Here is a 55,241-nt window from a genome sequence, read left to right on the forward strand (position 1 = left end):
TCCTTCTGGCCGGCGCAGCGGTAATAGTCCTTCCCGCTGATCGTATAGTTTTGCCCCGCAGAAAATACAGCGGATGAGCCCGGACAGGAGATGCTCTGCGCGCTTGCTGCCGACCGTTGACTATGCCGTTGCCGGGCACTTGCGGAGTTAGATTTCATCGCGCGCGGCTTCGAAGACAGTATCGTCGATGATTTGCAGATCAGGGATCTCAACTTCTGCCCACTCAGACTGGTTACGGAGCCGATAGCGGCGTTCGTGCTTCTCGGTGTCGGGGTTCCTGCTCCGCTCCTTGCGCCTCACACTAGGCGTCCCACGTAGAGCGGGTTGTTGAGGATGCCGACGAGTTTGGCGGGATCGCTCGGATCGTCGAGGCGTTTCGCTCCCCACCACGGGGGCCGGCACGCCCTCGTCGTTCAGCCGGGTGCCGATCTGAATAAAGGGCACTGCGCGGCGAACCATGCGAAGGTTTTTGCGGCGCAGGTCGGGATCAGTCGGGTTGCGCTTTCGCGGATCGAAAACGGAAAAGCGTGGCCGCTTGCGCCGCGCCTCATTCTGATCTTGGCGACGATCGTTCATGCTATCTCTGCACCGTGCGTTCGAGCGAGGGGGCATCGCTGATGCCGACACCGACCCAATCCGCTTTTCTTGGTTGCTCCGGACGGGCGATCGTCGTGGTGAGCCAAGCGAAATTATGGTCCAGCATATAGATCGGCAATCTGGACGAGGCAGGCGGATATGGAAAACAATACGTTCTCATCGCACCACGGATCGACGCGCGGTGCGCTGGTCGGGCTGATTAGCCAGACCGTCCAGCTGCAACCATTCGTCGATGGAGTTGACCGGCTCCGTGGCGCCTTTTCGTGGCATCCTGATGGAACCCGCAGCCTCCACGCGACTGACACGGCATGGCAATGCTTTGCCTGCCGCGCTGGTGGTGATGCCGTCGATTGGATCATGAGGCGGGAGGCGGTCGATAAGACGCAAGCGAGGGAAAGATTCCAGGAATCTCTCCTTTCAAAGCAATGAATTCGGTCGTGGCGGCGCATCGTCCAAGAGCATTAACGCGCTGGAGGCCTTGTCTGATCGATCGGGTGTGTGGTTACCAATTGTGTGGCGGATCGCCGTGACGAAGCACGACCGTCTGCATTCAAAATTGGTGGATAGCGGCCTGTCAGCTGCTGGGCGCTTCGATAGCGTAAGTGGGCGTTCGTTCGTGAACGCCGCTCCGGCCGCTTCACGCGCACGTAGCGGTCGTTCGAAGCCTGACGCTCCCGACCTGAAAGCGGCCACGCCCCCGGCAGAAAAAGCGCAGTCCAATATGGTTACCCGTCTGGGAAGCCCGGTTCCGCGAAATGGGAGATAATCTCAATCTGCGACGAGTTGGTTTTTAGCCGATCATAGGCGACGATGTATGCTTGCCTGCTCGATACCCGCGCACTCTTTGCCGGCATGGAGGAATCCGTACGCTTGATAGCCAAGATTGCGGGTGAGGTGATCTCAGGACGGCCCGTTACGCGCGCGGCCACCCGGTAGGGCGTTGCGAGAACCGCGTGACTGAGGCATCATGCAGCTCATGTCGTCCTATCGCACCAGTGTGGCCGTGTTTGATGTGCCCGATTCTTGGCATGATCAGTCGATCGTGGCGTTTCGCCTACCGCCTGCTCCCGGCGGTGGCGGCGATGCGAGTTTCGTTATCACTAAGGACCCGGGTAAGGGCGTTACCCCGTTCGCGTCATACTTCAACGGACAAGCCGACACTATACGTCGCAGCCTGCCCGGCTATCACGAGCTTAAGCGTGAACTGTTTCACGCCAATGAACGCGACGCGGGATGGCTTGAGTTTCAATTCGAGAAGGACGGTCGCGCCATGCAGTTGCGGCAGATCTTCTTCGACAGCGGCTTCCTGGCCGTCATCTGTACGCTGACCACACTCCCTGCGGACATCGGCTATCATGACGCAGACTGGCGACGGGTGATGGCCAGCCTGGTCTTTGATCCGCCGGCTGCCTCTGCAAGCTATCCATGAGTCTTAGAGCCGTGACTCGCTGAACCCCGTGACCATGGAACCCGCCGCCCGCGTCGAGGACGAGATCGCCCATGGTTATGGGATGCTGGCGATGGTCGGTGGCGCGTTGGTCGGTGTGGCGGCGGGGATCGCCGTCGTGGGTGCGATCGGCTTAACCGGCGGACTTGCTGCGGTGGCGATTGCGGGCGCGGTGGCGGGCGGTGGCCTAGCCGGAGACCAGATCGCGTCGGGGCTTGAGACGATTTTCGACCTGCCCGAACCTACGACTGGCGTGCTGGCGGTGGGATCGCCGAACGTCTTCATCAACGGACGCAGCGCGATCCGCGCCGAATTGTCGAGCGCGTCGAGCTGCAATGGCCTGCCGTTCAATCACCCACTCTGGCTCGGATCGATTATCGTCCGCGAGGGATCGGCGACCGTCTTCATCAACGGGCAGCCCGCGTCGCGCCTGAAATCGATGCTGACGTGCGGCGCGCATATAAAGACCGCATCGCCGAACGTCTTCATTGGCGGGGAGACGGTGCGGACCGGCTTCGTTTTCGACCTTGAGGCGTGGACGCGTGGCGGCTTACAGATTCTGGGGATAGGCGCCGCGGTAGGTGCTGGCGCGTTTGCTGCGATGGCCGGGGTTGCCGCATTCGGCGCATTTCTCGGCATTGGGGCTCTGGGTTTCGTAGGCATGGAGGGCGTCGGTCTGTTCGGGGACGCGATCGGGCCGGGCTACCGAGACCTATTGCAGGGTCTGGTCGGCATGGGAATGGTCGTGTCCGGGCCAAAGTTGGCAAGGGAAGGAAGTATAGCGAGCGATCGATCGCGTATCTCGCAACTCTCGAGAGATGGTCAAATCGAGGACGCGCGTGCCATACTGAAACGCCATGTCGACGCAGGAGACATCGATGGCGTCGTACGCCGACTGGATGTATCAACCGACGGGCAGCGTGGCTTCCTGTGGTCAGGTAACAAGGTCGCGGCAGGGCAATATGCCGAGGCTCATGGGGGCACGACGCTGGAAGGCACACCGGGTGGCCGGGTCATCGATGACTGGGATCATTTGAACACCTCTATGCCATGGGACAAAGGTGGCGAGCAGGTCTGGGGCCAAACATCTGCACGCTATACCCGCGGATTGACGGGGGACGTTGAAGCGTTGCAATCACCAAGTAGGGCAGGCGGCGGTTACGTCTTCCGAAAATACGAGATGCCCGAGATCGAGGCCGGCAAAGCGGCAGGTCGGATCACCAGTTTCGAGGAGAAGATCGTGTTGCCTGATACGGGAAATTGGCCGTGACCTGGACAGCCTTCAGCAAGCAATATGAGGCAAAGGGGCGGGAGAAGGCGGATGGCTATTTTCCATTCCACTTTGAGGGCATGGACGCCAACGAACTGACGCGGGCGCGAGCGTTGATGGAAACACGTGGCTCGGCCGGCGATACCACCGATCTCGATGGCTTGAGATTGATCGGCGATGCCGGCAGCATCGCCGTGCTCGAAGCCGCGGAGGCTCAGGATAAGAGGCTAGGCATTGCGTTCGAGTGTGCGCGCCGTGAGACTTTGTTCGCCCTGACGGGAAATGTGCTCGTCCTTGCTCCGCTAATCGATCGATTGGACACACGCGAGGACCGCGATTCGGCCTTCGCTGCACAAGCGATCGCCCGCCATCAACTGCCGCCATCCTTTGCCACAGCATTGGCGGCCCGTATCGCCGACGGGCGTCACGAAACCGCCTTGCTGTGGATCATAAAGGCGTGGCTGTCGGCGCAAGGCGAAGCAATCTGGCAGGTGCCGGTATTCGACGCGAACCTTTCCTTTATCCGCAGCGTGATAGCCGAGCGTCCCGCGGCGCGGCGCAGTTTGCTGGAAACATGGCGAATGTGAAGTAACTCAAAATACGAGCAGTCAGTGCTGCACGGTTCCGATGTCGTGGAGTAATGCGAGGCTTCGGCGTTTAGTAAAGAGCTGAATAGCGGACGGTTTACTGTGTTTGAATACGAACTGGTAACATGAAATCTGGTCGACGTCATTGCTGCCGCCATTTGTCGTGATCAGTAAATGACGTGGAGTGAATTTCAGCACCAGTACAAAGCTCGATGACGTGAAAACGGCGACGGTTATTCCCCAAGTGACTTCCACGGGATGACGGAACAACAGCGCGCGCGCGGGAAATGATGCCAACGCGCCGTGTGCGATATCGCGTGTTTTCAGCATCACTTGGACTTGCTTCGCCAGATCAGCAGCGCTCCGAAACGTCGATATGATACATTGGCCCATGCCGCGAGGGAGCTTTCGCGCGGATCGTGTCACGGGGGCGCCGATATGTTAACATTCGAGCACGAGACATCCTCTTTCATTTTTGACGGAGTTCGGATCGGACCGAGTATTTCCGTCACGCAACTCGCAGCGGCTCTGGGCGTCAGCGTTCAAGACACGCCAGATGATCGAGCATGGAGCTTCGTTAAAGTCGACGCCCGACCGGTGGGGGCATTTGTCACGTTTTTGGAAGGCAAGATCAACAGCGGCTATTTCTGGGTCGACGTGCCTGGAGCCGGGTGGGATGACTATGAACGGGCAGAGCAGCAGCGTCGAAGGGAACACGAGCGTTTGATGGACGAGATGTTCGGAGCGCTGCAATACGACGATCAATTTGTAAGCGTCGACCTCGTGCGCGATCCTCGGTCCGGCCTAGAGCAGATACGGTTCGAAGCTAGGTAAACGGCTTGGGGTGCGTGCGTTTGGATCCAGGCGTGCGATGCCGATGAGGTAGGAAAGAGGAAGGGCGCGTTGCGCTGCTTAAGGACGATGAGCGCGGCGTACCATTCGACGCATTTCGCGAGGGGCGTGACGTCTATTTGCTTTATAGCTTCGAAGACATCGCCTTTCACTGGGAGCATGTGTCGGGACGGATTTTTTGTCGCTTCAAGGGTACGGCGCGGGAGAGCGAAACCGTTTATTCAAACCACTTATATATGGACGCTGGAATCGGCGGCCGGCTCGCGACCCGAGAGGAGTACGACAATTACTGACCTATCGTTTAGCCCACTTGACGAAGCGATTGTGTTCGCAACTCATGCGCATCAGGGACAGGTCGACAAGGCTGGCGCTCCCTACATCCTGCATCCGCTCCGGGTAATGCTGGCGCAGGCGGACGATGTGCGACGGATCACCGCGGTGCTGCACGATGTCGTCGAGGATTGCGCTGTAACGCCAGCCACGCTCCGCGCCCGCTTCGGCGATGCGGTTGCCGACGCCGTGGTGGCACTCACGCGACGCGATGATGAGGACTACGACGCTTTCGTCGCGCGCTGCGCAGCAAACGAGATCGCGCGTGACGTGAAGCGCGCCGACATTGCCGACAATTTGGACCTTTCGCGCCTTCCCGTTGTTACGAATCGGGATCGAGAACGCGCTGATAAATACCGACGAGCGCTCGCGTTGCTCCAATAGAAGATTGGCCAACGACGTCGAAGCGTCGCAAATTTCCGGTTGCGCAAACGGCAGCTACGTCTTTCAGGTGGAATGGTCTCTTCTGGAAAGCAGCGAGAGTTCCTTCGATGTCGGATTATGGGCGGAAATGGCCTAGCCGCTTTTTCGTGTCGACTGGCCGCCGAGCGCCGTCGTAAAACACCGGTTTGTCGTTGCCGCGCACCTTAAACCCTGGACAATTGCGGTTTGCGCGGTGGCGTACGTGCTCCATGTCATCACTATTGTTCGAGATACCCTGTCGGATTGAGAAAGTGCGCGACAACCTCGGAAATGAGGTTTTTCGTCATGGACAGCGGCTGCTGTTTTGGCATGAGATCCAATCTCGACGAAGTCGCTACCTCGAAGGCTGGCTTGTTGCCGCGCCGATCTTGGAGGACCCCGAATGACCAAATTTTCCCAGAACTCGACATTCATAGCCGATTGCCCGAACGACGGCGTTGTTCCAATGTTAGCCATTAAATTCTCGATCCGTGGCGGCTTGACGCCGCGTTCCACTGAGATGAATAAATGTCTGAAGTTGGAGCTAGCCAACGAAGCGCTGAGTGTCTGGGAATGGGGCATCTGAGCTGTGCCAGCGTAAACGCCCCTATAATCGACCTTGCTGTGGGTGGACGACCGGCTACGGGCCAACTAACCCGACCCACTACGGACTAGAACGTATAGGCAAGACCGATCGTCCCGAGCCACTGATCGCGCGATCCGGCGATCGCGACGAGCGGGCTGCGGGCGATGTCACCTTCCATGCGTCCATAAGTGCCGCCCGCGACGATCTTGATGCCCTGCAGTAGGTCGCCAGTGAGCGAATAGCTGCCGATCGCGCCGAGCGTCCAGTTCTTGAGGCCAGCACCGGCGGCATAGATAGGCAAACCGCTCGCTACGCTCTGCGCCGTTGAGACGCTGTAATAGGTTCGGGCATAGCCGCGTTCAACGATGTCGGCGGACGCGAACACGCCGATCGCAGCCTTGCGGGACAGCGGCGTGAAATAAGTGATGCTGGGGCTCCAGATGCCGCTGTCATGGACATTGCTGATGTCGTGGCGATAGCCGAGCGTGACCGACAGCTTGTCGTACGGGCTCGTCAGCACCCCGGTTTTGCCTATGCCAACATAGCCGCCAAGTTCGACTGCGGTGGTGCGCTTGCCGAGCGCACGGACGCGAAGGTCGACTATGTTACCGAGCGAACTGCGGTTGAAGTTCAGCTGGACGATCGGACCCACCTGGAAATCCCAGACTGGACCGGGCTCGTCCTTGATTAAGTCGACGCTCAGCTGGTTGCCGGCAAGCACGAAGCCGTACCCCCTGACGGCGCCGATCGCGGCGGGGACGGGGGTGATCCGGTAGTCGTTGGAGCCTTCGTAATCAGGGAGTGCCGCGACGCCGGCACCGACGGTCACGGTATCGCGGTACGGATCGGCCGGCTGGTCCTGTGCGTAGGCGGGTAGCGTGACGGTCGCGGCGAGAATGCTGGCGAGCGTGAATTTCAGGGTTTGGGTATAGAGCACGGGAAGATCCTTTGCTGATCGATAAGGGTGAAGAGAACGGCTAGCCGCCAAGCGCGCGGTGGCGCTGGATGTGTGTGAGCGTCGACGCGACGCGCTGGCGAACGACCGCGGGCTCTGCCGTTGATGTTGCTTGGCGCGTGCCGAGCACGGGCAGTGCGCCGAAATCGCCACGGGCGTAACGGCGTAACGGGCGTAGCGGGCCTCGACCGTCGCGACCGTTTGGTACCGCGACGCCAGATCACGATCGTAGAGGTGGGCGCCGACCTGCACGTTCAGCGCGAGCACCCGGCCGCCGGTCTTGACGCCAAGCGGAATATCGCGGCGCGGGCGCAGGACGCCGCCCAACGCCGCGGTCTGTCTGCCGGCATGATGGATGGTGACCACGTTAACAAGCGTGGCGTCGGATCGGGGCGATATGACCGGCTCAGAAGAGCAGCTGGCACAAGCAAGGAGGGGCAACCGGGGATGATCAGCTTAGTCGGCAGCTTGCTTGGCAGCCTGGTCGGGGCAATGGAAATCATCGGTGTCGTCGCGTCCGGTTGTGAACGCGGTCGACTTGCCGATTTGAACCTATCCTGGCACGCCGATCCTCGAAACCGACCAGTCATTTTCGAAAACGACTGGTACGCAGGCTTGGAGGGCGGCGCGCCTAGCCTTCGAGATGCCGCCGCCAAACCGTGCTGGGGGTTTTGCCGAAACGTTCTTTGAACACCCGGTTGAACATCACGAGGTTGCCAAACCTGGCACCCATCGCGCTCGTCAGGAGCGGCACGTCGGCCTGCGAGGCGGCGGCGAGCGCGATGCGGACTTCGGCGATCCGGTGTTCGTTGAGGTAGTCGCTGACGTTGCGATGGCCGAGCCCGCCATTGATGTGACGCCGCACCGGTATTCGGGCGTCTCGATCCGCGCGGCGACCTTCGACATGAGAAATGCGCGTCCGGCTCATCTGCCCGGATCGCTCCGTCAGCCTCTGCCTGTAGTCGGCGATTACCAGCGATCTTGGCGAGCAGCGTTCGGCCGCATCAGGTCGCGGCCATGATATCGCGCCAGCTTCGGCCGTCGCGGAGAAGGCTCGAGATAGCGGCGTTGCGAGCCTTATTTTTGGGGGCGTTCCTGATAAAGGCCTGCAACCTGCTCACGGTGCCGAACCAACTCGGCGTCGACTATAACGCGCATGTGCTCGAGTCCGTCCTGACCTACGTCGCGCCCGCGCTCGGATGGCGCTGAGGCTGCGCGTGTCACGGCGTTTCGGCTGGTTCAGCATTTCGAAGAGTAAAGGTCGGAGGGCAGGTCGACCGTAACCGATCACCGTCGAAACGGATCATGAAGGCGTATTCGGTTTCAAAAGCGACGACGTCGGCTTGAACGGCCGCTATCCCCTCGCGGCGCGTTCAAACCCAACTACACAGCCGGCAAATATCTACTGGACCGCGTATTCGTCCCCTCCGCGCGCCGCCCTGTTGGCTGGTAAATTCGTCAGCGACTACATGAATGACGATAGCGGCAGTGGTGCTTTCCACGCTCAAAAGCTGAAAACCAACGCGCGCTTCCCCGCTGGCACAGACGGTCCTCTCTGACGATCGGATAGGCACTATTGCCGCCATCGCCAGCGAGGAAATCGAAATGACCGTTATGGTATCGCGCCTGCCAGCTACACGCCCCACGGACTTCAACAGTGGCTATCCCATCTCCCATAATACTGAAGAATTGCTGGCCGATATTCAGGCGCTCGCACCTGAAATACGGGCGCGTGCCGACGAGATCGAGATCGACCGCCGCGTGCCGTCGGATCTGATCGACCGGCTCCGTACTATCGGCATCTTCCGGATGACAGCGGCCCGAAGTCGAGGTGGCTTGGAGTTCGATCTCGCATCGATCGTCGAGGCTATCGGTGCGCTCGGCCGCATCGACGGATCGGTCGGATGGACGGCGATGATCGGATGCAGCTCGTCGCTGTTCCTGCCTCTCCTGCCGCAGGAAACATATGACCTGATCTACAGGGACAGTCCCGACGTCGTCGTCGCGGGCTCTTCCCAACCGCTCGGCACCGCGCAGACCGTCGATGGTGGCTGGCTGGTCACCGGGCGGTGGCCGTTCGCCAGTGGTTGCCAGCACGCGCAGTGGATGCTCGGCGTGTTCGTCGACGACGACGACGCGATGCGCGGCTTCATCATGCCGGCGCACACATGGCACATCGAGGACACCTGGTCCGTCGCAGGACTCAAGGGAACCGGTAGCCATCACATCCGGGTCGACGGAGTCTTCGTCCCCGCTGCGAATGTGTTTGATCCGGCTATGGGGATCGTCTGCATGCCCGAACCCCTCTTGCAGGCGCCCCGGCATTTGCTTCCACTGATCTACGCCGCGGTCGTCGTCGGCATGGCAGAGGGGGCAGTCGACGATATCGTCGCCCTGGCCAACAGCGGCAGGCGTCTTCAATACGCCAGGGATGCGCTGCGAGATATGGAGACGTTCCACGTCGAGCTCGGCCGGATCGAGGCGGAGTTGAGGGCGGCCCGCGGCATGCTCCAGGTGCAGACCGCCAGTCACTGGCAGCACGCGCTCGCGGGGACGCTGCACACCGATGCGCGTCTTGCCGAGGCGACGCAGACCGCGGTGTGGCTGCAGTCGACCTGCGTGGGGATCGTTGATGCCTGTTTCCGCCTTGGGGGGGCGAGTGCGCTCTATGATACGTCGCCGTTGCAACGCCGACTGCGCGACATCCACGCCGCGGGGCAACATGCATCCGCGCAGCCGCGTCACTATGCCGGCGCCGGCAAGCTTTTGATCGAGGGGCATCGAGCGGTGTGATCGAGATCGATAAATTGGGGCGAGCTGGCTTCCAGCCGCCCCAAGGTGAGGTCGCATCTGCGTAGGACGTGCCGGACTGGCGAAGGCTTGGGCTTTGTCAGGCCGGCAGGTTCCGGGACAGATGTCGACGCAGCGGCAGTTTGGTTCGGGTCGACAAGGGGTAACCGGACTACCCAACTGGGTCCCCTTCAGCCCGCGTAGTCCCGGAATACCACGCGCGCGCGCGCCGTTTCCACGCTCACATACCCGACTGCGCCGCGGCCTGTCACCGATACAGATCGCGGCGTTACCGACATCCGGGCGCCGCGATCGAAGGATGGACATGTGAAGAACCCTATCGTCAGCGCTACCGGCTCCGATACCCGGAGCATCATCGAGCAAGGCCGCCGCCATGAAGCATGACCGCGAGCCCATTGCCGCTTTCGAAACGCGCGTCGCGGCGAACCAAGCGCTGCAGCGTGCCGATGACCGTCGCGAATACGACTATATCGTCTGCGGGGCGGGGTCGTCCGGTTCGGTGGTCGCGCGGCGGCTTGCGGAGGATCCCGATGTCACCGTGCTGCTGATCGAGGCGGGCGGCGGCGATGCCTCGCCGAGCGTGTCCGATCCCGCGCTCTGGATAGGCAACCTCGGTGGCGAACGCGACTGGGGGTTTGTCGCGGAGCCGAGCGCGCATCTGAATGGACGTGCGATGCCGTTGTCGATGGGCAAAGGGCTGGGCGGTGGGTCGTCGATCAACGCGATGGTCTGGTCGCGCGGGCATCGGACCGACTGGGACCATTTTGCGCGCGAAACCGGTGACGATGCCTGGAGTTACGAGTCGGTGCTGGGCATTTATCGCCGGATCGAGGATTGGCGCGGTGCACCCGATCCGCGGCGTCGCGGGCAGGGCGGGCTGTTCCCCGTCGAACCCGCCCGGGACCCGCATCCGCTCGCCACGGCGATGCTCCGCGGGGCCGCCGATGCGGGGATCGCCGCGTTCGCCGATCACAACGGTGCGATGATGGAAGGGGCAGGCGGTGCCGCGCTGAGCAATCTCACTATCAGCGGCGGGCTGCGGTCGTCGGTGTTCCGGCGGTATGTGTACCCGGCGATGGCGCGGCCGAACCTCACCGTGTTGACCCACGCCACGGTGACCCGCGTGTTGATCGAACGCCGCGAGGCGAAGGGCGTCGAGATCGTGATCGACGGCCAGTGGCGGCAGATCCGCGCGCGATGCGAGACGATCCTGTCGCTTGGCGCGATCAACACGCCGAAGCTGCTGATGCAGTCGGGCATCGGCGATGTGGCGCAGTTGCGGCGACACGGCATCGCGTTGGTCGAGCATCTGCCCGGCGTCGGGCGCAACTTCCAGGATCACGTGATGGTGGCGGGGTGTATCTGGGAAAGTCCCGAACCGATCGTCCCCCGCAACAATCTGGGCGAGGCGACCTTTTTCTGGAAAAGCGATCCGCACCTGGAGACGCCCGATATCCAGGCCTTCGTGGTCGAGGCGCCGATCGTCGCGCACGATGCAGGGGGACGCTATGTCGCCCCCGCTGCGTCCTGGTCGTTGCTGCCCGGCCTGGTCCGGCCGAAGAGCCGCGGGTTGGTGACGCTCACCGGTGCGGCGCCCGCGTCGCCGGTGCGGATCGAGGCCAACGCACTGGCCGATCCCGATGACCTGACGGCGCTGGTGCGCAGCGTCGAGCTGTGTCGCGATATCGGCAACGGCGCAGCGCTGCGTCCGTACGTCAAGCGCGAGGTTATGCCCGGCAATTTGAGCCGGGAGGCCCTGACCGCGTTCGTGCGCGATACGGCGTCGACCGTTTGGCATCAGGCAGGCACCGCCAAGATGGGGCGTGATGCGATGTCGGTCGTCGACGCAGACCTGCGCGTCTACGGCATCACCAACCTGCGTGTCGCCGATGCCTCGATCATGCCGCGGGTGACAACCGGCAACACGATGGCGCCGTGTGTGGTGATCGGCGAACGGGCGGCGGCGCTGCTGACGGCCGCACGATCGTCGGAACCGCGGTCATCCATCGGCGCTCCTGCGTTCTTCGGCAAGGAACTGGCGGATATGCGCGACGAAGCCTGCGGCCGCCGGCTCCCGGCCGAGTAGGACATGATTCTCGGTGTCGAGGGTCACGAACTCGGCACCGGGAATCGCCGCCGCGAGCGCGCCGGCGACCGCCAGCGGGATCTGACGGTCGCCGCGGCCGTGCATCACCAGCGTCGGCGTCGTCACGCCGGCCAGCCGGTGGCGTACATCGATATCGGCGAACACGTTGGCGAAGCGTACCGCGTTCTCGGCGCTGACCGCCTCGCGCTGAAACGCGTCGAACCAGTCGAGTTCCTCGGCCGAGGCGCCCGGCATGAACTGCCACGTCACGAGCTTGCGGTATGCGGGGTCGGATCGCCCCCAGCCTTGACGGACGAGAGTCAGGATCGCCGCGCGTTCCTTGCGGACGTCGGGCGTGCCGATCACGCGCCAGCCGGCCGCAAAACCACCCCACAGGATCAGGTGACTGACGCGTTCTGGGTGCCGCGCGGCATATTCGATCGCGACCGCACAGCCTTGCGAGATGCCGAGCAGCGGGAAGCGGTCGACCCCGGCCGCGTTGACGACCGTCTCGAGATCGTGAACCAACGTATCGAAGTCGATCACTGCGACCTCCCGGTCCGACATGCCGTTGCCGCGCCCGTCGTAGCGGAGGAAGCGGTAGTCCTGCGCCAAATCATGGAACAGCGGCGCCCACACCGGCGCATCCCAGTCGAGTTCGAGATGGTTGAGCCAGTTGGCGACCTTGACCAGCGGTGGACCGTCACCGACCGAGGCATAGGCGATCCGCACGCCGTCATCGGTTGTCGCGAAGCTGATCTTCTGGCGGTGCAGTGTCATCCGATCAGTACCTGCACCGAGCGCTGGCGCCGATACAGATGCGGGAGCCGGTTCCGGCGAGGGCGCAGGTTCGAAGGGTCTTGCCGGTGATCTAGGCAGCCCTGCCTCGCATAGCCCGGCGGAGAAGTCTCGCTCGACTCGCTTGGCATCTGCAAGCCGGCCCAGTTCGCGCAAGGTCGTTTGCAACCGTGCCGCCGCCTCGTGATTGAACGGATCGGCGTCGCACCATTCGCGGCACCAGGGGAGCCGGTCCTCGTGAGAGAGCGGCATGTCCGCGACGAGCCGTTGCAGCAGCGTGCGTCGCAACCGCGCGGTCGCCTCGCGTTCCGCCACCAGCCACGCCTGGAACGCCGCGTTGTCGGGCAGATCGATCCCGGCGAGCAACGGTTGGCGCAACGCGGTAAGACACGCGACGATTTCGTCGACCGACGCGTCGGGACCGATCTGGCGGGCGGCATGAAGGTCGATCGTCACTTCGCCTGCATCGAACGCGACGGTCTCGCGGTCCGCGATGACGCGCGGGCGATCGGTATCGATCAACGCGCGGATCTTGCTGAGCGACCAGCGCAGCGCGCCGCGCGGATCGTCGGGGCCGTCACCCCAGAACAGATCAATCAGATGCTCGCGGCGCTGTGGGCGGGTGGCGAGGACGAGATAGGCGAGTAGCGCGCGCGTCTTGCGCGAGGGGGGCAGCGGTACGGCAGTGGTCGATTGGAAAACCGACAAGATGCCGAGCGTCGCGATAGCGAGATGACTCATGAGACGGGTGGGCCGATGTGAAGTGCCGCGAGCATGGGGGCCGTGCGCCGGGAAGGCGTCGGGTCCCGAGCCGAGACGTAGCATGGTTCACCGCGAAGGCGGGAATCCGCTCTGGATTACCGCCTTCAGGGGAGAGCAGGGGCGAGCGCCCGATTTCGAGCGGGCGCGTGTTTGCAGCGATTGGCGAAGGGTTGGCGATCAATAAGCGAGGGCTTCGATCGACCCGCGCGGAAAAATGCCGCCGGGGTCGAGTTCCACGGCGTCGGGCTTGCTCGGCTGCAGGAGCGCGATGCTTGCCGCGTCGCCGTTGCGGCGCGCATCGTCGAGCGGGGTGTTGCCCCAGCGGTCGGCCACGTCCGTCGCCGCGCCGAGTGGCAGGAGATAGCGGAGTACGTCTGCGCGGCCTTCGCTGGCCGCCAGATGGAGCGCCGTCCGGCCGTCATAGTCGGCAAGGTTCACGTCGATCGAGCGCGCCACCAGGCGGCGCAATTCGGTCAGGTCGCCCTTCGCCGCGGCGGCGCAGAAATAGGTGGCCTGATCGACCGCGGCTTCGGCGGACCGCCGGCGAGGATTGGTCTGTTCTGCCGTCGCGACCAGACCGTCGAAGGCGAACCGCTTGGCGAGCCGGCGGGCAAACTCGACGCCGCGCACCGAATTGCCCAGCGCATCGAGCCGCGGACTCCACACCGCGATCCCGCAAACGCCCGGAATGGTGATGAACAGCGCGCCCGAAACGCCCGATTTCGCGGGCAACCCAACGGTGAACGCGAACTCGCCGGAGAAATCATACAGGCCGCACGATGCCATCAGCGACAGGCAATTTTTAGTGGTGTCGCTGGTGAAGACGCGCTCGTTGCTGAGCGGGCAGACTCCGCCGTTTGCGAACGTTGCGGCGATCGTCGCCATGCCGGGCGCATCGACGGTGATCGAACAGCATTGGAAATACAGGTCGAGCGTCGCCTTGAGGTCGGTGCCCTCGGGGAATGCGCCGTTCTCGCGCATGAAATAGGCGAGCGCGAAATTGCGATCGGCGGTGTCGCGCTCGGACAGGAAGACCGCGTTGTCGAAACCGACCGCCCCCCTGCCGGCGAGCGCACCCCAAGTCTGCATCACGGTGTCGAACCGGTCCGCGGCGGACTGTTCCGGCGCGATCAAAGAGGCGCACATGATCGCGCCTGCGTTGATCATCGGATTGTGCGGCAGGCCTGCGCCGTTCAGCGTGATCGCGTTGAACGAATGCCCGGATGGCTCACGACCGACATGACGGTGGACCGCATCGACGCCAAGCCGGTCGAGCGCGATGGCGTAGTTGACCGGCTTGCAGGTCGATTGCACGCAGTAGCGCGTCGTGGTGTCGCCGATCGCGAAGCGTTGCCCGTCGATCGTGCACACCGCCACCGCAAAGCCGTCGGGGTCGGCGCGCGCGAGTTGCGGGATGTAAGCGGCCACGTCGCCGTCGCGGCAATCGCGCACCGCGTCGAACATCCGGGTGATCTCAGCGCAGAACGCAGCGAAGTCGGGGATCACCAGAGTGCCGGTCAGCGCACGGCTGAGCAATGTCCGGTTCGCACCAGCCAGCGCGGGCGCGATCGCCTCGAACGGAATGTCGACTGCCTGCGCATAGCCCTGCATCAGGGCGTCGAGCTCGCGCAGGCGGGGATCGTCGATCGCCAGGCCATTGTCGCGTAGAACCCGCTCGATTGCGGTCCGCGACCGCTCGCCCCCGCCATCGGTCAGCCCTTGGTAGAGTTTCCGCGCCGCGTCGTCTTCACCGGGCCGGACCGCCGTCATCCCCATCGCCATCCCCGTCACGACGCGCTGCCGGTGGCGGCAAGCGGCCATTGGCCTGCATCGGCACCGAAAACGGCGAGCGACTGGTTGCGCGGCGCAGGATCATCGCGCAGCGGCTCGGCTTTCCCGAAACCGGGGTATCGCGGCAGGGCGATGGCAGCCTCGTCGGGCGACAGGATGGTCATGCCGTGCTCGTTGGCCAGCGCGACCGCCCGATCCGGATCCTCGGTCTGATAGGTCGCGGCGGTATTCGGGGGCAACGTCATGCTTACTGCGGGGGTGCTCATCCGACGGAAATATTCGTCGAGTTGGACGGGGTGCTCGCCCACCGCCTGCACGATGACCAGGGCCTGAAACTGTGCCGAGCGGATATAGAAGGCGTGCGGCTGGCCACGCGGGACGAACGCCATCTCCCCCGGATGGAGCAGCATGACCGTATCGCCGCAATACATCTCCATAACACCGTCCAGAACGTAGACGATCTCGTTTTCCCAGAGGTGGATATGCGGCGGCGGCTCGTTACCGGGTTTGCCGCGATATTCCATCAGCGCAAAGCCGCCTTCGGTTTCGGCCCCGGTAGTCAGGAAGCTCATCAGGCTACCCATATAGAAGCGCGTCGTGTCGAGCGTCGCCGCGCGGGTGAACGGGGCGGGGGTGAGTGTCGAAATGGTCATGTCGGGTCCTTCGCCGGCACCCGAAGTGACAGCGTTTGAAGTGAAAAGGGCGTGGCGGGTCAGGCGCGAAAGGGCAGTAGCGCGCGCAACCGCGGATCGCGCAGGTACAGTCCGCCCCACGCCATGACGCCGAGCGTCAGGCAGAGCATCTGCGGTGGCGAACCGATTTCACCGAGGCGGAGATGCAGGCAGATCGCGCCGCCCAGAAACCCGGTGAGCAGGATCGCGCCCAGCACCGCGGTGCGCGGGACCGCGTACAGGAGGACGCAGGTCATCGTGATCGTTCCGACCACCGGCGACAACGCGAAGGGAAAGCCGCTCGCCTCGACCTCGGCACGCAGCGCCGGCAACGAAACCAGCTGGGCGACCGCATCGGCGAACAGCAGCATGATCACAATTACGCTGAGGACATGCCCGATACGGATCGCGGCAGACGGCGAAGCAATGTCGTTGGCGGGGAACTTGCGATCCGATCGCACGGCAACGCCGCCCAGGTCGAGCCAGAACGTCACAGCAACCCTGCGGGCAAGCGGGCCAGCATCGGCGTTTCGGGAAGATACGAGGTTTTCATGGGGATTGGTCCAGTCGATCGGGTGCGACGTCGTGTCGCGTTTCGTCGATGTTGCACTCGACCCCTGTCGTGGGGACCAGCGATTGAGCGCGCGTGGACATTGCCGCTGGCAGCGTGGTAAATGCTTTCTCACGTCGAGAGGCCGTATCGATCGATCATTTGCCAAATCTGGTCGTCAACTTACTGGGTTCTCTGGCGATAACGTCAGAATCGTTGGCCGTTGATCTCCCCGCTTCGCGCAAGACCCGGGCGCTGATCGCGTATCTTCTCTTGGCGGACCGCCCACAACGCCGCGAACACTTGTGCGACCTGTTGTGGGACGAGGGTCCCGACGATCCGCGCGGCGCGCTACGCTGGTCGCTGAGCAAGCTGCGGCCCGTCATGGACCGGGATCGCCGACGGCTGATTGCCGACCGCGAGACGGTCGTGATCGACCGCGAGGGGATCGTCGTCGATATCCATGACGCGCAACGGGCGCTCGAAACGGAGCCACCCGTGGCAGCGGATCTGCTGGCAGCGTTGGTTGCTCTTCGCGAGCCGTTGCTGGCGGGGCTCGATATGCCGCGGCATGAGCGGTTCGCGATCTGGCTTGCCGCCGAACGCGCGGCCGCCGAGCGGTTGCGTCGATCGCTGTTGCACCGTCTGGTGGTATCGATCGCGTTGTCGCCGGAGGATCGACTTCCCTGGGCGCGAGAGTGGCTCGACGCCGATCCGTTCAACACTGATGCGGCGGTGCATCTGCAGGAGACCCTACGTCAGCTCGGGCGGCAGGACGATGCGAAGGTCGCCAAGCGTAGCTTTGCGGATGCGGTGAGCGAGGCGGGCTTGCCGCCACCGCCGTCGACACAGGAAGCGGCGCGCGAACTGGCGATCCCGGTTCTGCCCGCACACGACATGCTGCAGCGGCAAAAGATTCAGTTCTGCAAGGCGGCGGACGGCGTTCGGCTAGCCTATGCCTGCGTCGGGGAGGGGCCGCCGCTCGTCAAGGCCGCGAACTGGCTCAACCACCTTGAGCTCGACTGGGATGCGCCGATTTGGGCCCCGCTGTTCCAGGAGCTGGCGCGCGATCACATGTTCGTACGCTATGACGCGCGGGGCAACGGCATGTCGGAAGCGTGTGTCGCGGATATCAACTTCGACGCGTTCGTCAGCGATCTGGAGGCGGTGGTCGATGCCGCCGGGATCGATCGCTTCCCGTTATTGGGCCTGTCGCAGGGTTGCGCGGTCGCGATCGCTTACGCGGTGCGCCATCCCGAACGAGTGAGTCACCTGATTTTGTGGGGCGGGTATGCCGCCGGGTGGCGGATCAATGCCACACCGGATGTGATCGAGGAACGCGAGGCGATCATCACGCTCGTCCGGCAGGGTTGGGGGCGTACCGATGCCGCCTACCGCCAGGTCGTGACTGCGACCTTCATGCCGAGCGCGACCGCGGAGGAACTCGACTGGTTCAACATCTTTCAGCGCCAGACCGTCCATGCGGAGAACGCCGCGCGCTATCTCGAAGTGTTCGCCAATATCGACGTCCGCGCGATTCTGAAGGACGTCCAGGCGCCGACGCTGGTGATGCACGCGCGCGGCGATCGTCGTATCCCGCTGGCGACCGGCGGCGAGCTTGCCGCCGAGATACCGGGTGCCGAGTTCGTCACGCTCGACAGCGACAACCATCTCCTGCTCGGGCGGGAGCCCGCGTCGCTCGCGTTCGTGGCGCATGTTCGGCATTTCCTGTCGGTGCCACTGCGGGTCGGCTAAGCAAATGCGCTCGGTCGCGTCTGCGGACTGCTCACGGCCATGTGGGCGGATCGCTCGTAAACGGGACCAACGACCGCCAGCAGGCACAGCGTCGTACTGAAGGCGGTCGCGGCAGTAACAATCATTGCCTGGGCAACGCTCAACTTCGAGGGGAGGGGCATAGCTGTCTTTCCGATCATGGCAGGAACGCCGGTGCGGCTTTCCAACGGACTCTAGGCCGGGGATTTCCGGCATCCCTCCAATGCGGCGCTGCCGTCGACACGTACGTTGATCGGCGCGTGGAAACGGACCGTCTCAGCGTGGTATTGCGCGCGTTGCTGAAAGGAGCTGCGGAGGAAATGTGCGTGGCTCCATTAATGCGCTGATGCGTTGTTGGCGAGGTTGAAAAACCACCAGACTATCAGGCAATCTCCAATTTTGATGTAAGCTGGGGCTCAGTCGGCGATGTGCAAATATATCTGAGGTATAGCCATTGCTTTCCAAGCAGATGCCTTGAGGTCGTCGACCTAGAAATTTTGCGCTATCTCGACTCTTATCGAACGAGAGGGCTTTATGGCGACGTGTCCTGTTCGAAAATTGCTAGGGGCATTGATGAAGATCAATGTGGCGGATATTCAGGCTGGGACGTGAACTGGCGAGCAAGAGGCAAGATGTTCGAAATCCGCAAAGACGATTTATCCGGCGATCAAACCCGTTCCCTGTTGGCGCTGCATCTTGCTGGAATGCATGACACCTCGCCCCCGGACAATGTTTTTGCTCTAGATCTCACAGGCTTGCAGGCTCCGGAAATCGCGGTGTGGACGGCGTGGCGTGACGGCCAGGTTGCCAGTGTTGGCGCGATCAAGATGCTGGCCGGCGATGGCGCTGAGGTGAAGTCGATGCGAACTCACCCTGAGTTCCTGCGTCAGGGGGCAGCAGCGGCCCTGCTGGATACGATTATAGGTGTTGCGCGAAGCCGGGGCGTAAAACGGTTGAGCCTCGAAACCGGTAGCGGTGCTGCGTTCGAGCCAGCCCTCGCGCTCTACCGCCGTCGAGGTTTCACGAACGGAGCGGCGTTTGGAGAATATAGAGCTACCGCGTTCAACCAGTTTCTACATCTGGATTTGTAGTCACCCGCTCTGAATCCTGAGGTACCGCGATCGCGCCAGGGCGGCATCTGCTAATGTCCATGCCGGTTCGTTTGACCTCAATCCTGTATCCGTCCGGCAAGTGCTCGCTCTGGGGCATCGCAGTTGCCTCCATGAAGTAGTCCGGAGCGTGTAGCGTCCCGCCACTCGGTAGGGCTGCTTGCAAATCACCGGCCGCGCCGCACAGCTTCAAAAAATAGCGGGGATTATTGATGGAGCGAGCGAGGCGTTCAAGAGAATAGCTTGACTTGGGAAACACCCAGCAGGCGATTTCGACGTCTGACTTGGTATCGATGCGAAAGCCGCCGTGGTCCGGGATCGGCCAGCCTGCGGGACTCCGTTGCAGCGCCGCTGATCGCTTTGCATCTGCCTTGGAACCTGAGCGCCCGATCTGGATAAAACGGATCAACAGCAACTGTGCGGCTTTCAGCCGCTCGGCGTTGGCCGTGATCATCGCGCGTGTCCTTCGTTGAGCAGGCTGTCGATCTGCGTCGACAGGGCAGTATTATCATTGCCGGATGCTTCACGCTCCTGGTCCATCGATACCTCGTTGGCTGTCGTCTGTATCGCCGAAGTGTCCGGCGCGCGCGGCTCGGCAGCGCGCATGCGTGCATCACGCTCGCGGACCAGCGCATTCTGCCATGTAATAACTGCACCGCCCGCGGCGATCCCCGCTGCCAGCAACAACGCAGCTACCATCAGACCCGCCCGCCCATCGGCAGGTCCGCTCGATGTCCAAGGCGTGGGCGGGGCGCCATGGTCATTGATACCGCGCTCGCCCGGTCGCAGCCCCAACGCCGCTGTCGCAATTCCCGCAAGCGTTAGCGTTCCCCAGACAATCGCATCGGCATCATGGCCTAACCAGCGCGCGGCTGCGGTCAGCACAAGCGCGACCACGCCAGTGGCGACCGTCGGCACCCACCAGCCGCTCTGCCCGCAGTCATGAACGCGGCGCACCGTTTCGGTCCCGATCTTCGCTGCGAATAAGCCTAGCGCGGCGAACACGCTCATCAGCACGACGCCTTCCACCTGAGCTAGCGTTTCGATGCTCAGCCAACCAAACCCCAGCTTCAGCGTCAGCCAAGCGAGCCACCGCAGCGGCGCCGTCCGTGCACGATATGAGAAGAGCCGGACCAGGATCACTGTAGGCTCCCGTTGCCATGGTCGTCAGGCAGTTCTACACTCTTTACCGCAATGAGATAGTGTCGGCTTACAGGCAGCGTGCCGCAGTGCGAACCCGCTCTACGGTCCGTACGCCTACGATGCAGACTTTGACTGAGCTGCCGAGTGATCGCGTGCAAAACGCTTTATTTTTTCTCCATTCGTGTTGCCGCCCAAAGCGCTGACAGAGCATCGCGGGTTTGCGCGATGACTCGCCGGGTGATCGATAGGGCAAAGCGCGGTCCGCGGCTCCCCGGCCTTATCTCCAGCGACATTATCAATGATCTAGGTCCCAAAGGGTATTTGGTGAATGTCGCGCGTGGATCCCTTATAAATGAAGATGCTTTGATTGCTGCATTAGAAACAGGTCATCTTGGCGGGGCTGCTCTCGACGTTTTTTGCGACGAGCCCGCTGACGCTGGCCGCTGGAAGTGCGTACCCAATGTCCTTTCGACGCCTCGTATCGCAGGCAAAACAGCGGAGGCCATTGCCAAAAATGGGCCGACAACTCCGCGATAACCTCGATACATTCTTTGCCAGCTCAAATTTCCGAGGTTCGGCGAGAACGGAATAATCGGCCTTATCTTTGTAGAATGCGTCAAAAGGGTGGCACTTCCGCCAGCAAGTGGCATCAGGGAGGGGTGATCCTCAATTGTCGTTTTATGATCGAATTTCGGGAAGGGGGCGGCTTGTTTGCTGCGACGGCGCAAAGGATCAATGCTGCCCTTCACCAACCTACTTTAGTGGCAGGAACAATTCCGCGACTGCCTCATGCTCCGGCACCTCCGGAAAGAAGGCGACGCGCTGGCAGTAGAGTGGAAAATCTCGTGCCTCCTCCCCGCTAGCGGGTAGCCAATCGCGGTAGAGGTACAGCGCGGCCAGCTCCAGATTGTCGGTGTTGCCGACGACGCGCAGCACCGCGCAGCGTCCGCCGGGGATGGTGCCGGTTTCGATCCGCTCGCCGTTTGCCTCGATCGGTCGATCGGTGCCGACGCATAGATCCATGCGATACTGGGCCGGGGGAGTCGTGCGCGGATCGGAGTGGAAAACGTTGAACGTCGGGCTAACCGTCGGCGACAGGCCGGTTGCCTTCCGCCAAGCGATGAACCGCTGAATGGTAGCGCCGATTGTTACCGGGTCGCCGCGATGCTCCATGATCGCCACCGGGGTCGGGGCTACGTCACGGATCGTCACATCGTCGGGTGTGTAGGTGGTCTGCATGAGCTTGCTCCTAGCGTTGTTGAGAGGCTCGAAGGCCGCAAGCCACGGTTCCCAATCGGGAGCCTTCCTAAACGACGACGGCGATTGCCCGACCCGTTCCGGAAGGCGCGGGCAAAGGCATCCGGGGCGTCGTATCCGGCGTCCATTGCTATTTCAGTGATACTCTGCGCGTCCCTATAGACCAGCCGATAGGATGCACGCTTCATGCGGGCGAACTGGACGTAGCGATGCACGGATAGCCCGAAGGTCGCCGTGAACTGCCGGTGGAAGTGGAATTTCGAAAAGGCCGCGACGCCGCTCATCGCATCTAGGTCTAGGTCATCGTCCAAATGCTGGTCGATGTGATCTAGTACCCGCTGCATCCGGGCATGGTAGTTAGGAAGCGCCGCCTTCATCGTCCTGTCCTCCGTGGCGTCGCTAGCTAGGCGCTCCCGGATATGACGCGCTCGACCGATCTTGCGGTTCTAGCAAGGCTCGCAGTCTTTCCTGCAAAGGCGCGACGATCGAGACGGGGAGGTCATCCTCGGAATTGATCTTAGTCGGGAAATTCAGCTTGCCGTCAGGTAGGGGGAATGCGTGCGCCAATAGCCCCGCCTAGACATGAACGAAGGGCCGAAATTGGGGAGCTGAAATTACCCCGTGAACGTCCACAATGGGGTCCAGCCTGCCGCCGCAATTTCAAAAGACAGGTTACCAAGTACGCTGTTTCGAGATCGGATGACGCGCGCTCGCGTTATGCCGGCGCGACGCCGTCGGCGCTGACCAGTTCGGCGCCCACGAGTGTGCCGACTAGCCTTACCCGCTTCTCAACCAAGTCCACGGGCGTACGCTGAAGTTCCAGCTGATAGCGTCCGCCTGCGTCGCGGCGCAGCCAGAAGGCACCACCATCGCGTGACAAAGTGCCCGTTTCGTCAATGCGGGTTCCAATTTTCATCGCCAGCTTCCTATCAGCGATCACGTTCCTCGCGCTTGCGATCGGCTTTGCGCGCGCGACTGACTGCGGCTGCATGCTCCCGCGCGCGCTTCTCGGATGGCTTTTCATAATGGCGGCGCAGCTTCATCTCGCGATACACACCCTCGCGCTGCAGTTTCTTTTTCAGCGCGCGCAAGGCTTGATCGACATTGTTATCGCGAACGGTGATCAACATGCGTGCTTGCCCTAACTGTGCCTGTAATCTCGGCTAGGCTCGTTACCGGTGAGCGGGCCGGCTGCCAAGAGAAGTCCGCATGTAAGCGGCATATGCTGCACGCAGAAAACGCTGTTGGGTGCCTCCCTTCGGGACGACGGCTTCAATTTCCGTCATTCAATACGGCTTCAGGATGATTGCACACCGATGAATGAATGGCGGAAGTTGGGAAGGCTAGAACGCGCTACGAATGTCGGCTTATGGTCGATCTGTTGCGCACTATGCCGATGGGTAATGTTGTTCGAAGCGCTAAGCTTGCGGAAGGGTCATGCGAAATATGGTGCCGGGGCCGTTCACGAGCGTGAGGCTCCCGCCATGAGCTAGCGCAATTTGTCGCGCGAGACTGAGGCCGATGCCGTTACCGTCTGGCTTGGTCGTATGAAACGGCCGAAAGACTAGCGTGGAACTAGCCGGAGCGATACCTGCGCCATTGTCCATGACATCGATAACGAGCTCGGCTTTGACATGACTTATCGACAGGTTGACCCGCGCGTCGCTCGATCGCGCCGCTTCTGCTGCATTCTGTAGCAGCGCCCAAAGCGCCTGATCGATCTGATCGCGGTCAAACGACCATGTGAGACCGTCGTCAACCTCAACCGAAAGCGTGGTATCGGGCCAGCGTCCGACGCTTAGCCGCGCGAGATCGTTCGCCATCTCGCGAAGGTTCGTCGGCCTCATTATAGGGCCGGGCAGGCGGGCTAGCGCACGATAGGCTTCGGTGAAGCGCTGCAATCCCTCGGCACGACGGGCCAGCGTGCAGAGAATCTCACGCAGGAGGTCGATATCGACGCCCGGCCGGTCGACGGCCGTCACCCCACTTTCGGCAAGCGAAGCGATCGGCGCCAGGCCGTTGAGCAATTCGTGGCCCAGCACCTGGATCATTTCGGTGGTCGCTCGCGCCTCGGCCACGCGCTCCTCCTGTTCGATATCGATCAAGGCGGCGACAGCGCGATGGTCCGAGACGGTGACGCGGTCGATCCGCCAGCGTCGGCCTTCGTGGCTCAGATGGCTCACACCTGGCTGGGAGAGCGCGGCATCGATTGGGAGGATGCGGTCGTCGGTCGCGAACAGCGTGCGGGCGGCACGGTTGAGAGCCCGAGCTGCGTTGCCCTCGATGCCGAGCAGCGGAGTCGGCGCGGCGTCGAGCAGGACGCGCAAGACCAAAGCGTCGGCGTCCGTTTCGGTTGCCGTCGATGGCTGGGGAGCGGCCCGCGGACGCATGACTGCCCACCAGACGAGCGTTCCCAGCCACGCGGCGATCAGCGTTGCGCCCGTCAGCAGGCCCCACAGGCCGATCCGCCATGCCGTCGCTCCGGCGATTCCAGACGCAACGAGACCGATGCTTGCGAGGATCGCGGAAAGGCCCCTGTTCGCAGGCAGTCTAAAGCCCATAGCGTGCCATGCGACGATACAGCGCGCCTCGGCTCAGCCCGAGCGCGGTGGCAGCATGGGTAACGTTGTGGCGATGCTCGCGCAGGGCCGCCTCGATCAGCGTCCTTTCGGCATCGCTCAGATCGAACGCTGCGTCGGATGCGCCGGCCGCGATCGGCGCATCGGCCGTCGGGGGAGCGAGTATCGCTGCGTCGATGATGCCGCCATCCGACAGAAGCACCGCGCGCTCGACGCTAAGTGCCAGCCCGCGCACATCGTCGGGCCACACGGTCGCGCGGATCGCGGCCACGGCGGCTTCATTCAACCTCGGTTCTGGCTGACCGAACCGGTGCGCAGCAACGCGGGCGAAATGCCGCGCGAGCAGGACGGCATCGTCGTCGCGGGTGGATAGGGGTGGGACGGCGACTTCAACGATGCAAAGTCGCCGCCGCAGTGCTGGCGTCAGCGGCGCTACGGTCCTGGCAATCGCGATGCAGCGCAGGCCGGGCGGGAGGCGGTCGAGCAAGCGCGACTGGGCGATCGCGTCGAGCTCATCAGGATGGCGCAAGATCGCGGTGCTCCGGGCATCGTTGAGCCGAGCCCATGCCGCCGCGTCGCGCAGGTCGATCCGCATCGGCGCCGTATCCGCGTGCGGCGACGCGGCGTGGATCGCGAGCGCGGTCAGCGTCCGGCCGCTGCCCGGGAGGCCGGTGATTGTGACGCCCGCCGGACTCGGAGCGATCCGCCGAACGAGGTCGCGCAACCGGTGCATCGCCGCGCTTTCGCCGACCAACCGCGCCGGCTCGTCGCTGTTGGCAGAGCGGGGCGTGCCCGTGCTGACGGTCGCGCCACGAGCGATGGCGCCCTCGACCTTGACGATCAGCTCGGCGTTGCGCCACGGCTTCATCAGAAAATCGCTTGCGCCGGCCTGCATCGCCGCCACCGCGATCCGTATGCCGCTATGGGCGGTGATGATCACGACGCGGGCGTTCGGATCGTCGGACATGATGCGAGCGAGGCAGGTCATCCCTTCGCGGCCGCTCGATTCACCCGCGCTGAAATTCATGTCGAGCAGGATGGCATCGTAGCGGCACGCGGCGAGCCGAGAGAAGGCGTCTTCCGGCGTGGCCGCGACATCCAGCCGGTGCCCTGCCATGCGGAATACGATCTCCATTGCCCGAGCCACCGCATGATTGTCGTCGATCAGCAGGATGGTGGCGGCAGTTGACATGGCCTCGGACCGTCCATTGGTGGACGGTGCGTCCATTTTCGAACGGCCGCCTGGTGGATTTGTCATGTTAAGCAGCTGATCCATAACGATTTAGTCTTTCGGCCGGTGATCGGCGACACTGGCACCATGATGCCCGAACAGCTTGTACACGCAACTGCTTCTGCCAGCCCATCCGCGGGCGCGGCAATGGACCGCCGGGTCGACCGGCATGCGACGCCTCGGTGGCGCAACCCGCGCGTGCTGATCGCGGTGGCGCTGATCGTCGCTGCGGCGTTCGTGTGGCGGTTCCTGCCGGCCAGCGGATCGACCGACATGGCCGTTGCCGACGTCGAGACCGGCGTCGTCGAGCGTGTACCGTTCGCCGACTATTTGCCGGTGCGCGCCACCGTTGCGCCGCGCGTCACGACGCTGGTCGGCGTGTTGTCGGGCGGGCAGGTCGAAAAGTTGCTCGTACAGGACGGTACGATGGTCGTCGAAGGCCAGCCGCTCGCGACGCTCGCCAACCCGACGCTCAAGCTTGACGTGCTGACCCGCGAGGCACAGATCGCGAGCCAGCTCGGCAGTGTCGCGGGTGAGAATCTGGGGATCGAGCGCAACCGCCTCGATCGCGCCGGCCAGATCGCACAGGCGAACTACGACCTGATCAAGGCGCGTCGCGAACTGGGGATTCGCCAGCAGCTGCATGACAAGGGCTTTGTGTCAGATGCGGGGGTGCGGAGCTTCGTAGAGGAGGCGGCGTACCAGGAAAAGCGCCTCGCGCAGTTGCAATCCGGCGGCGCGGCGGAGGCGCGGATCACGGCCACGCAAGGCCAACGGCTAGACGACACGCGCGGTCGCCTGGAAAGCAACCTGTTGGCGGTGCGTGCCGGTCTGGATGCACTGGTGATTCGTGCGCCGGCGGGTGGGCGGTTGACCAACTTCACGATCCAGCCGGGCCAGACGCTCAAGGCTGGTGACCCTGCGGGGCAGGTCGACAGCGAAGGCTCGTGGAAGCTCGAAGCGGACGTCGACGAATATTATCTTGGGCGCGTCGCGGTAGGGCAGACGGCGACGGCGGGTGACGCACGGCTGCGCGTGTCGAAGGTGTTGCCGGCGGTGAAGGACGGGCGTTTCCGCGTCGAACTGACGTTCGTGTCGGCCCCGCCGGCCGGGCTCAACCGCGGCCAAACACTCGACAGCCGGATCACGCTGGGCAGCACCGCCCCCGCACTCGTCGCGCCGGTCGGCGGCTGGCTGGAATCGGGCGGCGGCGCGTTTGTCTTCGTGCTTGACGCCGACAGCCGTCACGCCCGCCGCCAAGCGGTCAAGACCGGTCGGCGCAATCCCGAACAGGTCGAGATCCTGTCCGGCGTGGCCACAGGCGACCGCATCGTCACCTCCGGTACCGCGACCGTGAAGGGCGACATCCTCAACCTCCGCTAAACCCATCCTCCGAAAGGCTTCAAGTGATCCATCTTGAGAATATCCAGCGCCGCTACGTCTCCGACGAGGTCGAGACGACCGCGCTCGCCGATATCGACCTGCACGTCGAGGCGGGCGAGTTCGTCGCGATCATGGGCCCGTCGGGGTGTGGCAAGTCGACTCTGCTCAATACGCTCGGCACCGTCGATCGTCCGACGGGGGGCAAGTATCTGTTCGACGATCGCGATCTCGCCGCGCTCGACGAGAAGGCACTGGCGCAGTTCCGCGGCGCCACGCTCGGTTTCGTGTTTCAGAGCTTCAACCTGATCGACGAACTGACGATCGAGGAGAACGTCGCGCTCGGGCTGGCCTATCGCAAGGATGACGCCGGCAAGGGGATTGGGGACCGGCGGGCGCGGGTCGCCGCTGCGATGGACAAGGTCGGCATCGCCCACCGTGCACGGCATTATCCACACCAACTGTCGGGCGGGCAGCAGCAACGCGCCGCGATCGCCCGCGCGATTGTCGGGGCGCCCAAGCTGATCCTCGCCGATGAGCCGACCGGCAACCTCGACACCGCCAATGGCGAGCAGGTGATGAATATCCTCGCCGGACTGAATAACGAGGGCGCGACGATCATCATGGTCACGCATTCGCCTAGCCACGCAGACATGGCGAAGCGCCGCATCGACATGCTCGACGGCCGCATCGTCGCGTCCGCCGCGCGCGCGCTCTGAGCCAACCTATCGCTCGACCATCCCCGTGTTCGAAAGGTCCCGCGCGCGATGAACCGTTTCGCCCTGCTCTCGCTCTACCGGTCGCTCACGCGTCACAAGCTGCATGCCGCGCTCAACATCGGCGGGCTCGCGGTTGGCATCGCCGTGTTCCTGGTTCTGAGCCTGTATGTCCGGTTCGAGACGAGCTTCGAGACGTGGTTGCCGCGACACCGGGGCATCTATGTCGTGCAAAGCGCGCTACATCTGCCGGGCAACGCGTTCAACGGCGCCTATCCGGGAACGATGTCGGGGATGCTCGAACAGATGCGGCAGGATTTCCCCGGCCTCGTCGGCACGCGTATCCGCGGCGGCAAGGGCGGCGGCACTGTGTTGCGCGGTGACGACGCCACCAAGGAGGATGTCGCGCAGGTCGATGCGGCGTTCTTCGACGTGTTCGACCTGCCGATGGTGCGCGGCGAGGGCGCGCGAGCGCTGACCGATCCGGTTGCCGCGCTGGTCAGCCGCTCCGCCGCGCGCAAATTCTTCGGCACCACCGATCCGGTCGGGCAGACGATCCGGATCGCGGTCGATGCACCCGCCAATTACCGCGTCGCGGGCGTGTTCGAGGATCTGCCGGCCAACACCGATCTCCACTTCTCGATCCTGCTGCCGATCCCGCGCACGCCGCCGCCCGCCGAATGGGCATGGTATAAATGGGGCACCGCGTCGCTCTGGACCTATCTGCGGTTCGAGACGCCGGGTGCGGCACAGCGGTTTCAGCAGGCGCTGCCGGCCTTCATCAAACGCCGTGCGGGGCAGGATTTCGGGCCGGCACCGACCGATATCTTCTCGCTGCCGCTGATCCCGATCGCCGCCGCGCATCTGCGACCGGTCGGCGAGGAGAGCGGGGGACGCAAGCTGACCGTTGCGACGCTCGGCATCGTCGGGGTGCTGACGCTGCTGATCGCGATCGTGAACTACGTGAACCTCGCCACCGCGCGGGCCAGCCTGCGCGCGCGCGAAGTGGCGATGCGCAAGGTGCTGGGCGCGGACCGGGCCGCGCTGATACGCCAGTTCCTCGGCGAGGCGATCGCTACCGCCGCGCTGGCCGCTTTGCTTGGCCTGATCCTCGCCGAACTCGGCCTGCCATTCGTTAATGCGGCGGCGCGGCTGGCGCTCAAGATCCCCTATGCGCTGGTCGTGCCGTCGCTGGCGCTTGTGGTGCTGATCGTTGGTCTGCTCGCCGGGTTCTATCCCGCGCTGCTGTTGTCGCGTTATCCCGCCGCAACGGTACTGGCGTCGGCGCGCGCGCCGGGCGGGGGGCGCGCAGGAACGCGTCTGCGCGAGGCACTGGTAGTGTTCCAGTTCGGCCTAGCGATCGCGTTCGTCACCGGCACGATGATCCTCGCTGCGCAGACCGCGCATGTCCGCAAGGCGGATCTCGGTTTCCGGCGCGATGGCCTGCTTACCGTTTCTTCGTTGCTGGACAAGGCGATCTGGCCGGCGCGCGCGACCGCGATCCTCGCGGCGATGCGCGCGCTGCCCGGTGTCGAGTCTGTCGGTGTCGGAGGCACCGGACCGGGCGGCGACGGTACCGCCAATATCGACGTGATCGACATGCCGGGACGCCCCCCGCCGGGCCTGTCGGTCGCCACGATCATTGCGGGCAAGGGCTTCTTCCGCACCTACGGCGTCACGCTACTTGCCGGACGTCTATTCGACGATGCCCACGGCGCGGACGATTCGAGCGACTGGAAGGCGTGGCCGAAGGGGCGAAATATCGTCATCAACCGCAAGGCCGCGGCGGCGCTCGGCTTCCGCTCGCCGACCGAAGCGATCGGCAAAACGGTCGGCGGCGGCATGCCCCGCACGATCGTCGGCGTGATCGACCAGCTCCGCTTTTATGCGCCACGCGCACCCGACCAGGCGACGTATTACGTCTATTATCGCGATATGCCGCCGACCCCGGTAGCGGCGATCCGCTACGCGGGCGATCGCAAGGCCGTCATGGACGCGGTGCGCGCGACATGGCGGAGGCTCGCGCCCGAGGTTCCGTTGTCGGTCGAGACTGCCGAACACCGGCTCGCGCCATTCTACGAGGCTGACGATCATGCTGCGCGGCTGTTCGGGATCGGCGCGGGGCTGGCGGTGCTGATCGCCTGTGGCGGGCTATGGGGCCTCGCCTCGTTCAACACGACGCGGCGGATCCGCGAGATCGGCATCAGGAAGACGCTCGGCGCGTCGTCCTCCGACATCGTCCGGCTGTTGATAGGCCAGTTCCTGCGGCCTGTGCTGATCGCCAATCTGGTCGCGTGGCCGCTAGCGTTCGTCGCGATGCGGACGTGGCTGGCCGGGTTCGATGACCGGATCGCGCTGTCGCCGATCTATTTCGTCGGCGCCAGCCTGCTCGCGCTCGCGATCGCGCTGATCACCATCGTCGGCCAGTCAGTCCGTGCCAGTCGTGCCGCGCCCGCCTGGGCCCTGCGCCATGACTGATTCCGTCGCCATCTCCTCTCGTTCGGATCATCCGCAATGAACCGCTTCGCCCTGCTCTCGCTCTACCGGTCGCTGACCCGCCACCGGCTTTATGCCGCGCTCAACATCGGCGGGCTGGCGGTGGGGGTCGCCGTCTTTCTCGTCCTCGGGCTCTACGTCCGGTTCGAGACGAGCTTCGAGAAATGGCTGCCGCGCCACGCCGGAATCTATGTCGTGCAGACGGTGTGGAACCTGCCGGAAAGCCCCGTCAACGGTGCCTATCCGAACACGATGGGCGGTCTGCTGGACCAGCTGCGTGAGGATTTCCCCGGTATCGTCGGCACGCGGATCCGCGGCGGCGAGAACGGGGGATCGGTGATCCGCGGCGGTGTCGCGACGGCCGAGGACGTCGCGCAGGTCGACGCATCGTTCTTCCGGGTATTCGACCTGCCGGTGGCGCGGGGCGACGGACACGCCGCGCTTGCCAGCCCAACCAACGCGCTGATCAGTGAGAGCGTGGCGCACAAATATTTCGGCACCTCCAACCCCGTCGGTCAGACGCTGACGATCGCGACCGATGCGCAGACCAACTACCAGATCGCCGGCGTCTTCCGCGACCTGCCCAAGACCAGCGACCTGCGGCTCTCGATCCTGATCCTGCTGCCGCGGACCCCGCCGTCGGAGAGCTGGTTCCACTGGGGCAGTACGTCGCTCCAGACGTTCCTGCGGTTCGATACGCCGGCCGCCGCGCGCGCGTTTTCGCAGACAATGCCGTCGTTCGTGAACCGGCGAGGCTTGGCGGATCTCGGCAAGAATGCGTGGGACACGCAGCGGATCGCCGTTCTGCCGATCGACCGGCTTCATCTCGAGCCGACCGGATCGCAAAGCGCCAGCCGCAAGATCACCGTCGTGACGCTCGGGCTGGTCGGGCTGCTGACGCTGGTCATCGCGGTCGTGAACTACGTCAACCTGGCGACCGCACGCGCCGGTCTGCGCGCACGCGAGGTGGCGATGCGCAAGGTCCTGGGTGCGGACCGCGCCACCCTGGTTCGTCAGTTCTTGGGGGAGGCGGTGCTGACCGTGATCGTTGCGGGTCTGACCGGCCTGATCCTCGCCGAACTCGGACTGCCGCTGGTCAACGCGGCCGGAGGCCTGTCGCTGAGCATTCCCTATGCGCTCGTCGTGCCCGCGCTGGCGGTGCTTGCGGTGGTGGTGGGGATCGTCGCCGGCTTCTATCCGGCGGTGCTGCTGTCGCGGTTTCCCGCGGCGGCGGTGCTGGCGTCGGCGCGTTCACCAGGCGGCGGCCGTGCCGGAACCCGCACGCGCGAGGGGCTGGTCGTGCTGCAGTTCGCGCTGGCGATCGCGTTCATGATAGGCACCACGGTGCTGGTCGCGCAGACCCGCCATGTTCGCCAGTCCGATCTCGGTTTCAGGCGCGAGGGGCTGCTGGTGCTCCTGTCGATGCGCGACAGCCTCGTCGACAGCGCGCAGCGTCGCGCGGTCATCGCGGCGATCCGCAATCTTCCGGGTGTCACCGGTGTCGCCGTCGGCAACACCGCGGTCGGCGGCAGCGGCGAGGACAATAGCGACAACGTACCCTTACCGGGCGTGACCGGTCCCGGACCGTCGCTCCGCTGGTCGATCGTCGGGCCGGCGTTCTTCCGGGTCTATGGCGCGCGTTTGCTAGCTGGCCGGGTCTTCGACGAAGCGCATCGCGCGGACGACGATCCGTCCCGCGCAAAAGGGGTGCCCATAGCCATCGTCATCAACCGACGCGCGGTCGCCGTGCTGGGCTTCCGCTCGCCGGAGGATGCGGTCGGCAAGACGGTTGGCGGCGACCGGCCGCGGACGATTATCGGCGTGGTCGACGACATGCGCTTTTCCTCGCCTCGCGAACCCAACAGCGCGGCCTACTATATCTATTACCGCGAGCCCGAGCGTACCGGCACGGCGGTCGCCTCGATCCGCTTTGCGGGCGACCCCCGCGCGATGCTCGACGCGGTGAGGAAGGTCTGGCAGCGGACCGTGCCGCAGGTGCCGTTCGCCGCCGACACCGCCGATACCCGCCTGAACGCCTTTTACGAGACCGACGACCGCGCCACGCGGCTGTTCGGCATCGGCGCAGCGCTGGCGGTGCTGATCGGTTGCGTCGGGCTGTGGGGTCTGGCCTCGTTCAACACCGCGCGGCGGATCCGGGAGATCGGGATCAGGAAGACGCTCGGCGCGTCGTCCGCCGATATCGTCATGCTCCTGGTCGGCCAGTTTCTCCGCCCCGTGCTGATCGCCAACGTCATCGCATGGCCGCTCGCCTTTGTGGCGATGCGGACGTGGCTGGCCGGGTTCGACGACCGGATCACGCTATCGCCGCTCTATTTCGTCGGCGCCAGCCTGCTCGCGCTTGCGATCGCAGTGCTGACCGTGCTCGGCCAGTCGCTCCGCGCCAGCCGTGCTGCGCCGGCCTGGGCGCTCCGCCATGACTAAGTTGCTGGTGTTGATCGGCGTGGCGTTCCTTGCTGCACCGGTTTCGGCGGAATCCTGCGCGAGGCGATAGCGACGGCCTATGCGACCAACCCGCAACTCGGTGCAGCACGGGCCCGCCAGGAAGCGCTTGCCGAGAGCCCGGAGCAGGCGCGTGCGCTCGGTCGCCAGACCGTGTCCGCCGACGCGGGCGCGGGGTATGACCGGCTGGGCCGCATGTCGCGGTGGACGCGCGAGATGCACTTCTTCGGATCGAGATCCAGCCCCGCCACCGCCTCGTCGTAGCTGGCGGCGTCGTCGATCAGCGTCGCCGCAACATCCGTCAGGTTCTCGAGCAACGTATCGTAGCGGTCACAGTGCGCCTCGAACCATTCCTTGTCGTTGTTCTTGCTTAGCTCGCGCAGGAACTTGAACGTGGCGGCATCGATCATCGGGATACTCCTTGTAGGGATGATCAGGCGCCGGTGGCGAGGACGGCGACCACGGGTTCGACAGCGTGGAAGAGGACGCCGGCGATGTCGGGATCACATTCGTCGGCGACTGATCGGGTTTTCGGCGAGCGCGAGATGATCGTCGCGGGCAGCATGCAAGGCACCGCGATGTGTAGCGACCCACCCCTCGGTGTTGTCGCCCGGATGTTTGGCGAATAGGAACGCTCGATCGTCCATCGCGCAGTAACGGACGGTATCGTCCTTTGTTGCAATGCCGGGTGAATGGACTAACTCTGACGCTATGGCCGACGCTCCTCCGACACATCGCCCGCGTAGAGGCCGCCCCCGCGCCGAAGATCGCGGGCTGGTGGATGAGCGCGTCCTCGACGCAGCGACCGCGCTGTTTCTCGAACAGGGGTTCGGGCGGACGACGCTGGACCAGGTCTCGGAGCGATCGCGGACGGGAAAATCGACGCTCTACGGGCGGTATGCGAACAAGGAGGCATTGTTCGCGGCGGTGGTGACGCGGTCGATCGACGCGATGTTCGACGATCTGAAAGCCGCTCCGTCCGATGGCGACGTGCAAAGCCGGTTGCGCCATTTGGGACGCGAGCTGGCGCGGGTGATGCTCGACGCACGGTGTGTCGCGCTGATGCGGATCACCGCGGCAGAGGCCGGCAATTTTCCGGCGCTGGCGACGCTCGGGTATCAGAAGAGCTTCGACGGCACGGCGCGCTTCGTCGCGGAGGCGATCGTCGGGCCGGACGGGAGCAGGTCGGTAGAGAACGCCTTGCCGATCGCCTGCCGGTTCGTCGAACTCGCGCTTCAGCCAATCAGTTTCCAGGCGACCTTCGGCGTCGATCCCGAACTGCTGAAAGAGCATGTCGGTCGTCATGTCGACGACGCGATCGTCATGATGACCACGACCGGTTTGCTCAAAGGCTGACGACGCTCTCGGGCGACAGCATTGCCGGAAGACTGTTTTCAGGGCTTATTTCTATCGCCCCGGGAACCATGATCGCGCCGACGCGTCTTTAATGGACGAAAACCTCCGTTAATGACGGCGGCGATCGCATTTCTTCAACCGACCCTTTCAACGCCTTTTCGTCCGTCGTTCCGTCCGCGTTTGCGGCACGGATCGGTGTGCGCGGGGTCACAGTTCAAGGACGCACGATGTCTAAAGCAGCCTATATGGAATGGTACAAAGCTGGATCGCATGCCGTACGCTCGGCGTGCGAACAGGGTGTCGCGGCCGCGTCGAAGGCCGAGCAGCACTTCACCGACAGCGACGGCAAGACGCTGGCGGGCGATGGCAGGACGATGCTCGAACAGCACCAGAAGGCGTTTGTCGGCTTTCTCGGCGACATCGGTGAACAGCCGAACGACTTCGTCGATCAGATCATGAAGGGTATCGGCGAGGGCGTCGGCCTGTCGCTCGAGGCGGCAGAGGAACCCGAGATCGTCGATGTCGCGCTGGTAACGGGTGAACAGACCGGGCTGCACTATTTCATCGCAGCATACGGCGCCCATGGTGCCGCTGCCAAGGCGCTCGGGATGCCCGCGCATGCCGAGACGCTAGAGCAGATGATCGAAGAGTGCCACGCGCTCGACCGTCGCTACACCGAAGTCGCTGAAGCCAGCGTCAATCCAGCTGCCGCGGCGTAACTGGCTTCAAGTCCGAAGAGCCCGAATACTGCCGTCCCACGCTCTGCGCTGGGCCGGCAATATTCGCGTCGTCGATCCACGAGGATGAATTCATGGCGATGCCCCAGATGCTGCAGGCTGCACGACTGTACGATGTCCACTCCGACATGCAGCTCGAAGAGATTGTGGGAAAAGCCGAACGCGGCGGCGGTTTCACCAACTTCGTCGTCAATCCGAACTGACGGGTGCCGAAGATGCCAACGTCCTTGCCTGGAAAGATCCTCGTCCTGCTGGCCGAGGATTTGCGACTGGAAGACAATCTCGCCTTCGCCTTGGCATCGGACCCTAACGGCGATGGACTGGCGGTTCTTCGCATTCTTCCCGAAGCGCGAGGCCGGCCCCTGCGTACCCAGCACCGGCGGGAGATCGAGGATGCGGCTGAGATCCGTCTCGGCAAGCAGCTAGGCGACAGGGGCATAGCGTTCGAAATCGTGGGTCCCGAAGACGACGCATCGCTCGTGCACGCATGCCGTCGGTTGGGGTGCACATCCGTCATTCGCAACGCAGCCGACGGCATGGCGATCGAGAACGCGTATCGTCTGGAGTGGGAGCGCGAACTGGAAGAAGCGAACATCCCTCTCCTGACGGTCAACGGCGAGATGATCCGACGGTTGGGTCCGGGCGGTGCAAAAGCCGACCGTCCGTTCCTTTCTGAGGATCGGGAGGTCGAATCTGCCCGCTTGCCTGACGATCACCCAATCCTGCTGCTGCGCGCGTTCCTGCTTGCGCTGCCGGATCGCAATTATCTGGCCGACATGTGGATACCAGGTCGGGACCGGACGAGTTCCAGCCAGCTCTCGACCCATTTTGCCGCGGGAACGCTGTCGAGTGACCGTGCGACATGGGAAACCATCAAGGCCGAACGCGCCTGGAACGCGGCCAATCCTCGGCAATCACGGACGCCGGAAGGTGCGTCGTTTCGCCACTTCCGAAGCAGGGTCAGCATGAGGACGGGGTTTCTGACGACATTCTCCCGCTACCAGGACACGACGCCACCGCTGGCATCGACTCCGGCGGAGGTGGAGCGAGTGCGGGCATGGCGAGACGGTCGCACCGGCATCCCCATGCCCGACGCCGCAATGCGGGAGCTGGCTGGCACCGGGTGGATTAATTTCCGACTGCGGCAGCTGGTCACGTCCTACGGCGTTCAGCTTCTTCAGCTCCCCGCGGCGGAGGTCGGTGGCGCACTTGCCGAGATGTTCGACGACTATGAGCCTGGCATCACCTGGCCACAGGTCGGCCTGAACGATGGGACGATCATGCAGGATCGCGGTCCACGCATCCTCAATCCGGTCAAGCAAGGCCGCGATCTCGATCCGTCCGAGACGTACGTCAGGCGGTGGATCCCCGAACTGGAACCGGTGCCGGTCGGCTTCGGACACGAGCCATGGCTCTGGCTCGACAATCCGCTCCCTGCCCCGATCATTGATCACAAAGCCGCCTTCCGCGATGCCCGAGCCCGATGGGGGAATCAAAAGCAACGTCTGAAGTCACGTGAAGACGTACTCGTCACGCATGGGAGTGACCCTTCCTAAGGGCGGCAGCATGCAAATGGTGACCATTAGGATACTAGCCGGAACTATGGATCTGCAGCTACCGCCTGTCCCGAAGCTCGATGGTTTTGGAGAAAGGCGGTGATGCGGCCCGACGGCAGCTATCGCACACGCCTCTCCGAAGGCTGCAGTGCGACTGACCTGCCCAGTCCCTGCCGTCCAACCTGATGAACGAGTGGCTGAAGTCCGGAAGTCGATAGGTAAATCTGCGGGGGGCAAGAGGCTAGCTGTACAACCGCTAGCTTCTGCCTGGGTTTGCTGTGCCATGTTGAAAACACCGGTGTTCAAGTACGCACCTTCAGATGGGCATCCAAATGCTCGTGACGTCCGATCCCGTTTCACACGATCGGATCCAGCGCGGTGATGGCCTCGATGTCCTGATCGTCCGCAAGTCGGTACAGCGAAACGGCATAGCTGTCGTCGGGATCGATCACGGGGCCGTGCGCCAGGATCTACCCATTGGCGAGCAGGTCGTCGAGCAACGCGCCGTGCTGCTCATCGATGTCTTTTGTCGTCGGTCATCGTCACGAGGAATCCGCGCGGGGCGGCAGGTATTGTACAGCTGACATTTCATCGATGGTATCCTTCAGACCTGTGAAACTGTTCGGCGCAGGCGGCGCGCGAGATGCCACGCTATTCGATTCTAGACTGGCCACCGATAAGCTCGGGCAGAGTGTCTTCGATCCAGTCGGCCAGCGCCTGTACGAGGAGGGCGGCCTGTCTGCCTTGCTCGGTCAGCGCATAGTCAACGCGGGGCGGTACGACCGGAAAGCTTTGGCGGCGGACGAGCCCGTCGCCTTCCAGCTGCTTCAATGTCTGCGAGAGCATGCGCTCGCTGACGCCGGCGACCTTGCGGCGAAGGTCGCTGAACCGGAGCGTCCCCGGTAGCAGCGCGATCAACGCCAGCGTGCCCCAACTGCTCGTCACGTGCCGCAGGATGGCGCGCGAGGGACACTGGGGCGCGAACACGTCGCCGCGTTCCATGCGATCGGCGAGGCGCGTGGACGATGCGGTGGTCATTTCCAAAACTAACCTTTTTGTACGTACTTCTCTTTCGTAAGTTAGGCGCTTACCTCGTCTCCATCAACAGCGTGAAAGTGGAGAACATCATGTACGCAGTCACGGGAGCTTCCGGCCAGCTTGGTCGTCTGGTCATTGACGCCCTTCTCCGGACGGCCAGGCCATCCGACATCGTCGCGCTCGTACGCAATCCCGCCAAGCTGAGCGACCTTGCCGCACGCGGCGTCGTCGTGCGGGCATTCGATTATGATGCGCCGGATACGCTCGAGCCCGCACTCGCCGGGGTCGAGCGCATGCTGCTGATTTCGTCGAGCGAAGTCGGTTCGCGCGAGGCGCAGCACAAGGCCGTGATCTCCGCCGCCAAGACGGCGGGTGTCGGCTACATCGCGTACACCAGCATCCTCCATGCCGACGTCAATCCGATGAACCTGGCGGTCGAGCACCGCGCGACCGAGGCCGCAATTAAGGCGAGCGGCCTGCCGTACGCGATCCTTCGCAATGGCTGGTATACCGAGAATTACGGTATGTCCGCCGCGGCCGCGATCGAGCATGGTGCACTGGTCGGTAGTGCAGGTGACGGCAGGATTTCCAGCGCGAGCCGCGAAGACTATGCCGACGCGGCGGCGGCGGTGCTGATCGATGGTTCCGCCGAGACCCGGGTCTTCGAACTCGCCGGGGACGATGCGTTCACGCTTGCCGAGTTCGCCGCTGCGATCGGCCAGATCGCGGGACGCCCGGTCGTCTACCAGGATCTACCGCAGGACGACTATCGCCGGATCCTCGAAGGCGCCGGCCTCCCGGCATCGATCGCCGACATGCTCGCGGAAAGCGATGCGAAGGCGGCGACCGGCTCGTTGTTCGACGACGGCCGGGCACTCAGCGCGCTGATCGGTCGCCCGACTACGCCTTGGCGGACGACGCTGGCCGACGCGTTGAAAAGCAGGCAAGGCTGACGCTCGTGGCTTAAGTGCGCGAGCCAGGATCGTCCTTGGTCGCTACGCGTGCGGGAATGCCCATAACAGTCGTTCCCGCCGCGACATCCCGGGTGACGACGCTGCCGGCACCGACGATCGCATCGTCGCCGATCGTCACACCGGGCAGGATCAACGCGCCGGCGCCGATCCAGACGTTGCGGCCGATCACGACCGGGCGGCCAAACTCCAGCATCTTCGCCCTGATCGCTGGATCGCGGGGGTGATCCGCCGTCAGGATCTGGACACCCGGTCCGATCTGCGTTCCCGCGCCGATCCGGACCGATACGACATCCAGGACGATGCAGCCGAAATTGAGGAAGACGCCGTCTTCGAGGTAGATGTTGTAGCCATAATCGCAGTGGAACGGCGATCGCACGGTGGCGCCGTCGCCGACGTGGCCCAGTGCCTCGGCCAGCATCGCATGCCGCTCGGACGCAGGCGCAGCGGACGCGGTGTTGTAGCGCGCGAGCCAGACAGACGCCGCCGCCGCGTCGCTTACAAGTTCGGGATCGCCCGCGGTGTACAGGTCGCCGCGCAACATCTTCTGCTTTTCGGTCGCCATGCTCAGCTCAGATCGTGCAGGTCTTTCCCGAGCGGGGCGGTGATCCGGAGATCGGAGAACCGGATCTTCAGGCCGCTGCGTTCGGGCGTGCAGGCCATCGGACCGACCTGATACGACGCTGCGACCGGGAACGGCGCGAGGCGCACCAGCGGCCAGGTCTTGCCATCGGCCGATACCTGAAGTCGCAGCACGCCCTTGGCGACGGTCGCGCGCATCCAGAAATCCTGCGCCGGATGCTCGTAAGGCCCGGTCGCCCAATCGGACTTGCCGTCGGTCAACACGCTGCTGAGCATCGCGCGCCCGTCGGACAGTTCGATTCCGGCCTTGACCCAATGGCGCTCGTCGACCCGCACCATGATCCCGGCCTGGTCGTAGAGCTTTTCATACTGGCCACGAATGCGGACCTGTGCGGTGAAGGCGTCGGGCGCGGTAAAACCGAGGAAGTGCCCGCTGTCGCGCGTAAAGCCGTAATGCGTTTCCCGCCAGAAATCGGTTCCCTGGTCGGTGACGATCGACAGGTCGCCATCCGGATCGACGGTCCAGCTCTTCGGTTCGTTCAACCACCGCCCGTCGGATCTTCCGAGTATCGATTTGCCGCTCGCCGCCGCGATCGGCGTTGCCACAACCGCGGGGATCGCCAACGCTGCCGCTCCGCCGAGAACCGTCCGTCGCGACATATCAGGGGTCTTCACAAGCGCTGCCTTTCGCTACAATTGCCGAATATGTACATATGTACATAATTGCTGGAAAGGCAAAAAGTGACTGTGGAACCTCGTCGGCGGAATGATCCGGAGCGCAGACAGCGGATCGTCGACGCGACACTGATCGTCATCGAACGCCACGGCGTGGCGGGGACCACGCATCGTCGGATTGCCGAGGCGGCCGCGGTGCCGCTCGGCTCGGTCACCTATTATTTCGCGTCGCTCGAGGACCTGATGACGACCGCGTTCCTGCAACTGGCAACGACCTCGTCCGGCGCGTTTGAGGCGAGACTGGACGCAGCCACCACGCGCAGCGAGGCGATCGAGGGCGTCGTCGACATCATTGCCGGATCGGTCTGGGCAGATCCGCGCACGCTGTTGCTGAGCTACGAACTATACGCCTACGCGGCGCGTCATCCCGAAGTGACGACGGTCATGCAGCAATGGATGGACAATAGTCGCGCCGCGCTGGGGCGGTTTTTCGATCCGGTCGCGGCGCGGGCCCTAGATGCGCTTGTCGAGGGGATCGGCATCCACAATTCTATCGACCCCGCACCGCTCGACCGGGATGCGATCCGTATGATCGTCGACAGAATCACCAGGGTCGCATGACAAAGACAATTTGCAGCCGAGTACGTTCGCCGACCAATCGCTACGGGGCGCTCCGCTTCTGCCGTGAACTAGCAAGCCTGCCTTCTGGCATCGTCTGGCTTCGGCTCATCTGACGAACCGGCCATCCCTGCTTGCGTGCTGGCATCAGCCGCCCTCAGCCGCAGATCCTGTCGCATATCGTTGCTCCGTCAGTGTGGAGACGTCGCGATCGGCATGCCGATAGCCAGGCTCGATCCCGATCGCTCCACAAGAACATTGCAAGAACATCGATTTGATGCGATTGTCAGACCGACGATTCGTAGGACGCGAGAATGACCGATCACGACGACGACCAGCAGGAGCCAAGGCCAGCGTTCGGCCAGTGGCTCGTGACGCAGAAGGACCGCAACGACCTTGTCGGTCAGCTTGCGATCGGAGCGGTCGCCGACCGGCGTTTTCCGCGCAACGGCGATCCCGAAGCGGTACGGAAGCATCTCAGCGCCATGCAGGCCGAGGGCGACATGTTTGCCGCGGTCGATGACGCCGAGTCGGATTGGTTGTCGGCATGATGCAGGACGCGTGGGAGCAGGCATTCGCGCTGATGGCCGATCATGGGCAACTGGGTGCCTGCGCGGTCGTCGCGTCTGGTATGCAGAAGACGCCGCCAGGGCGACCGGAGCAATACCGACAATGGGAGGCGCTAGCGGACTGCCTGAATGCCGTGGCCGATGCCAGCCGGACGACGCATTGAACCGATAGATAGTTCGCTGATCGCCCTCGCTGCAGCGAGGACGTTCTCCTGCACGGTACCGCGAACACGATCGCATCGGAAATACCGATGAGACGCCCGCGTCACCTTATATTGCTGCGCCTGTGACCTATGTCGCGGCGACTTATGGAAAACGTCCCACCTTCAATCCTCGCGATCGGCGATAGTCTCATTGCGGGATACGGACTGGCAGTCGCGGACAGCTTTCCGGCGCAACTTCAGTCGTCGCTGCGGTATCGACATCCCGGTGTCTCTGTGATCAACGCCGGCGTGTCAGGCGATACGAGCGCTGACGTTCTACGCCGCCTGCCACGACTACTGTCCAGCCTCGACCGGCGGCCGGCGCTGGCCATCGTCCAGGTAGGGCCGAACGACGTCCTGCGGCAGGTGCCCATAGCGCGTACCCGAGCGCAACTCGCGAACATCCTGCTGAGCCTGAGCGATTGCGGCATTCCCGTGGTCCTGACGACCGTCGAGCCGCCGGCGTTCATACGCGACCGCGCTGCTGCGTATCTGAACATCCATGCCGAGGTGGCTGCCGAACACGGCGCGACCGTCTGGCCGTTCTTCCCGCAGGGTGTGCTGGGGCACTCCGACATGGTGCTGGCAGATAGGGTGCATCCGAACACGAAGGCGATCGCTGCGGTCGTGGCCGCGATGCTGCCGGTAGTGGAGCGAATGGTGTAGCGCCGCGCGTTCGAGCGTAACCGCGGGCTGGTGGGATCATGTCGGAATATGAAGACTAAAGTCGTGGCGACGGAGCCGAAGTGGTTGAAGGCAGCTAGAGCGAAGTTGGGCACCAAGGAGGCTGCCGGTTCGGCGAACAGCGCCACCATTCTCGGCTGGGCGAAGCGGCTCGGCACGAGAGTGCTGGGCATGGTCTACAACGCCGACAGCGTCCCGTGGTGCGGCGTGTTCGTCGCCTATTGTCTTCAGGAAGACGGGATCGAGCCGGTGGCAATCGCGGTTCGCGCGACGTCGTGGTCGACATGGGGGCAGGCGCTTCGTCCGGAACGGCTTGCCTCCGGCGCAGTGCTGGTGTTCGCGCGTCCGGGCGGTGGTCACGTCGGCTTCTATGTCGGCGAGGATGCCGCTGCGTATCATGTCCTTGGCGGCAATCAGGGCGATGCCGTCACTGTCGCGAGGGTTGCAAAGGATCGGTGCATTGCGCGGCGGTGGCCAGCAGGCCGTCCGGTCATCGGCAAGCCGGTGCAGATGGCCGCGCGCAAGCCGATCTCAAGCGACGAAGCCTGACCGCCCGATGCTATTCTCGGTTACCGGGGCGGTAACCTTCAATGTCTGGAACGATCGTCTGTCGACACCGCTTTTAGGAGCATCTGCAACCGAGCCATCGACAGGAAGCACCATGAGCACGAACCTCATATCCGCCGTATTCGATAATCACGCCGACGCAGAGCGCGCGGTCTCGGAGCTTCGTGCTGCCGGGGTCGACGACCGCGCGATTTCCATCGTCGCTCAGCACGATGGCAAGACCGCGACGACCGACGGCAACGGCGACACGCAGGAGTTCGCCGGCAAGGTTGCCGCCGGTGCGGGCATCGGGACTCTGCTCGGCATTGCGGCGCTGGCCATTCCCGGGGTCGGTCCCCTGGTCGCAGCGGGTGCGATCGCATCGGCGGCCATTCCCGGTGCCGCGATCACTGGCGCGGCGCTCGGTGGCGCCATCGGGGGGCTCGAGAAGGTGATGACCGACCACGGTGTCAGCCGCGTCGATGCGAGCTACTATGAGGGGCGTATCAAGGAGGGCGGCGTGTTCGTGTCGGTCGATACCAGCGCTGCCGGGATTACCCCGGACGATGCAGCCGACCTGTTGTATCGCTCTGGCGGCCATACCTCCACGCGCACCAAAGTGGCCACAGCGTAAGAACAAGCCCGGGGCCGGAGGGGCGTCCACGGACGGGGCTGGCCTGGCAAGCTTGTCCCGTCCGCAGTCGCAGCTACCGGGGCGCACGCCCGCGCGGCATGCACCCCGGTTGCCCTTGAAAGGGATAGCTGCTTTTCCTGTTTTAGATCGCCAGTTACGAAGCCCGAATGCGGGGGCGGAGTGGGCGCCTTTGGATCGCAGCGCGCTTTGTAACCTTCCCGACCGCCCCTCCTAACTCAGGTCACCGTTCGACCGAGGAAGTCCCGGATATAGCTGGCGATCACGTCATGGTGGGTTTCGAGCGCGAAATGGCCCGCATTGAGCAGGTGTATCTCTGCCTTGGGCAGGTCCTGTCGATAGGCTTGCGCACCGGCGGGGATGAAAGCGGGATCGTGTCTGCCCCACACAGCGAGCAGCGGGGGCTGATGCTTGCGGAAATACGCGTGGAAGGCGGGGTACAGAGCGACGTTGCTGCGGTAATCCAGGATCACGTCGAGCTGAATGTCCGCAGCGCCCGGACGCGCCATATAGGCGATGTCGAGTTCGTAGCCGTCCGGTGACAGCAGCGCTGGATCCGCGCCGGTGCCATATTGCCAATCGCGGATCGTGTCCGGCGTCAAGGATGCGCGGCAGGCCTCGCGGTGGGCGTCGTTCGGCTCGCGCCAATACGCTTGCCAGGCACCCCACTGATCGCTGAACCCGTCTTCATAGGCGTTGCCGTTCTGGCTGATGATAGCGGTCACCCGCTCGGGATGCCGCATTGCGAGCCTGAGTCCGACGGGTGCCCCGTAATCGAAGATGTACAGGGCGTAGCGGTCGAGGCCGAGTGCATCGACGAACTCCCCGAGCACCCGCGCGAGCGTGTCGAAGGTATAGGGGAATGCCCCTCGCGCCGGTGCCCTGGTCTGTCCGAATCCCGCCAGATCCGGCGCGATGACGCGATAGCGGTCCGCCAGCAACGGGATCAGATCGCGGAACATGTGGCTTGCGGAGGGAAATCCATGCAGCAGCAACAGCACCGGCGCGTCGGCGGGACCGGCTTCGCGGTAGAAGACGTCGACCTCGCCGACCTGTTTTCGACGATAGTGAATTTTGGACACGGGCGGTTCCTTTGGTTGCGGCGGGGCAGCGGTGAGAAGGCTTGGGATGCTCGCCAGCGCCGGTCCTGTCGCGAGCCATGAGAGAAGCGTCCGGCGGGGGTAGAGAGTCGGTCGATGGCGCATGCGGCCTCCTTGCCGACCTCATGTACGTCTTGCAGGGAGCGGCGGTTAGCCTTGCATAATGACAGGCTTGATTGCAGGATCCGAAACGATGGATCGATTGGAAGCAATGGCGCTGTTCGTTGCCGCGGTGGATCGCGGGTCGCTCGCCGCGGCGGCCAAACGCTACGGGCGATCGCCGGCCAGCGTGACGCGCGCGGTCGCGTTGCTGGAGCGGGACGCCGGCGAGACGCTTCTGCTGCGCTCCACCCGGAAGCTGAGCCTGACCGCATCCGGCGAGCATCACGTGGCGGTATGGCGGGACGTGCTTGAAAAGCTCGAACACCTTGCACCGATCGGCGCGGGCGCGCCGGTCCAGGGAAATATCGTGCTCACCGCGCCCGAATTATTTGGCCGCATCGCCGTCCTACCGCTCCTCGAAAGCTTTCTCGACGATCATCCGCTGGTGTCGGCACGCGTTCTACTGATGAACCGCTTGGTCAACCTTATCGGGGAAGGGGTCGATCTCGCCGTGCGGCTGGCGCCGCTGGGCGATTCTTCGCTGCGCGCGATCCGGATCGGCGCGGTCCGTACGCTGCTGTGCGCATCCCCGGAGTACCTGGACAAGGCAGCACCTCTGGCGACCCCGGCCGATCTCGAGCAGCACGCGTGCATCGGCTTAGACGTCGCGGCCGAGGGCGAGCGCTGGACGTTCGCAAGCCCTACGACCCCCGCCCGCAAGCGGCGATCGGTCCGGGTCCAGCCCCGGCTCAGCATCAGCAACGCAGCCGCCGCCATCGATGCCGCTATGCGCGGCCACGGCGTGATTCAGGCTCGCTCCTATCAAATCGTCGACGCGATCGCGGACGGCCGCCTGATTCGCCTGCTGCCGGAATGGGAGGAACCGCCCGTACCCGTGCATTTGGTGTTCCCCGCCGGGCGCGCGTCTCATGGAAGCGTGCGGGCGCTGATCGACCATCTTGGCCCCGCCTTGCGACGCAATCTGGCGGACGTCGAGGCGTCTATGCGCGTGGTACCGACTATATCGTAATCACCGCCGTACGCTTTCGCCCAAGGCAAGCCACGGCTGCTCGTGATCGTCGCAGCTGAAGAGACGAATGGGCAAGATGACGTCGCGGCCGGTGGGAACGATCCGATCGCGGAGATCGCCGCCGCGAACGGAATACCGAACTCGATAGTATGAGCGTCGGTCAACGGCGGTGCCGAGCCCTCGACCGAAGGGCCGCCGCCCGCCGGTTTGTCGCGCGTGATCAGCAGCGCGCGGTGGATCGTCACCGGCGACAGCAACCGTGACGTACCGGGCCATACGATGCGGAGGTATTCGCGGTGCAGCACCGCGTCGCCTAGTGGAACGACGACCGCGGGTTCGGCTGCCACCGTCACATTATCCCGACTTATCGGGGCAATTCGGAAAAGAGTCTGGATACGTATCGGAACACCGCAGCAGCATTGCGACCTGCGTAATTTCCGAGGGTCACTTCGGGGGCCGCCGACGGATAAACGTCCAGACCAGATACCCCGCAGGATCGCGCCGCGCTTTGCTGCGGCTGGCGGGGATCGCGACACTTTGGCGAGGACGCAACGATGGCAGGTGGCGAGCGCGGCACGACAGGCGGACGGCATGCCGTGATCCTGTGTCATCCCGATCCGTCGAGCTTCAACCATGCGATCGCGGGCGCCTATTGCGATGCGGTGCGCGCGGCGGGGCAGGGGGTCGTATTGCGAGATTTGTACGCGATGGGGTTCGATCCGGTCCTCAAGGCGGCGGAGCGGCCGACCAACGTAGGCGCGGTATATGAAGCGGACGTACTGGCCGAAGTCGACGCGATCGCCGGCTGCGACGTCTTTGTTCTCGTCTATCCGATCTGGTTCGGGACGCCGCCGGCGATGCTCAAGGGCTATGTCGAGCGCGTGTTCGGTGCCGGCGTCCAGCCCGAGTCGTTGCAGGGGCGCGTGCGGACCGACCTGCTCGGCGGCAAGCGTCTGGTCAGCTTCTCGACCTCTGCGGCGAGCAAGGTCTGGCTCGACGAACAGGGGCAGGGGCAGGGGCTCAACAGCGTCTTCGACCAGTATCTGGTGCATGCGTTCGGGATGCGGTCGCAGGAGCATCGCCGGTTTGCGCACATCGTGCCGGGGCTGAGCGCGCGCTTTGCCGATCAGTATCTGCGCGAGGTCGCCGTTCAGGCGCAGCGGACCTGTGCGCAGATCGCATTCGGGGACGAGGCGCTGCTCGCCGATCCCGCGCTCGTCGCTCGGATGGCATGCTGATCCATCCGCATCTTCAAGGAAATTCCATGACCCGTATGATGCACGCCGCCGTCGTCGAGGCGTTCGGCAAACCCCTGACCTTGCGCGAATGGCCGGTACCGGTCGCAGGGCCCGGACAGATCGTCGTCAAGACCGAAGCATGCGGGGTGTGCCACACCGATCTGCACGCCGCGCATGGCGACTGGCCGGTCAAGCCGACGCCGCCGTTCATTCCAGGCCATGAGGGGATTGGCATCGTCGTCGACGTTGGCGCGGGGGTGACGATCGTGAAGCTCGGCGACCGGGTCGGTGTGCCGTGGCTGTATTCCGCGTGCGGGCATTGCGAATATTGCCTGTCCGCCTGGGAGACGGTGTGCGCCGAGGCGGAGTTCGGCGGCTACACGCGCAATGGCGGGTTCGCGGAGTATATCCTCGCCGACCCGAACTACGTCGCGCATATTCCCGCCGGGCTGTCCGCGGTCGAGGCGGCGCCGATCATCTGCGCGGGCATCACGACATACAAGGGCATCAAGGAAACCGGCGCTAAGCCGGGCGAGTGGGTCGCGATTTCGGGTGTCGGCGGGCTGGGGCATCTCGCGGTGCAGTACGCCAAGGCGATGGGGTTGCGCGTTGCCGCCGTCGATGTCGACGACGGCAAGCTGGCACATGCTCAGGCGCTGGGCGCGGAACTGTTGATCGACGCGCGAAGAAGCGATGCGATCGCGGCGCTGAAGGACGGGACGGGTGACGGCGCCCACGGCGTGCTGATCACCGCACCGTCGCTGACCGCGTTCAACCAGGGTGTGGCGATGACGCGGCGCAAGGGTACGTGCGTGCTCGTCGGCCTGCCGCCGGGTGATTTTCCGATTCCGCTGTTCGACGTCGTGGCGCAGTGCATCACGGTGCGCGGATCGTTCGTCGGGACGCGCAAGGACATGGCCGAAGCGCTCGCGTTCGTGGCCGACGGCAAGGTGAAGGCCGACATCGAAGTGCAACCATTGTCTGCGATCAACGAGATCTTCGACAGGCTCCAGCGCGGGCAGGTCGCATCGCGCGTCGTCCTCGATTTCGGGAGCTGAAGATGGCCGATTCTACAACGTTGGCACCTGCGAAGACGCATCATCTGTCTCACGACACGCTGCGGCGGATGGACGCGTACTGGCGTGCCGCGAATTACCTGTCGGTCGGGCAGATCTACCTGCGCGACAACGCGTTGCTCGATCGGCCGCTGACGATCGCGGACGTGAAGCCGCGGCTGCTCGGGCATTGGGGGACGACGCCGGGGCTGAACTTCCTGTACGTCCATCTCAACCGCCTGATCGTCGAGCATGACCTCGACATGATCAACATCATCGGGCCGGGACATGGCGGGCCGGGGCTGGTGGCCAACACGTATCTGGAGGGCTCGTACACCGAACGCTACCCGGCGATCGAGCGGAGCCGCAGCGGCATGCACCGGCTGTTCCGGCAGTTTTCGTGGCCCGGCGGCATCCCGAGTCATGTCGCGCCCGAGACGCCGGGATCGATGCACGAGGGCGGCGAACTCGGGTACTCGCTTGCGCACGCCTATGGCGCTGCGTTCGATAATCCGGACCTGATCGTCGCGTGCGTGGTCGGCGACGGCGAGGCGGAGACCGGCGCGCTGGCGGCGAGCTGGCATTCGAACAAGTTCCTCAATCCCGCGCGCGACGGCGCGGTGCTGCCGATCCTGCATCTCAACGGCTTCAAGATCGCCAACCCGACGATCCTCGCGCGGATCGACGGGCATGAACTCGACGCGTTGCTGCGCGGCTATGGGCATGAACCCTATTATGTCGGCGGCAGCGATCCGGCGGCGGTCCACCAGCAGCTTGCCGGGACGCTCGACAAGGCGCTGGCGCGGATCCAGGCGATCCAGGCGGCAGCAAGGATCGAGGGCGTGACGCCCGAACGACCGCGCTGGCCGATGATCGTGTTCCGCACGCCGAAAGGCTGGACCGGGCCGAAGTTCGTCGATGGCAAGCCGGTCGAGGGTACGTGGCGAGCCCATCAGGTTCCGATCGCGGACTTCAAGGATCCCGAGCATCTGCGTCAGCTCGAAGAGTGGATGCGGAGTTACCGGCCGGAGGAGCTGTTCGATGACACCGGCAAGTTCCGGGAGGAATATGCCTCGCTCGCACCGACCGGGCACCGGCGGATGGGATCCAACCCGCATGCCAATGGCGGCGAGTTGATGGTGCCGTTGTCGCTGCCCAATTTCCGCCAATACGCGGTGCCGTTCGACGCACCGGGGACGGTCAAGGCCGAGGCGACGCGGGTGCTCGGCCGCTATCTGCGCGACGTGATGAAGCTCAATCTGGCGACGGTGAACTTCCGGTTGTTCGGCCCCGACGAGACCGCGTCGAACCGGCTTGCGGACGTGTACGACGTGTCCGGCAAGGTCTGGATGGCGGAGGTCGAGGCGGTCGACGAGCATCTCGGGCCCGACGGTCGCGTGATGGAGGTGCTGAGCGAGCATCTCTGCCAGGGTTGGCTAGAGGGGTATCTGCTGACCGGGCGGCACGGGCTGTTCTCGTGCTACGAGGCGTTCGTCCGCATCGTCGATTCGATGGTCAACCAGCATGCCAAGTGGCTGAAGACGACCAGGACGATCCCGTGGCGGCGGCCGATCGCGTCGCTCAATTACCTGCTGACCTCGCATGTCTGGCGGCAGGATCACAACGGGCTGTCGCACCAGGATCCGGGGTTCATCGACCACGTCGCGAACAAGACCGCGGACGTCGCGCGGATCTATCTTCCGCCCGATGCGAACTGCCTGTTGTCGGTCGGCGATCACTGCCTGCGCAGCCGCGGCTATGTGAACGTGATCGTCGCGGGGAAGCAGCCTGAGTGGCAATGGCTCGGGATCGACGCGGCTGTGCGGCACTGCACCGCGGGCGCGGGGATCTGGGCGTGGGCGGGCAACGATGTCGACCCCGACGTGGTGATGGCGTGTGCGGGCGACGTGCCGACGCTGGAGACGCTCGCGGCAGTCACGATGCTGCGCGCGTACGTTCCGGACATTCGCATCCGAGTCGTCAACGTAGTCGACCTGATGGTGTTGCAGCCGCGCTCCGAGCACACGCATGGGCTGGACGAGCGCGAGTTCGATGCGTTGTTTACCCGCGACAAGCCGGTGATCTTTGCGTTCCACGGCTATCCGGCGATGATCCACAAGCTGACGTACCGGCGCGCGAACCACGGCAATATCCACGTCCGCGGCTACAAGGAAATGGGAACCACGACGACGCCGTTCGACATGGTCGTGCTGAACGATCTCGACCGATACCGGCTGGCGCTGGATGCGATCGAGCGGATTCCGCGGTTGCGCGATTGCGTGCCGCTCGAGACGGCGCGGTATTGGACGACGATGGAGCGGCACAAGCTCTACATCGCCGAGCAGGGCGACGATCTGCCGGAGGTGCGTGACTGGCAATGGTCGTAGTTCTTGCGCTCAACAGCGGGTCGTCGTCGCTGAAGTACGGGCTGTACGCGGTCGAGCGCGAACCGGTCCTGCTGGTCGGCGGGACGATCGAGACGACCGACGATCACTCCCGCTTCTTCGACACGATCGAGACGACTTTGCGAGGGTGGCCGGCGCCGATGGCAGTCGGCCACCGCATCGTCCACGGCGGCCCGCACCGCGACGCGCATTGCCGGATCGACGATGCGGTGTTGGCGGATCTGGAGGCGGCATGTGCGTTCGCGCCGCTACACGGCCCTGCCTCGCTGGCGCTGATCCGGGCGGCGGGCGCGCGCTATCCGGGCGTGTCGCAGGTCGCGTGCTTCGATACAGCGTTCCATGCGGGCATGCCCGACATCGCCAGGACGCTGCCGATCCCGCGCGAATACCAGGCCGTCGGTGTGCGACGCTACGGCTTTCACGGACTGTCCTGCGAGTCGATCGTCCGGCAACTCGGCGGCGACATGCCGGCAGGGCTGGTGATTGCGCATCTTGGCAGCGGCGCGAGCGTGACGGCGGTGCGCGATGGCCGATCGATCGACACCAGCATGGGGCTGACCCCGTCGGGCGGCGTGATGATGGCGACGCGGACCGGAGATATCGATCCGGGCGTGTTGCTGTACCTGCTGCGAAAAACCGAGCTGGACGCCGAGGCACTGGCGACGGTGGTCGATCATGCTTCCGGGATGACGGGTATCTCGGGGCTGTCCGGCGACATGCGCGTTCTGCGCGCTGCGGCGACCGAAGACGCTGACCTCGCCATCCGCATGTTCGAGCGATCGGTGTGCAAGCAGATCGCGGCGATGATCGCCTCGCTCGGCGGCGTGGACATGCTCGTGCTGACCGGCGGGATCGGCGAGAACGACGCGCCGACCGCGCGAGCGATCCGCGCGGGTCTCGCGTGGGTTCCAGGCCTCGAAATCCGGATATTCTCCTCGCAGGAAGACGCGCAGATCGCGCTGCACGCCGCCGCACTAGGCTGACGACCTTGGCGAGGTACGTGCTTTCCGAGTCCCGACGCCGCCGTCCACGCCCGCTACCGTCTGGATACGGATCGGCTCATCGACACCCGCATCGTGCGGCAGCGGGGCGAACCGGCGGGGAGTTCGTGATGAACGCTATCCACACCGAGATACTCTATTTTCAGCGCCGCCTCGACGCCACGCGGGCGATGGCCGATGCCGCCGCAGGGCCGTGCGCGCGCCGGGCTCACGAACTGCTCGCGCAACTCTACGGCGAGAACCTAGAGGCGTTGTCCGTCCAGGCCGCCGGCCTGATCGCCGAACCCGTGCTGACGTTGGCGGTGCGCAGTATCGGCGCCGCGCCGCGCCTCCGGCCGATCCCGCATCGTCCACGCCTGACGCTTAAGCTCGCCTGCTAGCCCGCATTCCGGCTGCCATGGTGCGCAGTATGGATCAGCGAGTGGCAGCCGCAGCGTTGGCGAACGCCAGGAAGCATGGTTTAAGGCTGGGAAGGTCGGCCTTGGACCACCACGGGGGCATCGCTCGACAGGATTGCCGTGGAGCCTCCTGTGCCTACGTCAGGCGATCGGCTCGATGATCGGCAGTTCGCCAGTCAGTTGTGGTCGTCGAAGCCGGCCACGATCGATGGCTGAATTCATAGCGTAATCCACGGTAATTGGGCGTTGCCAGATCGTAGGATCGAGGTGCGGCGGCACCAGAGTCGGGAACTAGTCTAGCGCGCCCTAGCGATCGGTGCGGGCGTGGGACGGGCTCTCGAATGACGAACGCGGATCGAATACGCTTTTGGCCTCCCGCGAAGGCGGTAGCTCAGTCTGGGTCCCCGCCTTTGCGGGGAAACAGGCCATCCTCACGCGGCCGTTAGCCCTCCGCGTTCCAGCCGGACCAGCCGCGGTCTATCGACGCAGCGATCGCGGTGAGCAGCGGAGCGTCGCCAGCGGTGCGGTCGAGGATGCGGTCGCCGTAACGTTCGGCGGCGTGGATCAGCGCGGGGGGCGGGGCGGTACCGTCGAGCAGGATCGCCTTGCCGCGCCAGCCCGACGCGCGCATCGCCTGGAGCGTGGCCATGCCGGTGCTCTCCGGGCCTTCGACATCGACGACGATGCAGGGCACGTCGCGCGATCGGGGGTCGGCGAGCAGCGCCGCGCCGGTCGCATAGGAGCGGACGTCGTAATGCTCCGAAAGCAGCATGATCTGGCGCGCGCGACGGATCGCGGGGTCGCCGTCGACCAGCGAAACGCCGATGCCGTCATGCGATTGGGGAGCGTGGTCGGTCATCGGGCGGGTCCTTCTCGACCCTCGATGACACGCGGACCCCGCCGCGTCTGTACGTAGAAGACGAGGGTGTCAGGCGGGCTCCGCGGTTTCGCCCAGCCCGGCCGAGAACGCGATGCGCAGGACGTCGGACAGGCTGCGCGCGGCGAGCTTTTCCATCAGACTGGCGCGGTGGACTTCGACGGTGCGGGTGGCGATGGCGAGGTCGTAGGCGATCAGCTTGTTGGGGCGGCCGAGCACCATGCCGTCGAGCACATCGCGTTCGCGCGGAGTGAGGGCGGCAAGCCGGACGAGCGCATCGGCGGCGGCAAGGTGCTCGCGATCGGACCGAGCGGCATGCGCGAGCGCGGTTTCGATCGCCGCGAGCAGGGCGCTGCGCTCGAACGGCTTTTCGAGAAACTCGATCGCGCCCGCCTTGATCGCGCGAACGGCCAGCGTGACGTCGCCGTGGCCGGTCAGCATGATCACCGGCAGCGCGATGCCGGTCTGCGCTAGGCGCGCCTGTACCTCCAACCCGTCGAGATCGGGCATGCGGACGTCGAGTAGCACGCAGCCGCGTGTCTCTCGAGTCACGGACTTCAGGAAATGCGTGCCGGCCGGGTAGGTCTCGACCGCATACCCCGCCTTGCGCAACAGGAAGCCGACCGACTGGCGGATCGCCTCGTCGTCGTCGACGATATGCACCGTGCGGAGTGGGTCAGTCATCGGTGTCGCCTTCTTGGAGCGCGGCAAGCGGCACGGTGAAGTGGAATGCAGTGCCTCCGCTCGCGACGCCGTCCGCCCAGATCCGGCCGCCATGCGCCTCGACGATCGTCCGGCAAATCGACAGGCCCAGGCCCATGCCGTCCTCCTTCGTGGTCGCGAACGCCTCGAACAGGCGCGCGCGGACGTCGCTGTCTATGCCGGAGCCCGTGTCCGCGACGGTGATCTGCATCCAGCCTTCGCGCTCGGAGGCGGTGGCGATCGACAGCATCCGGACCGGCGACGCGGCCATCGCATGGATCGCGTTGCGGATCAGATTGACCAGCACCTGCTGTATCTGGATGCGATCGACGCGGACCATGACCGGGCTTGGCGAGGCCGTGTTGACGACGGCAATCCCCGCCTCGTGCGCGCCGAGCAGACCGAGGCTGGTCGCCTCCTCGACGAGCAGGTCGAGCGCTTCGTTGCGGAACCCCGTATCGCCGCCATCGACGAACGCCCGCAGCCGGCGGACGATCGTGCCCGCCCTCAGCGATTGCGCCGCTGCCAGGTCGAGCGCCTCCGCGATATCGGCCAGCAGCGGGTCTGCGCTGTCGTCGATCATCGCCCGCGTTGCCTCCAAATAATTGGCGATCGCGGTCAGCGGCTGGTTGATCTCGTGCGCCAAGGTCGAGGCCATCGTGCCCATCGCGCTGACGCGGGAGACGTGGACGAGTTCGGACTGGAGTTCCTGCACGCGGCGCTCTGTCGCGTGGCGGTTGGTGAGGTCGCGGATGAAGCCGGTGAAGATGCGTTCGCCCGCGATCGACGCCTCGCCGACCGCGAGTTCGATCGGAAACGTCTCGCCGCCTTTGCGCATCGCGCGTTCGAGCCGGACGTTGCCGATCACGTGACGCTCGCCGGTGTGGCGGTATTTCCGCAGATGCGCATCGTGGTCGCGGGCTTCCACCTGCGGCATCAGCATCGCGACGTTCTGGCCGATCACCTCGCTCGCCGCATAGCCGAAGACGAGTTCGGCCGCCGCGCTGAACGAGGCGACGATGCCGTTCTCGTTCATCACGATCATCGCGTCGGGGACGGTGTTGAGGATCGAACGAAGGTGGTGTTCGCGACGCACGATCGCGGCCTCGGCCGCCTTTTCGTGCGTGATGTCGCGGATCACCTTGCCGAACCCGCGCAGCGCGCCGGCGTCGTCGTGGAGCGCGGTGATCGTCACGTGCGCGAGGAATTCGGAGCCGTCCTTGCGGACTCGCCAGCTCTCCTCCTCGATCCGGCCATCCCGGTGCGCGCGGGCGAGGTCGGCTGCGGGTTTGCCCGCGGCGATATCGTCGGCGGGGTAGAAGATCGCGAAATTACGGCCGATGATTGCCGCCTCGGCCCAGCCCTTGATGCGTTCGGCGCCGCGGTTCCAGATCGTCACCCGGCCGCGGGGATCGAGCATGTAGATCGCATAGGTCGTCGCGCCGTCGATCAGCAGCCCCAGTTCCTCCGCCAGCGCCGCATCGCCGCGCGCCACCGCCTGGGGGTCGGTACCGTGCGGCGACTGAGACGCGATCATGCGGGCGGTGCGGTGGCTCGGGGCGCGCAGAGACAAATCATGGAGATGCGGGCCTTGTTCGACACACTGATCCGATCCGGCGGGGGACAAGAATACGACACCCTCGTTCGGACCACGACGCATGTTAAGCCAAAGACCCGCTATATGCTAATAGTCCTTCGATGACCGCGATCGCCGACAGGATCGTGGCGCCGACGACTAGTCTTCGGTTCGCCTTGGCGACCGGGCCGAGATACTTGCGGATCGCGGCGCCCGTCACGGCTCAGTGCGACAGCAACGTGCAGCGCCGGTCGCGCAACAACAGATCACGGGTGACTCCGCCGAACGCCCATTCGCGGATCCGGCTGTGGCCATAGGCGCCCGCGACGACGAGGTCCGCCTCGACGTCGTCCGCGATGCCGGCGAGCGTGTCGATGCTGGTGCCCTTCATCCGCGCGACGACCTTGTCCGCATCGACGCCGTGGCGGGCGAGCCAGGCGGTGACGTCGTCGATCGGTTTGCGCGCGTCGATCGCGTCGATCGCGACCTCGACGATCACCACGCGGTCGGCGGCGTGGAGCATCGGCAGCGCATCGCTGATCGCGCGCCGACATTCGCGCGTATCCGTCCACGCGATCATGATCGTCGAGAAGGTGGCGGTGGCGGCGCCATCGGGAACGACCAGCACCGGGCGGCCGGCGCGGAGGATCAGGTCGCCGGTGTCGGCATGCGTCGCGAGGTCGGCAAACCCTGGGCCAGCGCTGGTAATGACGAGATCGGCGGCGCGCGCGTTCTCCGCGACGACGTGCGCGATGTTGACGATCGTCGGGATCGATCGCCATTCGAGCACGTGCTTCGCGAGCCGCTCGTGCGCTTGGAACTCGGTCTTCGCGCGGGCGAGTTCGTCGGCGACGATATCGCGTTCGATCACCGCATAGTCACCGCCGAGATAGCCGTCGCACGTGCCGATCGGCACCGGCTGGCACGCGGC

61 protein-coding genes (1 of these 61 running past the window's edge) are annotated in these 55,241 nt (G+C 64.4%); 34 read left to right on the forward strand and 27 right to left on the reverse strand.

What is annotated here, in order from left to right:
- Window positions 1–147: 147 nt before the first annotated feature.
- Entirely contained in the window at window positions 148–576 is a 429-nt protein-coding gene (locus C8J43_RS22350) for a hypothetical protein (protein WP_243645581.1), read from the reverse strand.
- Window positions 577–735: 159 nt separating this feature from the next.
- Here C8J43_RS22350 and C8J43_RS14095 point away from each other — a divergent pair, with 159 nt between their 5' ends.
- The 4 genes from C8J43_RS14095 (at window position 736) to C8J43_RS14110 (ending at window position 3,901) form a co-directional block, all read left to right on the forward strand.
- Window positions 736–1,026 (forward strand): CHC2 zinc finger domain-containing protein, encoded by a 291-nt coding sequence (locus C8J43_RS14095; RefSeq protein WP_133031483.1) that lies wholly within the window; start codon window positions 736–738, stop codon window positions 1,024–1,026.
- A 538-nt stretch (window positions 1,027–1,564) separates the two neighbouring features.
- Window positions 1,565–2,026 (forward strand): DcrB-related protein, encoded by a 462-nt coding sequence (locus tag C8J43_RS14100; protein ID WP_121903721.1) that lies wholly within the window; start codon window positions 1,565–1,567, stop codon window positions 2,024–2,026.
- A gap of 34 nt (window positions 2,027–2,060) precedes the next feature.
- The gene (locus C8J43_RS14105) at window positions 2,061–3,314 is read left to right on the forward strand and encodes a PAAR domain-containing protein (RefSeq protein ID WP_133031484.1); all 1,254 of its coding nucleotides are present in this window, start codon (window positions 2,061–2,063) and stop codon (window positions 3,312–3,314) included.
- Window positions 3,311–3,901, forward strand: a complete 591-nt coding sequence (locus C8J43_RS14110) for a hypothetical protein (protein WP_133031485.1) — start codon at window positions 3,311–3,313, stop codon at window positions 3,899–3,901. The genes C8J43_RS14105 and C8J43_RS14110 overlap by 4 nt, the downstream gene beginning before the upstream one ends.
- Before the next feature lie 21 nt (window positions 3,902–3,922).
- Here the strand turns inward: C8J43_RS14110 and C8J43_RS14115 are convergent, their stop codons facing one another.
- Window positions 3,923–4,231, reverse strand: a complete 309-nt coding sequence (locus C8J43_RS14115) for a hypothetical protein (protein WP_133031486.1) — start codon at window positions 4,229–4,231, stop codon at window positions 3,923–3,925.
- A gap of 108 nt (window positions 4,232–4,339) precedes the next feature.
- On the opposite strand from C8J43_RS14115, the gene C8J43_RS14120 reads away from it, so the two are divergent.
- Entirely contained in the window at window positions 4,340–4,735 is a 396-nt protein-coding gene (locus tag C8J43_RS14120) for a hypothetical protein (protein ID WP_133031487.1), read from the forward strand.
- 312 nt (window positions 4,736–5,047) lie between these two features.
- Here the strand turns inward: C8J43_RS14120 and C8J43_RS22355 are convergent, their stop codons facing one another.
- A complete protein-coding gene (locus C8J43_RS22355; RefSeq protein ID WP_243645582.1) occupies window positions 5,048–5,479 on the reverse strand; it encodes a hypothetical protein in 432 nt (143 codons plus the stop codon).
- 409 nt (window positions 5,480–5,888) lie between these two features.
- On the opposite strand from C8J43_RS22355, the gene C8J43_RS14130 reads away from it, so the two are divergent.
- On the forward strand, window positions 5,889–6,071 hold the full coding sequence (locus C8J43_RS14130) for a hypothetical protein (protein ID WP_133031489.1): 183 nt from the start codon (window positions 5,889–5,891) through the stop codon (window positions 6,069–6,071).
- 85 nt (window positions 6,072–6,156) lie between these two features.
- Here C8J43_RS14130 and C8J43_RS14135 read toward each other — a convergent pair whose 3' ends face one another.
- On the reverse strand, window positions 6,157–7,392 hold the full coding sequence (locus C8J43_RS14135) for a MipA/OmpV family protein (RefSeq protein WP_347812511.1): 1,236 nt from the start codon (window positions 7,390–7,392) through the stop codon (window positions 6,157–6,159).
- A gap of 265 nt (window positions 7,393–7,657) precedes the next feature.
- Window positions 7,658–7,954 carry a helix-turn-helix domain-containing protein gene (locus tag C8J43_RS14140; protein ID WP_133031490.1) on the reverse strand — a complete coding sequence of 99 codons (297 nt, stop codon included), beginning with the start codon at window positions 7,952–7,954 and terminating at the stop codon, window positions 7,658–7,660.
- Between the two features lie 140 nt (window positions 7,955–8,094).
- On the opposite strand from C8J43_RS14140, the gene C8J43_RS21920 reads away from it, so the two are divergent.
- The 4 genes from C8J43_RS21920 to C8J43_RS14160 all read left to right on the forward strand — a co-directional run bounded on the left by C8J43_RS21920 (window position 8,095) and on the right by C8J43_RS14160 (window position 11,923).
- Entirely contained in the window at window positions 8,095–8,235 is a 141-nt protein-coding gene (locus tag C8J43_RS21920; protein WP_165899633.1) for a hypothetical protein, read from the forward strand.
- Between the two features lie 134 nt (window positions 8,236–8,369).
- Entirely contained in the window at window positions 8,370–8,585 is a 216-nt protein-coding gene (locus C8J43_RS14150; protein ID WP_133031491.1) for a hypothetical protein, read from the forward strand.
- Between the two features lie 46 nt (window positions 8,586–8,631).
- Window positions 8,632–9,819 carry an acyl-CoA dehydrogenase family protein gene (locus C8J43_RS14155; RefSeq protein ID WP_207893407.1) on the forward strand — a complete coding sequence of 396 codons (1,188 nt, stop codon included), beginning with the start codon at window positions 8,632–8,634 and terminating at the stop codon, window positions 9,817–9,819.
- A 391-nt stretch (window positions 9,820–10,210) separates the two neighbouring features.
- The gene (locus C8J43_RS14160; protein ID WP_133031492.1) at window positions 10,211–11,923 is read left to right on the forward strand and encodes a GMC family oxidoreductase N-terminal domain-containing protein; all 1,713 of its coding nucleotides are present in this window, start codon (window positions 10,211–10,213) and stop codon (window positions 11,921–11,923) included.
- On the opposite strand, the gene C8J43_RS14165 is transcribed toward C8J43_RS14160, so the two are convergent.
- From C8J43_RS14165 to C8J43_RS14180, 4 genes are all read right to left on the reverse strand, one after another.
- Entirely contained in the window at window positions 11,837–13,462 is a 1,626-nt protein-coding gene (locus C8J43_RS14165; protein WP_133031493.1) for an alpha/beta hydrolase, read from the reverse strand. The genes C8J43_RS14160 and C8J43_RS14165 overlap by 87 nt on opposite strands.
- A 198-nt stretch (window positions 13,463–13,660) precedes the next feature.
- Window positions 13,661–15,304 (reverse strand): glutaminase A, encoded by a 1,644-nt coding sequence (gene glsA / locus C8J43_RS14170; RefSeq protein ID WP_133031494.1) that lies wholly within the window; start codon window positions 15,302–15,304, stop codon window positions 13,661–13,663.
- Window positions 15,271–15,927 carry a cupin domain-containing protein gene (locus C8J43_RS14175; RefSeq protein WP_133031495.1) on the reverse strand — a complete coding sequence of 219 codons (657 nt, stop codon included), beginning with the start codon at window positions 15,925–15,927 and terminating at the stop codon, window positions 15,271–15,273. The genes glsA and C8J43_RS14175 overlap by 34 nt, the downstream gene beginning before the upstream one ends.
- 59 nt (window positions 15,928–15,986) lie before the next feature.
- Entirely contained in the window at window positions 15,987–16,439 is a 453-nt protein-coding gene (locus tag C8J43_RS14180) for a DoxX family protein (RefSeq protein ID WP_207893408.1), read from the reverse strand.
- A 272-nt stretch (window positions 16,440–16,711) separates the two neighbouring features.
- On the opposite strand from C8J43_RS14180, the gene C8J43_RS14185 reads away from it, so the two are divergent.
- Both C8J43_RS14185 and C8J43_RS14190 read left to right on the forward strand, forming a co-directional pair.
- Window positions 16,712–18,250 carry an alpha/beta fold hydrolase gene (locus tag C8J43_RS14185; RefSeq protein ID WP_207893409.1) on the forward strand — a complete coding sequence of 513 codons (1,539 nt, stop codon included), beginning with the start codon at window positions 16,712–16,714 and terminating at the stop codon, window positions 18,248–18,250.
- A gap of 515 nt (window positions 18,251–18,765) precedes the next feature.
- Entirely contained in the window at window positions 18,766–19,359 is a 594-nt protein-coding gene (locus C8J43_RS14190) for a GNAT family N-acetyltransferase (protein WP_243645583.1), read from the forward strand.
- Here C8J43_RS14190 and C8J43_RS14195 read toward each other — a convergent pair.
- Together C8J43_RS14195 and C8J43_RS14200 are read right to left on the reverse strand one after the other, a co-directional pair.
- On the reverse strand, window positions 19,331–19,831 hold the full coding sequence (locus C8J43_RS14195; protein WP_133031496.1) for a hypothetical protein: 501 nt from the start codon (window positions 19,829–19,831) through the stop codon (window positions 19,331–19,333). The genes C8J43_RS14190 and C8J43_RS14195 overlap by 29 nt on opposite strands.
- Window positions 19,828–20,520 (reverse strand): DUF805 domain-containing protein, encoded by a 693-nt coding sequence (locus tag C8J43_RS14200; RefSeq protein WP_133031497.1) that lies wholly within the window; start codon window positions 20,518–20,520, stop codon window positions 19,828–19,830. The genes C8J43_RS14195 and C8J43_RS14200 overlap by 4 nt, the downstream gene beginning before the upstream one ends.
- Before the next feature lie 225 nt (window positions 20,521–20,745).
- Between C8J43_RS14200 and C8J43_RS14205 the strand changes: the two genes are divergently transcribed.
- The gene (locus C8J43_RS14205) at window positions 20,746–21,057 is read left to right on the forward strand and encodes an NAD(P)-dependent oxidoreductase (protein ID WP_133031498.1); all 312 of its coding nucleotides are present in this window, start codon (window positions 20,746–20,748) and stop codon (window positions 21,055–21,057) included.
- A 216-nt stretch (window positions 21,058–21,273) separates the two neighbouring features.
- On the opposite strand, the gene C8J43_RS22360 is transcribed toward C8J43_RS14205, so the two are convergent.
- From C8J43_RS22360 to C8J43_RS14230, 6 genes are all read right to left on the reverse strand, one after another.
- Window positions 21,274–21,759: a GyrI-like domain-containing protein gene (locus C8J43_RS22360; RefSeq protein WP_243645584.1), complete on the reverse strand. Its 486-nt coding sequence runs from the start codon at window positions 21,757–21,759 to the stop codon at window positions 21,274–21,276.
- The gene (locus C8J43_RS22365; RefSeq protein WP_243645585.1) at window positions 21,729–22,154 is read right to left on the reverse strand and encodes an AraC family transcriptional regulator; all 426 of its coding nucleotides are present in this window, start codon (window positions 22,152–22,154) and stop codon (window positions 21,729–21,731) included. Before C8J43_RS22365 ends, C8J43_RS22360 begins: the two co-directional genes overlap by 31 nt.
- Window positions 22,155–22,492: 338 nt before the next feature.
- Entirely contained in the window at window positions 22,493–22,693 is a 201-nt protein-coding gene (locus C8J43_RS14215) for a DUF5818 domain-containing protein (protein ID WP_133031499.1), read from the reverse strand.
- 13 nt (window positions 22,694–22,706) lie between these two features.
- Complete coding sequence (gene rpsU / locus C8J43_RS14220) at window positions 22,707–22,907, reverse strand: 30S ribosomal protein S21 (protein ID WP_056052371.1); 201 nt, start codon at window positions 22,905–22,907, stop codon at window positions 22,707–22,709.
- Between the two features lie 288 nt (window positions 22,908–23,195).
- Window positions 23,196–24,338: a HAMP domain-containing sensor histidine kinase gene (locus C8J43_RS14225; protein ID WP_133031500.1), complete on the reverse strand. Its 1,143-nt coding sequence runs from the start codon at window positions 24,336–24,338 to the stop codon at window positions 23,196–23,198.
- A complete protein-coding gene (locus tag C8J43_RS14230) occupies window positions 24,328–25,548 on the reverse strand; it encodes a response regulator (protein WP_133031501.1) in 1,221 nt (406 codons plus the stop codon). The genes C8J43_RS14225 and C8J43_RS14230 overlap by 11 nt, the downstream gene beginning before the upstream one ends.
- Window positions 25,549–25,734: 186 nt before the next feature.
- On the opposite strand from C8J43_RS14230, the gene C8J43_RS14235 reads away from it, so the two are divergent.
- The 4 genes from C8J43_RS14235 to C8J43_RS14250 are packed head-to-tail and all read left to right on the forward strand — an operon-like array spanning window position 25,735 to window position 32,621.
- Window positions 25,735–26,970: an HlyD family efflux transporter periplasmic adaptor subunit gene (locus C8J43_RS14235; RefSeq protein WP_133031502.1), complete on the forward strand. Its 1,236-nt coding sequence runs from the start codon at window positions 25,735–25,737 to the stop codon at window positions 26,968–26,970.
- Window positions 26,971–26,993: 23 nt separating this feature from the next.
- Complete coding sequence (locus C8J43_RS14240; protein ID WP_133031503.1) at window positions 26,994–27,686, forward strand: ABC transporter ATP-binding protein; 693 nt, start codon at window positions 26,994–26,996, stop codon at window positions 27,684–27,686.
- Window positions 27,687–27,734: 48 nt separating this feature from the next.
- A complete protein-coding gene (locus C8J43_RS14245; protein ID WP_133031504.1) occupies window positions 27,735–30,161 on the forward strand; it encodes an FtsX-like permease family protein in 2,427 nt (808 codons plus the stop codon).
- A 36-nt stretch (window positions 30,162–30,197) separates the two neighbouring features.
- The gene (locus tag C8J43_RS14250; protein WP_133031505.1) at window positions 30,198–32,621 is read left to right on the forward strand and encodes an ABC transporter permease; all 2,424 of its coding nucleotides are present in this window, start codon (window positions 30,198–30,200) and stop codon (window positions 32,619–32,621) included.
- Window positions 32,622–32,698: 77 nt separating this feature from the next.
- Here the strand turns inward: C8J43_RS14250 and C8J43_RS14255 are convergent, their stop codons facing one another.
- Window positions 32,699–33,049, reverse strand: a complete 351-nt coding sequence (locus C8J43_RS14255) for a DUF2461 family protein (protein WP_133031506.1) — start codon at window positions 33,047–33,049, stop codon at window positions 32,699–32,701.
- Window positions 33,050–33,072: 23 nt separating this feature from the next.
- Window positions 33,073–33,204, reverse strand: coding sequence for a hypothetical protein (locus tag C8J43_RS22560; protein ID WP_279388839.1), 132 nt, complete (start codon window positions 33,202–33,204; stop codon window positions 33,073–33,075).
- 212 nt (window positions 33,205–33,416) lie between these two features.
- On the opposite strand from C8J43_RS22560, the gene C8J43_RS14260 reads away from it, so the two are divergent.
- The 4 genes from C8J43_RS14260 to C8J43_RS14270 all read left to right on the forward strand — a co-directional run bounded on the left by C8J43_RS14260 (window position 33,417) and on the right by C8J43_RS14270 (window position 36,288).
- Window positions 33,417–33,995: a TetR/AcrR family transcriptional regulator gene (locus C8J43_RS14260; RefSeq protein WP_207893410.1), complete on the forward strand. Its 579-nt coding sequence runs from the start codon at window positions 33,417–33,419 to the stop codon at window positions 33,993–33,995.
- Between the two features lie 227 nt (window positions 33,996–34,222).
- A complete protein-coding gene (locus tag C8J43_RS14265) occupies window positions 34,223–34,714 on the forward strand; it encodes a DUF892 family protein (protein ID WP_133031508.1) in 492 nt (163 codons plus the stop codon).
- A 92-nt stretch (window positions 34,715–34,806) separates the two neighbouring features.
- On the forward strand, window positions 34,807–34,935 hold the full coding sequence (locus tag C8J43_RS22565) for a hypothetical protein (RefSeq protein ID WP_279388840.1): 129 nt from the start codon (window positions 34,807–34,809) through the stop codon (window positions 34,933–34,935).
- A 12-nt stretch (window positions 34,936–34,947) separates the two neighbouring features.
- The gene (locus C8J43_RS14270) at window positions 34,948–36,288 is read left to right on the forward strand and encodes an FAD-binding domain-containing protein (protein WP_133031509.1); all 1,341 of its coding nucleotides are present in this window, start codon (window positions 34,948–34,950) and stop codon (window positions 36,286–36,288) included.
- Window positions 36,289–36,939: 651 nt separating this feature from the next.
- Here C8J43_RS14270 and C8J43_RS14275 read toward each other — a convergent pair.
- On the reverse strand, window positions 36,940–37,326 hold the full coding sequence (locus C8J43_RS14275) for a helix-turn-helix domain-containing protein (protein ID WP_133031510.1): 387 nt from the start codon (window positions 37,324–37,326) through the stop codon (window positions 36,940–36,942).
- Between the two features lie 89 nt (window positions 37,327–37,415).
- Here C8J43_RS14275 and C8J43_RS14280 point away from each other — a divergent pair, with 89 nt between their 5' ends.
- Window positions 37,416–38,279 (forward strand): SDR family oxidoreductase, encoded by an 864-nt coding sequence (locus C8J43_RS14280; protein ID WP_133031511.1) that lies wholly within the window; start codon window positions 37,416–37,418, stop codon window positions 38,277–38,279.
- A 10-nt stretch (window positions 38,280–38,289) separates the two neighbouring features.
- Here the strand turns inward: C8J43_RS14280 and C8J43_RS14285 are convergent, their stop codons facing one another.
- Entirely contained in the window at window positions 38,290–38,862 is a 573-nt protein-coding gene (locus C8J43_RS14285) for a sugar O-acetyltransferase (RefSeq protein ID WP_133031512.1), read from the reverse strand.
- A gap of 2 nt (window positions 38,863–38,864) precedes the next feature.
- Window positions 38,865–39,554, reverse strand: a complete 690-nt coding sequence (locus C8J43_RS14290; RefSeq protein WP_207893411.1) for a DUF1349 domain-containing protein — start codon at window positions 39,552–39,554, stop codon at window positions 38,865–38,867.
- Window positions 39,555–39,620: 66 nt separating this feature from the next.
- Between C8J43_RS14290 and C8J43_RS14295 the strand changes: the two genes are divergently transcribed.
- From C8J43_RS14295 to C8J43_RS14320, 6 genes are all read left to right on the forward strand, one after another.
- Entirely contained in the window at window positions 39,621–40,175 is a 555-nt protein-coding gene (locus C8J43_RS14295) for a TetR family transcriptional regulator (protein ID WP_207893412.1), read from the forward strand.
- 311 nt (window positions 40,176–40,486) lie between these two features.
- Window positions 40,487–40,723 carry a YozE family protein gene (locus tag C8J43_RS14300; RefSeq protein ID WP_056050007.1) on the forward strand — a complete coding sequence of 79 codons (237 nt, stop codon included), beginning with the start codon at window positions 40,487–40,489 and terminating at the stop codon, window positions 40,721–40,723.
- Window positions 40,720–40,905, forward strand: a complete 186-nt coding sequence (locus tag C8J43_RS14305; protein WP_133031513.1) for a hypothetical protein — start codon at window positions 40,720–40,722, stop codon at window positions 40,903–40,905. Before C8J43_RS14300 ends, C8J43_RS14305 begins: the two co-directional genes overlap by 4 nt.
- A gap of 144 nt (window positions 40,906–41,049) precedes the next feature.
- Entirely contained in the window at window positions 41,050–41,610 is a 561-nt protein-coding gene (locus tag C8J43_RS14310) for a GDSL-type esterase/lipase family protein (protein ID WP_165899635.1), read from the forward strand.
- Between the two features lie 48 nt (window positions 41,611–41,658).
- Complete coding sequence (locus C8J43_RS14315) at window positions 41,659–42,177, forward strand: TIGR02594 family protein (protein WP_133031515.1); 519 nt, start codon at window positions 41,659–41,661, stop codon at window positions 42,175–42,177.
- Between the two features lie 112 nt (window positions 42,178–42,289).
- Window positions 42,290–42,808, forward strand: a complete 519-nt coding sequence (locus C8J43_RS14320; protein WP_133031516.1) for a general stress protein — start codon at window positions 42,290–42,292, stop codon at window positions 42,806–42,808.
- A 236-nt stretch (window positions 42,809–43,044) separates the two neighbouring features.
- On the opposite strand, the gene C8J43_RS14325 is transcribed toward C8J43_RS14320, so the two are convergent.
- Complete coding sequence (locus C8J43_RS14325; protein WP_243645586.1) at window positions 43,045–43,908, reverse strand: alpha/beta hydrolase; 864 nt, start codon at window positions 43,906–43,908, stop codon at window positions 43,045–43,047.
- Between the two features lie 229 nt (window positions 43,909–44,137).
- Here C8J43_RS14325 and C8J43_RS14330 point away from each other — a divergent pair, with 229 nt between their 5' ends.
- The 6 genes from C8J43_RS14330 (at window position 44,138) to C8J43_RS14355 (ending at window position 51,137) form a co-directional block, all read left to right on the forward strand.
- Window positions 44,138–45,058 carry a LysR family transcriptional regulator gene (locus C8J43_RS14330; protein ID WP_165899636.1) on the forward strand — a complete coding sequence of 307 codons (921 nt, stop codon included), beginning with the start codon at window positions 44,138–44,140 and terminating at the stop codon, window positions 45,056–45,058.
- Between the two features lie 554 nt (window positions 45,059–45,612).
- Window positions 45,613–46,296: an NAD(P)H-dependent oxidoreductase gene (locus C8J43_RS14335; protein WP_133031519.1), complete on the forward strand. Its 684-nt coding sequence runs from the start codon at window positions 45,613–45,615 to the stop codon at window positions 46,294–46,296.
- Between the two features lie 26 nt (window positions 46,297–46,322).
- The gene (locus C8J43_RS14340; protein ID WP_133031520.1) at window positions 46,323–47,354 is read left to right on the forward strand and encodes a zinc-dependent alcohol dehydrogenase; all 1,032 of its coding nucleotides are present in this window, start codon (window positions 46,323–46,325) and stop codon (window positions 47,352–47,354) included.
- A gap of 2 nt (window positions 47,355–47,356) precedes the next feature.
- A complete protein-coding gene (locus tag C8J43_RS14345) occupies window positions 47,357–49,738 on the forward strand; it encodes a phosphoketolase family protein (RefSeq protein WP_133031521.1) in 2,382 nt (793 codons plus the stop codon).
- On the forward strand, window positions 49,729–50,739 hold the full coding sequence (locus tag C8J43_RS14350; protein ID WP_133031522.1) for an acetate kinase: 1,011 nt from the start codon (window positions 49,729–49,731) through the stop codon (window positions 50,737–50,739). Before C8J43_RS14345 ends, C8J43_RS14350 begins: the two co-directional genes overlap by 10 nt.
- A gap of 128 nt (window positions 50,740–50,867) precedes the next feature.
- Entirely contained in the window at window positions 50,868–51,137 is a 270-nt protein-coding gene (locus C8J43_RS14355) for a hypothetical protein (protein ID WP_133031523.1), read from the forward strand.
- A 460-nt stretch (window positions 51,138–51,597) separates the two neighbouring features.
- Here the strand turns inward: C8J43_RS14355 and C8J43_RS14360 are convergent, their stop codons facing one another.
- The 4 genes from C8J43_RS14360 to C8J43_RS14375 form a co-directional block, all read right to left on the reverse strand.
- Window positions 51,598–52,014, reverse strand: a complete 417-nt coding sequence (locus tag C8J43_RS14360) for a response regulator (protein WP_133031524.1) — start codon at window positions 52,012–52,014, stop codon at window positions 51,598–51,600.
- Window positions 52,015–52,083: 69 nt separating this feature from the next.
- Window positions 52,084–52,716, reverse strand: a complete 633-nt coding sequence (locus C8J43_RS14365; protein ID WP_133031525.1) for a response regulator — start codon at window positions 52,714–52,716, stop codon at window positions 52,084–52,086.
- Window positions 52,709–54,307: a PAS domain S-box protein gene (locus C8J43_RS14370; protein ID WP_243645587.1), complete on the reverse strand. Its 1,599-nt coding sequence runs from the start codon at window positions 54,305–54,307 to the stop codon at window positions 52,709–52,711. The genes C8J43_RS14365 and C8J43_RS14370 overlap by 8 nt, the downstream gene beginning before the upstream one ends.
- A 226-nt stretch (window positions 54,308–54,533) precedes the next feature.
- Window positions 54,534–55,241 carry the 3' portion of a universal stress protein gene (locus C8J43_RS14375; RefSeq protein WP_133031526.1) on the reverse strand. Its footprint extends 111 nt past the window's final position, so the window shows 708 of its 819 coding nt (coding positions 112–819); the start codon falls outside the window, past its right edge; its stop codon occupies window positions 54,534–54,536.

It is taken from the genome of Sphingomonas sp. PP-CE-1G-424, assembly GCF_004341085.1.
Taxonomy (GTDB): Bacteria; Pseudomonadota; Alphaproteobacteria; order Sphingomonadales; family Sphingomonadaceae; genus Sphingomonas.

Bases quoted from the DNA above. Each gene is read 5' to 3' on its own strand.
- C8J43_RS14230 (WP_133031501.1), bottom strand. From the start codon at position 25,548: ATGTCAACTGCCGCCACCATCCTGCTGATCGACGACAATCATGCGGTG.
- C8J43_RS14280 (WP_133031511.1), top strand. From the start codon at position 37,416: ATGTACGCAGTCACGGGAGCTTCCGGCCAGCTTGGTCGTCTGGTCATT.
- C8J43_RS14330 (WP_165899636.1), top strand. From the start codon at position 44,138: ATGGCGCTGTTCGTTGCCGCGGTGGATCGCGGGTCGCTCGCCGCGGCG.
- C8J43_RS22360 (WP_243645584.1), bottom strand. From the start codon at position 21,759: ATGCAGACCACCTACACACCCGACGATGTGACGATCCGTGACGTAGCC.
- C8J43_RS14255 (WP_133031506.1), bottom strand. From the start codon at position 33,049: ATGATCGATGCCGCCACGTTCAAGTTCCTGCGCGAGCTAAGCAAGAAC.
- C8J43_RS14175 (WP_133031495.1), bottom strand. From the start codon at position 15,927: ATGACCATTTCGACACTCACCCCCGCCCCGTTCACCCGCGCGGCGACG.
- C8J43_RS14350 (WP_133031522.1), top strand. From the start codon at position 49,729: ATGGTCGTAGTTCTTGCGCTCAACAGCGGGTCGTCGTCGCTGAAGTAC.
- C8J43_RS14265 (WP_133031508.1), top strand. From the start codon at position 34,223: ATGTCTAAAGCAGCCTATATGGAATGGTACAAAGCTGGATCGCATGCC.
- C8J43_RS22565 (WP_279388840.1), top strand. From the start codon at position 34,807: ATGGCGATGCCCCAGATGCTGCAGGCTGCACGACTGTACGATGTCCAC.
- C8J43_RS14130 (WP_133031489.1), top strand. From the start codon at position 5,889: ATGACCAAATTTTCCCAGAACTCGACATTCATAGCCGATTGCCCGAAC.
- C8J43_RS14100 (WP_121903721.1), top strand. From the start codon at position 1,565: ATGCAGCTCATGTCGTCCTATCGCACCAGTGTGGCCGTGTTTGATGTG.
- C8J43_RS14305 (WP_133031513.1), top strand. From the start codon at position 40,720: ATGATGCAGGACGCGTGGGAGCAGGCATTCGCGCTGATGGCCGATCAT.
- C8J43_RS14160 (WP_133031492.1), top strand. From the start codon at position 10,211: ATGAAGCATGACCGCGAGCCCATTGCCGCTTTCGAAACGCGCGTCGCG.
- C8J43_RS14120 (WP_133031487.1), top strand. From the start codon at position 4,340: ATGTTAACATTCGAGCACGAGACATCCTCTTTCATTTTTGACGGAGTT.
- C8J43_RS22365 (WP_243645585.1), bottom strand. From the start codon at position 22,154: ATGAAGGCGGCGCTTCCTAACTACCATGCCCGGATGCAGCGGGTACTA.
- C8J43_RS14335 (WP_133031519.1), top strand. From the start codon at position 45,613: ATGGCAGGTGGCGAGCGCGGCACGACAGGCGGACGGCATGCCGTGATC.
- rpsU (WP_056052371.1), bottom strand. From the start codon at position 22,907: ATGTTGATCACCGTTCGCGATAACAATGTCGATCAAGCCTTGCGCGCG.
- C8J43_RS14095 (WP_133031483.1), top strand. From the start codon at position 736: ATGGAAAACAATACGTTCTCATCGCACCACGGATCGACGCGCGGTGCG.
- C8J43_RS14365 (WP_133031525.1), bottom strand. From the start codon at position 52,716: ATGACTGACCCACTCCGCACGGTGCATATCGTCGACGACGACGAGGCG.
- C8J43_RS14250 (WP_133031505.1), top strand. From the start codon at position 30,198: ATGAACCGCTTCGCCCTGCTCTCGCTCTACCGGTCGCTGACCCGCCAC.
- C8J43_RS14195 (WP_133031496.1), bottom strand. From the start codon at position 19,831: ATGATCACGGCCAACGCCGAGCGGCTGAAAGCCGCACAGTTGCTGTTG.
- C8J43_RS22350 (WP_243645581.1), bottom strand. From the start codon at position 576: ATGAACGATCGTCGCCAAGATCAGAATGAGGCGCGGCGCAAGCGGCCA.
- C8J43_RS14235 (WP_133031502.1), top strand. From the start codon at position 25,735: ATGGACCGCCGGGTCGACCGGCATGCGACGCCTCGGTGGCGCAACCCG.
- C8J43_RS14310 (WP_165899635.1), top strand. From the start codon at position 41,050: ATGGAAAACGTCCCACCTTCAATCCTCGCGATCGGCGATAGTCTCATT.
- C8J43_RS14315 (WP_133031515.1), top strand. From the start codon at position 41,659: ATGAAGACTAAAGTCGTGGCGACGGAGCCGAAGTGGTTGAAGGCAGCT.
- C8J43_RS14360 (WP_133031524.1), bottom strand. From the start codon at position 52,014: ATGACCGACCACGCTCCCCAATCGCATGACGGCATCGGCGTTTCGCTG.
- C8J43_RS14165 (WP_133031493.1), bottom strand. From the start codon at position 13,462: ATGAGTCATCTCGCTATCGCGACGCTCGGCATCTTGTCGGTTTTCCAA.
- glsA (WP_133031494.1), bottom strand. From the start codon at position 15,304: ATGGCCGCTTGCCGCCACCGGCAGCGCGTCGTGACGGGGATGGCGATG.
- C8J43_RS14300 (WP_056050007.1), top strand. From the start codon at position 40,487: ATGACCGATCACGACGACGACCAGCAGGAGCCAAGGCCAGCGTTCGGC.
- C8J43_RS14345 (WP_133031521.1), top strand. From the start codon at position 47,357: ATGGCCGATTCTACAACGTTGGCACCTGCGAAGACGCATCATCTGTCT.
- C8J43_RS14225 (WP_133031500.1), bottom strand. From the start codon at position 24,338: ATGGGCTTTAGACTGCCTGCGAACAGGGGCCTTTCCGCGATCCTCGCA.
- C8J43_RS14205 (WP_133031498.1), top strand. From the start codon at position 20,746: ATGACTCGCCGGGTGATCGATAGGGCAAAGCGCGGTCCGCGGCTCCCC.
- C8J43_RS14275 (WP_133031510.1), bottom strand. From the start codon at position 37,326: ATGACCACCGCATCGTCCACGCGCCTCGCCGATCGCATGGAACGCGGC.
- C8J43_RS14140 (WP_133031490.1), bottom strand. From the start codon at position 7,954: ATGAGCCGGACGCGCATTTCTCATGTCGAAGGTCGCCGCGCGGATCGA.
- C8J43_RS14155 (WP_207893407.1), top strand. From the start codon at position 8,632: ATGACCGTTATGGTATCGCGCCTGCCAGCTACACGCCCCACGGACTTC.
- C8J43_RS14340 (WP_133031520.1), top strand. From the start codon at position 46,323: ATGACCCGTATGATGCACGCCGCCGTCGTCGAGGCGTTCGGCAAACCC.
- C8J43_RS14270 (WP_133031509.1), top strand. From the start codon at position 34,948: ATGCCAACGTCCTTGCCTGGAAAGATCCTCGTCCTGCTGGCCGAGGAT.
- C8J43_RS14285 (WP_133031512.1), bottom strand. From the start codon at position 38,862: ATGGCGACCGAAAAGCAGAAGATGTTGCGCGGCGACCTGTACACCGCG.
- C8J43_RS14320 (WP_133031516.1), top strand. From the start codon at position 42,290: ATGAGCACGAACCTCATATCCGCCGTATTCGATAATCACGCCGACGCA.
- C8J43_RS14215 (WP_133031499.1), bottom strand. From the start codon at position 22,693: ATGAAAATTGGAACCCGCATTGACGAAACGGGCACTTTGTCACGCGAT.
- C8J43_RS22560 (WP_279388839.1), bottom strand. From the start codon at position 33,204: ATGCTGCCCGCGACGATCATCTCGCGCTCGCCGAAAACCCGATCAGTC.
- C8J43_RS14245 (WP_133031504.1), top strand. From the start codon at position 27,735: ATGAACCGTTTCGCCCTGCTCTCGCTCTACCGGTCGCTCACGCGTCAC.
- C8J43_RS14105 (WP_133031484.1), top strand. From the start codon at position 2,061: ATGGAACCCGCCGCCCGCGTCGAGGACGAGATCGCCCATGGTTATGGG.
- C8J43_RS14115 (WP_133031486.1), bottom strand. From the start codon at position 4,231: ATGCTGAAAACACGCGATATCGCACACGGCGCGTTGGCATCATTTCCC.
- C8J43_RS14355 (WP_133031523.1), top strand. From the start codon at position 50,868: ATGAACGCTATCCACACCGAGATACTCTATTTTCAGCGCCGCCTCGAC.